This is a genomic window from Microcoleus sp. AT8-A3, from assembly GCF_036705675.1.
Lineage (GTDB): Bacteria > Cyanobacteriota > Cyanobacteriia > Cyanobacteriales > Microcoleaceae > Microcoleus.
The window spans coordinates 1,324-58,994 of the sequence record NZ_JAUBVD010000033.1 but is presented as its reverse complement, the minus strand read 5'-3'; the positions used below and the strand labels follow the sequence as shown (position 1 = coordinate 58,994).

The window sequence follows — 57,671 nt, the reverse complement described above, 5'->3', positions numbered from 1 at the left end:
CTCAGTTCGATGCCGTATCTCAAGGAACTTTGGATGCTCGCGCTACGGTTTACTCGGAAGATGAATTTGGCAAAATGGCTGCTAAATTCAACCACATGGCGAAGGTCATCCAAACCACGATTAGCGATACTAGGCGCAAGTCTGACGAGCAGGAACAGGCAAAAGAAGACTTGCAGCGCCAAGTGATTCGCTTGCTAGACGACGTGGAAGGAGCGGCCCGGGGTGACTTGACGGTGACGGCAGAAGTGACCGCAGACGTTTTGGGTGCTGTTGCTGACTCGTTTAACTTGACAATTCAAAATCTGCGCGAAATTGTCCATCAGGTGAAGCAGGCGGCTCGGGAGGTCAGCAAAGGCGCGACAGATAGTGCCAAGTTTGCGGGCGATTTGTCTTCAGACGCGCTGCGGCAAGCTGAGGAACTGGCGGCAACGCTGAATTCGGTGCAAGTCCTCACCGATGCGATTCAGCGGGTCGCAGAGAGCGCTAGAGAGGCGGAAGAAGTGGCCCGGGGCGCGGCGGCAACGGCTCTGAAAGGGGGCGAGGCTGTGGAGCGGACGGTGGCCGGGATTTTGGAAATTCGCGAAACAGTAGCAGAAACCACGAGAAAAGTCAAGAGGTTGGCGGAAGCTTCTCAAGAAATTTCTAAGATTGTGGCTTTAATTGCGACGATCGCCTCCCGGACGAATTTGTTGGCCCTCAACGCCAGTATTGAGGCGGCGAGAGCTGGGGAAGCGGGCAGGGGTTTTGCGATCGTGGCAGATGAGGTGCGACAATTGGCAGACCGATCGGCTAAGTCTTTGAAAGAAATCGAACAGATCGTGATGCAAATTCAAAGCGAAACCGGCGCGGTAATGACGGCGATGGAAGAAGGGACGCAGCAGGTTATTGAGGGGACAAGATTGGCAGAACAGGCGAAGCGATCGCTTGAAGATATCATTCAAGTTACTAATCGAATTGACGTGCTAGTGCGATCGATTACTGCCGACACTGTAGAGCAAAACGAAACAGCTCGCGCGGTCGCCAGTGTGATGCAAGCTGTCGAGCTGACCGCTCAGGAAACGTCCCAAGAAGCGCAGCGAGTTTCGGGTGCTTTGCAAAATTTGGTGGGCGTTGCTCGCGACCTTTTGACATCGGTGGAAAGATTCCGAGTAGAAACAGCAGAAAGACAATAATCAATTGTCTCATGCTTTTTTTGCGGGCTGATTTACAAGCACGTTAGTGTGGCAATAATGGCATACAAAAAGCAACCTCGCAGTCTTGAAACCCCTGCGGGGATGCCAATTCAACACCTAAAGGAAGTAGGAGTTGCACAGATGGACGATAACATAGTAGAGGTAATACCGGGCATCTTTGGTGAAGTTCAGCCGACGGGCTGTATTATCTCTACCCTAACCAAATCTAGGAGTGGCTATGCAAACAAAAGACTTCGCATTAACGGTGAATGGAAAACGTTTACTGTCCACCGTTTAGTATTAGAAAATATCTTAGGTCGTCCGATTAGACCGGAATACTTTGCTTGCCACACTTGTGATGTCCGCAACTGCATTAATCCAAACCATTTATGGGAAGGTTCTAGACTGGAAAATTCTCAAGATAGGTTTAAGAAAGGACGAATTAAAGATGTAGGAAGTACATCTGCGCTGAAACCTCAAAAACAAGTGCGAGGCATAGAAGTAATTCCAGGCATTCGCGCTGAAATACAGCCGAACGGCTGCATGATTTGTACCTTGGTTAAAAGAAGTGATGGTTACGCCATTAAGGGTACTAAAATTAATGGCAAAACAAAAAGTTTCTACGCTCACAGACTTGTACTGGAACACAAACTGGGAAGACCTGTTAAACCCGGTTATTTTGCGTGTCACAGTTGCGACGATCGCGGTTGTGTCAATCCTGACCATTTGTGGGAAGGAACCCCCGCCGATAACTCCCGCGATGCTATAGAAAAAAACCGCTTTCCTTTCGTTCCCGGCAAGATATCTATCCACCGCAAACTCCAACCCGAACAGGTGCGCGAGATTCGCTATCTTTTAAGTGAGGGCATATCGAAAACAAAAATAGCCAGGACATTTGCGATATCTCGCAGTCAGATTATTCTCTTGGCAAGGGGCGAGATATACAGAGACCTTCTCTAGAACTACTAACATAGACCCAATACAATAACGCTTAAAATCAGGAATAAAACTATGCTGCCGGAGCAACAACAGAGGATAATGGGCTACTTTATTGAGGAGGCAAAAGACCACCTCAATACGATCGAACAAGGGTTGCTGAATCTGCAAACCACGATCGAAGACCCCGAACTGGTCAACGAAGTATTTAGGGCCGCTCACTCTGTCAAAGGAGGAGCAGCAATGCTGGGGCTGACGAGCATTCAGCAAACAGCTCACCGACTAGAAGATAGTTTTAAAGTATTAAAAGAGTGCAGCGTTAAAGTAGACCAACAGCTAGAGTCCCTTTTTCTGCGAATTTTTGACACATTGCAAGGGCTGTTAGAGCAACTGTCGGGGCCTTTTGGACTGACAGAAGAATTGGGAGAACAGATGGTTCGAGAATTAGAACCAGTATTTGAAGAACTTAATGGGCACTTGGGGGGACTCGTTGGACACGGAGAACACCATGCAGACGAGAGCTACGCGATGTCAGTACCCGAACCAGTTATGGCGGGGGTGGGAGTCGGGGCCTTTGCCTCATCAAAGAGTTTTCCAGATTCGCGGTCAGTTTACGCACCTGATGCCAGAACAACAGAAGACAGCGCGCTGCAGCTAGTATTTGACTCGGACGTGCCGGCGAGGATGCGGGAACTCCTGCAAGAGTTTAAACAGCCGGAGGGGCCAGAAAGCAGGCGGCAACTTAAGAACATTTGTCGGAACTTGCTCAGGGCGGGGGAAGAATTTGAACTGCCCTGCTGGATAGAATTGATCCAAGCTGTATCCAAGGCGATCGCCAACCCAGACAATACCTACCGTACCTTAGCCCCAACGGTGATCAAAGACATCAAACAAGCGCAAGAACTGGTAATTTCTGGTCTAGAATCGTCGATCGCCCCAAGCGCAAAACTTCTGTCGCTGCAGCCGGCTGTTCTGGTTCCAGAAACAGATTTTGAAGATTTGCTGGCCTTCGCTCAACCGACGAGTAAATCCGGGAAAAATGTGGTTTCTGTTGAGGATGAGGCCTGGGATCTGGTGGGTTCGGGCGATGCCCAGGATGGATTGAACAAGTTGCTGCCGACTATTTCTGGGCTGAGTATAGACGAGCTGTTCGACCAACTCGATAGCGGCGACAGCAACGATGACAATGGCATTCGATCGTCCCAGTTCGACGAAGATTCCGCCTTCGCAGAATCGGATATAGAGACGGGTGCTTTTAGAGGCTCGACCCGCAGCGGCCCGGAAGTGGGCGCGGCAGAACTCAACACTTTAGCTGACTTGTTTGACGGCGAGTCCCCGGATCTCGACGGCGCTTGGGAAGAAGAAGAAGACCTCGACTATGCACACTCTTCTGGGATATCGGCGGCCCGAATGCTGGGGTTAGACGATGATGACAATTCCGGCGATTTTACTGATTTGTTGTTTGACGAATACGATGCGGAAAGTTCCGAAACGAATAGGACGCCTCCGATTGATGACCTGACGAGTTTGTTTGGGGAGGATTTGCTGTTTGGAGAAGAGGCAGAGGGCTCGACAGTAGCTGCCGATCGGAAAAATGCGGGTTCGAGCCAGCGGTTAACCCGCAACCAGGTTAAAACGGGTAACGGTAGGGGCGGTTTGGAGCGGCGATCCGACACGGTGGCCCCAGCGAGGGGACAAGCTGACGAAGATGCTCTCGGTACGCTGTTGGACGAAGTGGCGGCCCAAACTTCTGCTGGTGGTACGGAGGACAATGCTGATTTCGAGAACTTGTTCGGCGATTTAGGCTTATCTGACGCAACAGGTGGGCAGGCAGTCTCTTCGGAGTATTCCCTGAAGTCGGAGGCTTTAGACGGAGAATCGAAGCAGCCGGCAGCCGGGGGGGACAATAATGATTCAGCGAATGCCGAAGCGCTTGAAGAGCCTGAAATGGATGATTTCGAGTTGTTCTCTGAGCTGGGCGAGGATTCGGATTTGAGCGAGTTGTTGGGGATTACTTCTAATTTCCTTTCTTCAGAAGACGAAGGTGGGGAGAACGGGGGCGATCGAGCTCAAGCTGCAGGCACCGCACAAAATGAGGAAATGGGCAACGTTCTTAACATGACATCAAATTCTGATTTAGATATCTCAGCAGATGAAAACTGGCTAGAAGATGCTTTCGGCCTGGAAGACGAGTCTGTGCAATCGCTCAACCTGGAAGGGGACGATACGGATTTGGATGCGCTGTTTGGGGATATGACCTCGGACGCGATTTCTGAGGATGAACAGACTGTGCGGGATCGGCAAGGAGTGGCTACTTCCCGAGAAGCTGCCGATTTGGCTGAGCTTTTCGGTTCTGTACCTACGGGTACGGAGTATGAGGGAGAAGCTTCGGGGCAAGCCCGTGGGGGTTGGCCCAAGGATGGGGATTCAGAATTGCTGAGTGCGGATTTGGGAGTTGATGAGGGCGACTTGGGGAGTTTGTTCGACAATAATAACAATGGTGCGGCGGTTTCCGACCAAGGCTTGGCAAATTCGGCAGAGGTTGAACTTGGGGCTTTGTCCGACGATCGTCCTGAGTCGGAAATTTCAAATCTCGAATCTGATGAGGGCGCAGCTTTCGATTTCTTGGAGGATATGTTTGGGGAAGGGCTGGTGCAGCAGCCCGATGCTGTAGTGGCGCCAGATGAGGGCGCGGCTCATGATGAGGAAGAATTGTCGGCCGAACTGCCCGATGGTTTGGCAGGCGGGGTGAGTGCTGATTTGTTCGATCGAGCCGAAACAGATGTCGCCGGGGAGTATGAGGGCGAAGATGATTTGTTTGATGCCCTGGAAACTGATTTTTCGAGTGTGGATTTAGAGCCGCTGCCTGCTGAATCTCTCGATGGTATGTTTGATGGCGATGCTGACTTGCTCTCGGCGATGGAAACCGGCGCTACTCTCAACAACGCAGAGTTGGAGGGTTTTGATGATTTGTTGGATTCGATCGATGCTGAGGTTTTGGTGACTTCGGAACTGACGACGGGCTTTTGGGACGCTGAGGACGAGTCAGCCCAGGCCGATGCCTCGGAGTTAGATGAGGGGTCGCTGGCAGACTTTTTTGGCGATGGCGAATCAGGCGATGAGGATGATTCTGAAGGCAATTTTGACGATTTAGAAGCACTGTTAATTGCAGGCGGTGCGGGAGCTGTCATAGCAGCTTCTGCGAGTACAAATCAGAGTCCGGTAAATACAGAAGTTTTCTCGGATCTTGAAGAACTCCTCAGCGAGAGCGCAACTATGCCGGAAATTCACGGGCTACCGGCGACAACTGCTAGTAAAGCCGCGCGCACCGCTGCCGATGAGAGCGACGACGAATTTGGCGATTTGGAAAAACTGCTCGAAGATCCCAAGGACAGCGGCCGCTCACAGGGGGAAGGCAATATGGGGCCGTCGGCGATCAACAGACCCAGGCGGAATGCCCGCGCGGGCGGGTTCGGCGACCAGACGATGCGGGTGCCGGTCAAGCAACTGGATAACCTCAGCAATTTGATGGGGGAACTGGTGGTGAACCGCAACAGTTTGGAGCAAGACCAAGAACGGATGCGCCAGTTTTTGGACAATTTGCTGCACCAGGTAACGCTGCTGAGCGATGTGAGCCAGCGGACTCAGGATTTCTACGAGCGGAGTCTTTTGGAGATTGCTTTGCTGGCAAACCGGCAGGGACACCGATCGGCCTGGCGCTCTGAGGATTCGGCCCACACGAGGGAAAGTGCCTGGAGACCAGAGGAAATGGACAGGTTTACTCCTTTCCACAGTTTGGCTCAGGAGATTATTGAGCTGATCGTGCGGGTGCGGGAGTCGGCTGCGGACATTGAGTTTTTGGTGGATGAGGCGGATCAGGTGACTCGCCAACTGCGGCAAGTTACGACTCAACTGCAAGAAGGTTTGACTCGCGCCCGGATGAAGCCGTTTGCGGAGACGACGGACAGGCTGTTCCGGGCGGTGCGGGAAATCGCGATTAAGTGCGGGAAGCAGGCTCAGTTGCAGGTTGAGGGTAAGGAGATTTTGATCGACAAGATGATTGTGGATCAGCTATATGACCCGATGACTCATTTGGTGAACAATGCGATTACTCACGGGATCGAAGCGCCGGAGGTGCGTCTGGCGGCTGGGAAGCCTGCAGTCGGCAGGATTACGATTCGCGCTTTCCACCAAGGGAACCAAACGGTGGTTTCGGTTTCTGACGACGGGGCCGGAATTGATCCGCAAAGGGTGAAGGCGAAGGCGATTAAGCAAGGTATGCTGACGGCGGCTCAGGCTCAGAGGATGTCTCGCTCGGAAGTTTACGATTTGCTGTTTATGCCCGGTTTCAGCACTCAGGAACAGGCGACGGAGTATGCCGGCCGGGGGGTCGGTATGAATGTGGTGCAGACTTCGCTGCAGGAGATTCGGGGCACTGTGTCGATCGATTCAACGATCGGCAAGGGGACTGTGTTTACCATCCGTTTACCTCTCGTGTTGAGTATTTCTAAGGCTCTGACTTGCATTAGCGATCGAGCTCGCATTGCTTTCCCGATGGATGGGGTCGAAGATATGATCGATGTACCTCGCGATCAGGTGACGACGGGGGCGGACGGTTTGCCTTGCATTGAGTGGCGGGGTCAAAGCTTGCCGTTCCGGCCGCTGCGGGATCTGCTGGCTTACAGCCGCCATTTGGGCCGGGGCAGTGTTTACGGGTTTAATACTGACGATGACATGATTTCGGTGATTGTGCTGCGCTCTGCTGGCAATTTCTTGGCGGTGCAGGTGGATCAGGTTTCGACGGAACAGGAAATTGTGATCAAGCCGTTGGAAGGGCCGGTGCCGAAGCCGATCGGGATTGCTGGGGCCACGGTGCTCGGAGACGGTCGGATCGTGGCGATTGCGGATGTTCTGGAGCTGATCGATTTGGCTACTGGAAGGCTGCGGAAGGACACTGGCGGTACGCTTTGGGATGAGGGCGAGAAGGCTACTAAGGAGGCGGAAATTGAGAAGACTGAGCCGACTGTGCTGATTGTGGATGACTCGATTACGGTGCGATCGCTCTTGTCGATTACTTTTGAGAAGTCTGGCTATCGTGTGGAAGAAGCTCGCGACGGTAAGGAAGCTTGGGAAAAGATGAAATCTGGTCTGCCTTGCGATATCGTTTTCTGCGATATTGAAATGCCGAGAATGGATGGTTTGGAACTACTTTCTCGGATGCAGAAAGATGCGGTTTTGTGTGAATTGCCGATCGCGATGCTAACTTCTCGCGGTGCTGACAGACACCGCCAAATGGCTTACAGTTTGGGCGCGAAAGGCTATTTCACTAAGCCTTATTTGGAGGAGCAATTGCTTGATGCTGCTTCTCGGATGTTGAAGGGTGAGGTTGTTGGTGCTCCGGTTGGTGTGTAATGTGTAAATCTGCTTTTATCTGCGGTTGAAAAATGGGAATTTGTTAACCGCAGATGAAATTGGATTGATTAAACCGCAGAGGACACAGAGAACGCAGAGAAAGAGAATAGAGAGAGGGATGATTCCGAGGAAGGACGAATTTGATATAATTTATCTGGGTTTATCTGTGTTTATCTGCGGTTGAAAAAGGGAGTTGATTGACCGCAGATTAAAATGGATTGATGCGGATTTAGATCGCGCTTTCGGTTTTGGTGGTAGGCTGGGAATGTGGGGTTTAGCGGAAGGGCGATCGAGGTTATTTATGGATGCTAAAGAACTTTTAGAAAGATATGCCAAAGGTGAACGAAAATTTCATAATGAACGGTTAAGTGGGGTAGACCTTAAAGGTGCTGACCTGAGTGGGATCGACCTACAGAGTGCTAATTTGACTGGAACTGATTTGAGTGGCATAAACCTAACAAATGCGAGTATTAACCATGCTAATCTGAGTCGGGCATCCCTGACAAGTGCAAACTTGAGTGGAATAAGTTGTGCTTCAAGCAATCTAAGTTTAGCAGAACTCAACGGTGCAAATTTGAGTAAAGCAAATCTGAGTGGCTCCAACTTGACTAATGCTAATCTTGAGATGGCAAATCTGAGTGGTGCAAACCTAACGGCTACTAACCTAAGTAGAGCCTCCTTGTTTCAGGCAGACTTAAATAGAGCTAACTTGACTAACGCTCATCTGACTGGAGCAAACCTGGCTGAAGCAAATTTAACTGCAACAATTCTAAATGGTGTAAAATTCTTAGAGGCAAATCTCAACGCTTGTAAACTCAGGGCAGTCAATTTGACAAAAAGCAATTTGTCAGGAATTAAGTTGATAGATGTAGATTTAAGTGTGGCAAACTTGGAAGAAGCTAACCTAAAAAAAGCCTGTTTGCAAAGCTCGAATCTCGAAAGAGCTAATCTACAAGGAGCCAATTTAAGTAGAGCCGATCTAAGTGGAGCAAACTTGAAAAAGGCAGACTTAACTAACGCAAGAACTTATGGTTGGAATATCGAAAATGCAGACTTCACTGGTGCTACAATGCCCGATGGAGAAATCTACCAGCCTGAAACCTCTGACGCAGAACTCTACCAGCCGGAAACTTCGGAAAAATTATCCCAAAAAGTAACATCTATGACGCGCAAAATTATTCGTACTGACAAAGCACCGGCACCCGTGGGCCCTTACAATCAAGCGATCGCCGCTACGGGCACTATGCTGTTTGTAGCTGGCCAAATTGCGATCGACATTAGACTAAACGATATTGTCTACACCGACGATGTGGCAAAACAAACCGAACAAGTTATGGCAAATCTCGAAGCCATTCTCACAGAAGCGGGCGCTACTTGGTTGGATGTGGTAAAAACTACGGTTTTCCTCAAAGATATGAATGATTTTGCCGCCGTGAATGCGGTTTATGCGAAATATTTTGATGCGGAAACTGCACCGGCGCGCGCTTGTGTGGAAGTTTCGCGGTTGCCGAAAGATGTGTTAGTTGAGATTGACTGTATTGCGGTTATTTAACGTAAGGAACCCCACGCTTAAAAGCGGGGGCTTTTAGAAACTCCGACTCGATCGCCAGCGGTGCAAGAAGAAAGCCCGAACCTTACCAGAGACAGGATTAGACCTACGTTTTTCGAGTCATGATACCGGCGAATGCGTCGCTAGTTTTCCGCTCTATCACTGAATGTTAAACAGGTTTAACGGGGTTAAGCCAGTGCCTTCAGTCTAAAAAGCTCTTAAAACATTCAAGGGAGCGAACTTTACCCAGCAATGGAGGACTTCATGTCTAATTTCGTTTTTGTAATTGATAGCCACAAGCAACCGCTCAATCCAGTGCGCCCAGGAATGGCTCGTAAATTGCTAACCGCTGGCAAAGCTGCTGTTTTCAAAAGGTATCCATTTACGATAATTCTCAAGGTAAGGAACCCCACGCTTAAAAGCGGGGGCTTTTAGAAACTCCGACTCGATCGCCAGCGGTGCAAGAAGAAAGCCCGAACCTTACCAGAGACAGGATTAGACCTACGTTTTTCGAGTCATGATACCGGCGAATGCGTCGCTAGTTTTCCGCTCTATCACTGAATGTTAAACAGGTTTAACGGGGTTAAGCCAGTGCCTTCAGTCTAAAAAGCTCTTAAAACATTCAAGGGAGCGAACTTTACCCAGCAATGGAGGACTTCATGTCTAATTTCGTTTTTGTAATTGATAGCCACAAGCAACCGCTCAATCCAGTGCGCCCAGGAATGGCTCGTAAATTGCTAACCGCTGGCAAAGCTGCTGTTTTCAAAAGGTATCCATTTACGATAATTCTCAAGGTAGAGGCAACAACAATCCAAAAACCAATCACCCTTAAATTAGATCCTGGGTCTAAAACTACAGGAATTGGATTACTCCAAGGAGAAAGCGTAATTTTTGGTGCAGAATTAACTCACAGAGGTCAATCCATCAAAGCTAGCATTGAGTCTCGCCGTTCACTGCGTAGAGGAAGGAGAAACCGCCATACTCGCTATCGGAAAGCTAGATTTTTAAACAGGACTCGTCCTAAAGGATGGTTAGCCCCAAGCTTACAGCATCGTGTCGAAACAACCCTAACCTGGGTAACTAGATTGACGAAAGTTGCTCCCATTTCTTCTATTGTTCAAGAACTTGTGCGGTTCGACTTACAACAACTAGAGAACCCAGAAATTAGTGGACTAGAATACCAACAAGGCGTTTTATGTGGCTACGAAATTCGCGAATATTTGTTGAACAAATGGGACAGAAAGTGCGCGTATTGTGGAGTTACTGATACACCTCTACAAGTCGAACACATTCATCCCAAAGCTAAAGGTGGATCTAATCGTATTTCTAATCTTTGCCTTGCTTGCGATGCTTGCAACAAAAAGAAAGGTACTCAAGACGTTGAGCAATTCCTATCTAAAAAGCCAGAGATTTTGAAGCGGATTTTATCTCAAGCAAAACGTCCATTAAAAGATGCAGCAGCAGTCAATTCGACTCGCTGGGCATTATTTAACCGACTTAATATGACTGGTTTACCAGTTTCTACTGGCAGTGGTGGCTTGACAAAATTCAATCGCACTCGACTAAACCTACCCAAATCTCATTGGTTAGATGCTGCAAGTGTCGGCAAAGTCGAAGAATTAAAGGTACTGATTTGTCAACCGCTGCTAATCAAGGCAGCAGGACACGGTACTCGACAAATGTGTGGCACAAATAAGTTTGGCTTCCCAATTCGTCACAAGTCGAGAAAACAAATTCATTTCGGTTTTCAGACTGGCGATATTATCAGCGCAACAGTCACCGCAGGCAAAAAAGTTGGCTATTATGTGGGACGAGTTCTTTGCCGTGCATCTGGCTCATTCGATCTTGCTACAACTAAGGGAAGAGTAGCAGGAATTAGTCATAAATATTGCAAGCCTATTCACAAGAAAGATGGCTATTCCTATGGATTTTGATTCAAGGCGACTGAAGTCGCAACCGCTTTCCTCCCCATGTCTAAAGCCAGGGGCTTCTCGCTCGTTCTTCGGTGAGTTAGAGTGCTGAGCTGGCACGTCGATCTTTCTACGTGCCAAGTATCTAGAGTCTGACTCCTCAAGCTGCAATAGTCTCACTACTTCTTCAAATTAGCAGGAGGAGTTTCAGGTACAACCCAGTAATAGACTGTTCTGCCGTCCACTTTTACTACCTGCTCAGGTTTCCACTCGCCCATATCGAATTCATGGGAAACAATGCGCGTACCTGGTTTTAATTCACTGAGTAATTTGGGGCGCAGTTTTACGTTGAGTTCTGGCAGTAGGTAAAGCGTGACAACTGTTGCCTCACTGAAGTCTGTTTGGAATAAATCTTCCTGACGAAACTGGACACGATCGGTCACGCCAGCCTTTTTGGCGTTCTCGTTAGCTTCTCGAATGCGTTCTGGGCTGATGTCAATACCAATGCCCCGCGCGCCAACCTTTTGAGCGGCTGCAATCACAATCCTACCGTCTCCACTACCCAAGTCGTAAACTACGTCATTGGCTTGCACGTTTGCCAGCCGCAGCATTTCATTCACAACCGGTACAGGGGTTGGAACGTAAACGACATCGGGTTGACGGGTGGGAGCTTCTGTTGTGGGGCTAGGAGTCGCTTGAGCCACATCGGAAACAGAATTAGTTGGGGATGCGGCAGCCGGAGTTGGAGCCACTGTCTCAAAGTTACGTTGTTGGGTACAGCCGATCGCAGCAAAACTGAAAATGCTAACGCCAACAAAGAATGATTGCCTAATGGTTTTGAGTTGCACGATTGTAAATCTCCAAAAAAAGTTGCTATGTAGTGTGACGGGCAAAGGGAATACCCAGTAGAACAACGATGACCCCTACGATCGCGCCGATGCCTGTATAAACCAGGCTGGAATAGAGCAAATAGCCACAAATGGCGCAGAACATTATGGGAACGATCGGGTAAAACGGTACGCTAAACGGGCGTAGTCGATCGGGTTCTCGAATGCGTAAAACAATTAACGACAGGGTGCTGATCAAAAAGAAAAACCAGAAGATGGGCGCAGTGTAGTCCACCATTGTTTCAAATCCTTTGCGGGTGAAGGTTCCCAGCCCAATCAGGGTCAGCGCGATCGCACCTTGCAATAAATAAGCGGTTGTCGGTGAACTCGGATGCGGGTGCCAGCGTGCCAACCAGCGAAATGCAGACCTATCCTGCCCCAGAGCAAAGCTGCTGCGTGCCCCCGTAAAGATGCTGGCGTTGATCGACCCCAGGGTGGCGGTCACAACCAGTAAACTCACAAACGCGGCTCCCGGTTCACCCAGCACTCGCCGCAGTAAATCTGATGCAACGGCTTGAGAGTCGGTCATGCCTGCGATACCCAATCCCCGCAGATATGCCAGATTAATCAGCAGATAAAGTCCTGTAATGATGCCAATGCTCCAGAGGAATGATCGCAAAATATTGCGCTGTGGGTTGTGAATTTCGGCAGAAATGTAAGCGGCTTCATTCCAACCACCATAGGACAGCAGCACGAAGACCAGCGCTAAGCCCCAGGAAGAGGTACGGGAGGCATCGGAGGAAAGGGCCGGGACGGGAGGAGGGGAGGATGCCAGACCCACTACGATGACCAGCAGTAAGCCTAAAACGAGTATCACCGCTAGCCCGTTCTGGAGGCTTTTACTCTGGCGCAGTCCAATGATGTTGAGCATTGTGAGCAGGGCGATCGCGACTGCTGCGTAAATTGCAGGGGAGTAGCCACCTAGTCGAAATAGCTCAGAGGCATAGTCGCCAAACACAAATGCCAGCAGCGCGATCGATCCAGTCTGAATCACGGTCATGCGTGCCCAGGCAAATAAAACTGCGATCGGTTGCCCCAATGCCCGTTTCAGGTAGTAGTAGTTGCCGCCGACATGGGGATATGTAGTTGCCAATTCGGCGTAGCAAAGTGCCCCCAGCAATGACACAACACCGCCTATCAGCCAGACTCCTATGACACCACCAACGGTTCCGGTATTAGCCGCGACCAGAGCAGGGGTTTCAAAAATGCCTGCGCCGATTACTAGCCCGACAATCAGGGCGATCGCATCAATTAGACTAATAGAGGGTTTTGGAGTCCCTGTTTGGGGTTCGTTACGTTCCACCAGTGCAGTGTTCTCTAATCTATCCACAGTTTTAGCTTCTCAACGAGTAGAATTTTTTACGACACCCAGGCTTAAACCAATTTCCGTTTTGCCCAAAAGTCCGGCGCCGACTCAGAAGAATTAGAATTCCTGCGATACCAGAAATTAAATAAAAAGAGTTGCTGGAAACGTGAACTGTTCATCCTTAAAAATCTATTTAGGAGAGGGTTGACAATCAAGGTCTACTCTTAGCTTCCACAGCAAATGTGACTCAAAGGTGACAATCCCCACATTTTTCCAATTAATTACTGGGAGCCTATCGATATTACAGAAGACAAAATTTCTAGTCCTTCTCATCACCAGCACTAAATCCCTGCTTGGGATCGGCGGTACTTGATCTATTTCCCACTCGCCAATGGTGGAGCAATTTTTCGCTCAACCGCTTAGTTCTTCATCCGGTAGCTGATCAATTTGCGGACATTTTCAACCGGCATTGCTAATTCTTGGGCGATCGTTGCTTCGACCTGACTGGTTTGGGTAACAGGAAACTCGTATTCCAGCTTCTTTAAAGTTGAGTCACTGGTGTTGACAAAAATAGTGGTAACACCCAGGCTGCGATCGATTTCTGCATTTATGGTCAAGATTGTTACTGGTAATCTCCGATTTAACGGTCTATCTGCCAGTAGTTTGTTGACAGAGTTATACGGACGGCTTAGAGTTTGGGCCGCGATGAAGTTACCTGTAGTCCAGAATAAGGCTGCTACCAATGGCAGAGGTACCCAAAATTCCCAGGCAGCGCGGTGTAGAAGTGGTAGGATGCGAGGTAAAGTCATGGGAATGTTGGATTTTAGATTTAGATTGCTCGAAATAATCGGGAGAAACTACCAACATTTTAGTTAGCAACTGATTGGCATAAATCTTACCTGTGATGGATGCTTTTCCTAAATTTCTTCTCTAACATACATAAAATTTGCCGAACAATGGTTAGACGGATGCGAATTCTCCTGGTAGAAGACGATGTAGATCAACTGGAGCCACTTCAAGCTGCTCTCTCTGAGGCTGGACATATTGTCGATGGTGTAGAAGATGGGGCGACGGCCCAGTGGATTTTATCGAAGCGGGACTATGATCTGTTGATCCTTGATTGGTTATTACCTGAGATCAGTGGCTTAAGCTTATGCCAGCAATACCGCCGTCTGGGAAAAACGGCCCCGGTGTTGCTGTTGACTGCCAAAGATGCGATTGTTGACAAAATTAGCGCTTTAGACGCTGGAGCCGATGATTATCTCATCAAACCCGCCGATGTGTTTGAACTGCTGGCACGGGTGCGGGCCTTGGGACGACGATCGCCACTTTGGAAAGGGGATACTTTACAGGTTGAAGATATGACTCTACATCTATCAACGCTGACTATTGAACGGGGGGAGCAAAGTATGCAGTTATCGACTCGTGAATTTCTATTTCTAGAGTATCTGATGCGCCATCCTCGTCAGATACTCTCCCGCAGCCAAATAGAACAAGCCTTGTGGGAGTGGGGCAACGAACCTGAGAGTAATGCGATTACTGTCCTAGTGCGTCGTCTGCGGCAGCGATTGCAGATGATAGGTGCTGTCAGTTGGCTAGAAACCGTATATGGTATGGGATATCGCTTGAATCCAGATGTTTAATCGTAGCCGCCGCAATCTGGCCCACTGGTTTACGCTCTCGATGGGGGCTATTCTGATCGTGTTTGCCGGGATCATTTACTACCAGCGAGCGGTTAACAGCTTAGAAGAGTGCGATCGACTACTCTACAAAAAAGCAAGAGTCATGGCTGCCAATATTGACTATGGTTTGCGGCAGGGAAAAGAACACATCGATCTGAGTAACGTTCCGATTCTTGGTAATTATTCTCCTCCCTCTGGCAGTGAAATTGTTTACGCTAGGTGGTATTCAGCGACTGGACAACTGCAACAGTTTTATGGGGCGCAGCCCTCGGATCGGATTCAGGCTCGCGCGGCGTTTCAAACCATTGAGTCTTCCCCCGAGTGGCTGCGACAATTAACGCTTCCGGTTGACTACAACGGACGCACGATTGGCTACCTCCAGATTGCCATCCCTTTGACGGATGCTCAGAAAACACTGAGAGAGTTACTGATTGTGATGGTGATAACATTGCCCTTGACTCTGGGCGCGATTAGTCTAGTAGGTTGGTTTTTAGGCGGATTGGCTATGCAACCGATTCAAAACGCCTATGTCCAAATGCAAAGATTTACGTCTGATGCTTCCCACGAACTAAGGGCACCGCTTGCCACCATACTCAGCAATGCCCAGGTTGGCTTACTCAGCCCAGTCGATGCCGGCGGGCCTAAGCACTCTCGATTGGAAAAGATTGCTGAAACGGCTAAGTCGATGAATCGGTTGGTGACTGATCTCTTGTTTTTAGCACGACAGGCAGGACAGTTAGATGCAAAGTCGATTCAATCGATTCACTTGAATGACCTGTTAAAAGATACGATCGCCACTTCATCAATACAGGGTGTTGCCCAGCATTTAAGCCTTCATTTAGAACTGCCTGAAGAGAGAGTTATCATCAAAGCCAATTCTGATTTATTAAAACAAGCTATCACTAATCTACTCACCAATGCCTGCAAATATACCTTACCTGAAGGAACAGTGTGGCTGCGGTTATTGACTCAATCTCATCGCATTTTAATTCAAATAGAAGATACGGGAATCGGCATTCCCGATGTAGATTTGCCACACATTTTTGACCGATTTTACCGAGTTGATGAGGTACGAACACGGAAGAAAGGCGGCTCTGGATTGGGATTGGCGATCGCCCAGCAAATTGTGGAAGCTCACGGCGGACACCTAACGGTAAGTAGCGAGGTTGGGAAAGGTTCTCTGTTTCAAATAGAACTGCCCCTGTCAATCGATTTTAGATTTTAGATTTTAGATTTTAGATTTTAGAATTGAAGCATTGACCCAGCCCAAAAACCGATACCGTGCCACGTACTTAAGTCGTGGAAATATAAAAATTTTAGACTCTTGTTCAAGCTCCCAGATTGCATCTGTGGGGTAAATCTAAAATCTAAAATCTAAAATCTAAAATCGACTGACCCCACGGATAAATTCGGGGGCTCCTTTATCGGATACAGGTTTTTTATTTCTGGACTGATGAATCACGTGGCGGGTATCCTGGATGCGGGAATTGTCATAGAAGATATCCTGCGGCTATAACGGGGACATCGAAGATTGTCACTCTTGAATCACAGTTGCGATCGATTGTGTAGTTGCGGTTTCAGCCGCCGAGGGGAAAGTGCGCGACTTTATTAACTTCTACAGCCGATCGCACTTTTGTCGATCTGTCGCTGTCGCGCACCTACTCCCAAATCTGAAACAATCAGATTTAATCACGAGTTAGCAATTAGCAATTACTAATCACCAGTTAGCAATTAGCAATTAGCAATTACTCTATAAGTAATTACCAATTACCAACTGTAAACTATTTATTCAACGCTTCGCGGGCGGCTACCGCTTCGTCGGGATGAATATTCAAGCGGGTCAAATTAATTCGACCTTTGTTGTCAATTTCTCGCACTTTGACAATCACTTCATCGTTCACAGCTAACTCGTCTTCCACTTTCCCAACGCGGTAGTCAGCTAACTGGGAAATGTGAATCATTCCTTCTTTTCCGGGCAAAATTTCCACAAAAGCGCCGATCGGAATAATTCGAGTTACGCGGCCGACATACACATCTCCTGCATTCAACTTGCGCGTCATGCCTTGGACAATGTTGTATGCCCGCTGAGCTTTTTCGCTGTCGTTGCCAGCAATTGTCACGGTTCCGTCGTCTTCGATGTCTATTTTGACACCGGTTTCTTCGGTGATGGCTTTGATCGTTTTGCCACCTGGCCCAATTACCAAACCGATAAATTCTGGATCGATTTTCAGGGTTAGCAAACGCGGTGCAAACGGCGACATTTCCTTGCGGGGAGTGTCGATGCTTGCCAGCATTCTTTCTAAAATGTGCAGTCTGGCGGGTTTGGCTTGGCGGATGGCATTGGCAATTACATCTAAGGGCAAACCTTTGATTTTCATGTCCATCTGCAAAGCAGTAATCCCGGTGTCGGTACCGGCTACTTTGAAGTCCATGTCGCCTAAGAAGTCTTCAATTGCCTGAATGTCAGTCAAAATTCGGACTTCATCGCCTTCTTTAATTAAGCCCATTGCCGCGCCGCTGACGGGTTGGGAAAGGGGAACGCCTGCATCCATTAATGCTAGGGTTGAGGCGCAAACTGAACCCATTGAGGTGGAACCGTCGGAAGAAAGGACTTCTGAAACTACGCGAATCACGTAGGGGAAATCTTCTTTGGATGGCAAAACCGGCAGTAAAGCGCGTTCTGCGAGGGCTCCGTGACCGATTTCTCGGCGTCCGGGCGATCGCATCGGCTTGGTTTCTGCTACCGAAAACGGCGGGAAATTGTAGTGATGCAGGTAGCGTTTGTCTTGCTGTGGGTGCAAGTCGTCTCCTAAGTCTTGGGCGTCGCCTGGGGTTCCCAGGGTAGCTGCAGACAAGACTTGGGTTAACCCCCGATTAAACAACCCAGTGCCGTGTACTCGCGACGGCAGCACGCCTACGCGACAAGAAACGGGTCGCACCTCGTCTAGCTTGCGGCCGTCTACGCGGATGCCATCTTCGAGGATTTGTTTCCGCATCATTTTTTTGGTAACGTCTTTGAAAACGTTGCCGATCGCCTTGCTGTTGGCGGTGGCTGCTAGTTTTACCGGATCGTCTTCGGCAAGTTCGGCGATCGCAGCTTCGACTTCATTTGCCTTAACTTCGTCCAATGCTGCATTCCGTATTGTTTTGTCTTTTTCAAATCTTGACAAAATGATGCGGATGGGTTCTTGGGCGCGATCGCGAATAAAGTTTTCCAGGGCCGAATCTTGCGATGGCCGTTCCTCTACCACCAAATCGATGCCCAATTCCGCCATAATTTCGCGCTGGGCTTGAATCAAGTCACAGGCTGCTTCATAGCCGAAGTCGATCGCCTCGATGATATCCTGTTCCGGCAATTGGTTAGCGCCAGCTTCTACCATGATTACTCCGTCAGGAGAACCAGCTACCACGAGATCCAACTCGCCTTCTTTGATTTCGCTGTAGGTGGGGTTGATGATGAAATCGTCCCCTACCAAACCGACTCGCACTGCAGCCATCGGCCCGTAAAACGGCATTTTCGCCAGCAGTATCGCCACCGAAGCCCCCGTCACCGCCAAAACGTCTGGTGGCACTTGTTCGTCCATCGAAACCGTTGTGGCTACAACTTGGATGTCATCTCGCAGCCAGCTTGGAAATAGCGGACGCAGCGGTCGATCGATCAAACGGCCAGTCAAAGTCACTTTTTCTGGGGGGCGCCCTTCCCGGCGCAAAAATCCACCGGGAATTTTACCGCCAGCGTAGAGTCTCTCTTCGTAATCCACCAACAGGGGCAGGAAATCAATTCCTTCTCTCCCCTGGGATCGAGTCGCTGTCACTAAAACCGCCGTGTCACCCGACTGAATCAAAACTGCACCGCCTGCTTGAGGCGCTAGTAAACCAATCTTCAGTCTAATATCCCGTCCATCGAAGGATATTGACTTGTCTATCTCTACCATGTAGCACTGCTTCCTTATCTACCACATTCTTTCTCTGTCGGGATCGTAACATTACCACAGGATGTTTGAGAGTCCGACGCCAAAAGACAGGGATAATCGCCTCGCGATCGACTGTCTGCGTCTCGATTGTAGGCATTTATACTCTAAATTATTTTTTGCAGTCTGGGGTCGATGCTTCGGTCGATCGTCCGCTAAACGCCTTCCATAGATGGTACGATGAATTTTCGTTTGGGAATTGGGACGTTGAAGGAAGAAGGAAGAAGGATTTAGTTATCTAAGCCAGGGAATAAGCGGTAAGGTGTGCCATAAGTACCTAAATACACAGGTTCTACCTAATTCCTATCTGGGTCAATTTTTCCTCGGTTTGTTTTAAATAAAAATTTCATTTATCCATATAAATGCTGTAGTCAACCTCGCACTTAAATACAAATATCAGGGTAAAAAAATATGGCTATTTTACACGGCAGTTGGCTCGTAGAGAATGAAAAAAGTTGCTTATTTATTTGGGGAGAAACTTGGCGAAAAATTGGGGCAATTGAAACCATAGAATCGGGGATAAATTTACCGCATCCCTTAGCAATGACCGAATCGGAATTTAAGACTTTCCTCAATTCGTTACAGCAGTCGGGAAAACTAAACTGGCAATTACCGGAAACCGCAGAAACTCCACCGGAAAAAAGCAAAAAAACTAGGCGATCGCCCAAAACTCAAAACGCAGAAATTCCCACCCCAGACTCCTCAATTCAAAAGGAAATTCGGGCGATCGCACTTCCCACCCAAATCTCAGAATCCAATGCAACCCTGATGCCGCAGCACTCAGCAGCAGCACTTGAGGAACCCGCTAAAACCGAGGAAATTTACCTTTATCCCTGGCAAGTCGAGGGTTTTTGTCTCAACCCTCAAGCAGCTTTTATTTTCTTGCAATCACTACCGCTTAACAGCACGGAACCAGACTCTTTTGTCGGCTCAGATTTGCGTTTTTGGTCTCATATTGCTAGGTGGAGTTTGGATTTGTTGGCAAGATGCAAATTTTTGCCTGGATTGGAGAAACAGCCCGACGGTTCTGCTATTGCCAAATGGCAACCGTTGTTAGATAGTTCTACAGATACACTCCGCCTCGCCACTTTTGTCAAGCAAATGCCGACGGCTTGCCGAACATATCAATCGAAGGAAGGTTCGGCAGCGGATTTTGTAACGGATGTAACGGATGTAACGGATGTCAGTCCGGTGTCCGTCGGAAGAAGGAAGAAGGAAGAAGGAAGAGGGGAAAAGGAAGAAGGAAGAGGGAAGAAGGAAGAAGGAAGAGGGGAAAAGGCAGAAGAAGGGAGTCAATTGCCTTTAGCGGTGGATTTGCCGATGGGGGCGGAGGAATTGGTGTTAGGCTTTTTGAGTAGTATTGTAGATAGTCAAGTGCGATCTGCTGGTAGCTCTACTTTAGACATCAAAGCAGTTTCTCCTGTGCGCGACTGGCTGCAAGCTTTGCAGCAGGAATCTGGAATAGTTCAAGTAGAAACAGCAGCATTGGAAAACTTGGCAACCAAGCTGACTGCTTGGACTGCACCGCTGCAAAATCAATTATCTCAACAAAGTCAATTTCGCACTTGCTTTCAACTCATACCGCCGTCTCCTGGTAAAGCAAACTGGAATTTAAATTATTGCTTGCAAGCTGCAGATGAAGCGGAATTTTTGGTAGACGCGACAACTGTTTGGAATAACTCTGTCGAGCGTTTGGCTTATGCGGGGCGGACAATAGAATTGCCTCAAGAAACTTTGCTCAGTGGCTTGGGTTTAGCCTCGAAACTTTATCCGTTAATTGAACCGAGTTTGCAAGCACAGCGGCCTCAATCTTGCCAATTAAATCCGCTGCAAGCTTACGAGTTTATTAAGTCTGTAGCTTGGCGGTTTGCTGATAGCGGGTTGGGCGTAGTTTTGCCGCCGAGTTTGACAAAGACGGATGGTTGGGCGAGTCGTTTGGGTTTGAGTATTCAAGCGGAAACAACCCCCCCCAACCCCCCCTTAGTAAGGGGAGGCGCTGGAGAAACTAACCCCCCCTTAGTAAGGGGGGGCAAGGGGGGGTTGGGATTGCAAAGTCTGCTAAATTTTAAGTGGGAATTGACGATCGGCGGACAGCGCCTTTCTAAGGCAGAGTTTGACAGATTGATTGCGTTGAATTCGCCTTTGGTGGAAATTAACGGCGAGTGGGTGGAGTTGCGCGCGCCGGATGTGAGGGCTGCTCAAACTTTTTTTGCTAGTCGCAAAGAGCAAATGACTCTTTCTTTGGAGGATGCTTTGCGTTTGGCGTCGGGCGATTCTCAGATGATTGAGAAATTGCCTGTGGTGAATTTTGAGGCTACGGGTCAACTTCAGGAATTGTTGAATACTTTGAGCGATAATCAAGCGGTAAGTGCGATCGCAACTCCGGCTAGTTTCCGAGGACAATTGCGGCCTTATCAAGCGCTAGGAGCAGGCTGGTTAGCATTCTTAGAACGCTGGGGTTTGGGTGCTTGTCTCGCGGACGATATGGGTTTGGGAAAGTCGATCGAGCTAATTGCCTTCCTGCTGCATTTACAAGAAAAAGATTCTTTAGAAGCGCCGACATTACTGGTTTGTCCGACATCGGTATTGGGCAATTGGGAGCGGGAAGTCAAGAAATTTGGCCCGACGCTAAAAGTGTTAGTTCACCACGGAGACAAACGCGCTAAAGGCAAAGTATTTGCGACGGCAATTAAGGGAAAAAATTTGATCGTTACCAGTTATGCGCTAGTGTTCCGTGATGCTAAAGAAATTCAAGGCATTAAGTGGCAAGGATTGGTTTTAGATGAAGCGCAAAATATTAAAAATTCTGAGGCTAAGCAGTCGCAAGCAGTGCGACAAATCGAGGCATCTTTTAGAATTGCGCTGACGGGAACTCCGGTGGAAAATAGACTGCAAGAATTGTGGTCTATTTTGGAGTTTCTCAATCCTGGCTATTTGGGGCCGCGCAATTTCTTTCAGCGCCGATTTGCAATTCCGATCGAGAAATACGGCGATCGGGAATCTTTGCAGACTTTGCGATCGCTCGTTCGGCCTTTCATCCTCCGCCGCCTGAAAACTGACAAAGAAATCATCCAAGATTTGCCCGAAAAACAGGAGATGACTGTATTTTGTGGGCTGGCGACTCAACAGGCTGCATTATATCAGAAAATAGTCGAAGAGTCAATAGCTGAATTAGACTCAGCCGAAGGCATTCAGCGCCGGGGAATGATTCTGGCTTTGCTGGTAAAACTCAAGCAACTTTGCAACCATCCGGCTCTTGTCAAAGCAGAAGCTAAGCCGAAAGAATTGGAGATTAAGAGTCAGGAATCGGGGAAATTGCAGCGGTTGGTGGAAATGTTAGAAGAGGTGCTCGCTGAGGGCGATCGGGCTTTAATTTTTACTCAATTTGCTGAATGGGGAAAACTCCTGAAACCGCATCTAGAACAGCATTTAGGGCGAGAAGTTTTGTTCTTGTACGGAGGAATTCGGCAACAGCAGCGGGAAGAAATGATCGATCGCTTCCAGCACGACCCCCAAGGCCCGCCGATTATGATTTTATCTTTAAAAGCTGGTGGTACTGGTTTGAACTTAACCAGAGCAACCCACGTTTTCCACTATGACAGATGGTGGAATCCCGCAGTAGAAAATCAGGCAACTGACCGCGTATTTCGCATCGGTCAAACTCGCAATGTGCAAGTCCACAAATTTGTCTGCACTGGTACGTTAGAGGAGAAAATACACGATATGATCGAAAGTAAGAAAGCTCTAGCCGAACAAGTTGTCAGCGCCGGCGAAAACTGGCTCACCGAACTCGATACAGACCAACTTCGCAATTTACTAATCCTCGATCGCAATGCTATTATAGAAACCGAAGAAGAATAATGTGCTTAATTACCAATTCCCAACAGCACGACACGGATGTCACGGATACACGGATAGCTGTTTTTTCCTTTGTGACCGAAAGCATCCAGGATACCCGCCACGTGATTCATCCGTCCAGAAATAAAAAACCTGTATCCGATAAAGGAGCCCCCGAATTTATCTCGCGCAAGTCAATGCTTCAATTCTAAAATCTAAAATCTAAAATCTAAAATCGATTGACTCCAGTATCCCAATTACCTGTTTGGCCAAGGCCCGATGCCCAATTCCCAATTCCCGATTGAAGCCAGAAGGAAGAATGAAGAGGGGAAGAGAAGGAGATAGGGAAAATTCCCTGTTTGGCCAATGCCCGGTTCCCAATTCCCAATTCCCTGTTTGGCCGATTCCCGATTCCCAATTCCCAATTCCCGATTCCCAAATCTAAAATCTAAAATCTAAAATCTAAAATCGAATGATTGACAGAGAATGGTGGACACAACAGTGGTTAGATTTAATCAATACCTACCGCTTCAAAAAGCGCTTAGAACGTGGCTGGCAATACGCGCGCGAGGGAAAAGTTCTCAGCATTAAATTTCCCAATCAAGAAGTAATTGCCATAGTTCAAGGCACCGATCCAAAACCCTATCAAGTTTCTTTAGGACTCGATACATTGAGCGATGAAGATTGGGATTATGTGATTGAAAATATGTCGCAAAGAGCAGTTTTTTCAGCTAAACTCTTAGCAGGAGAAATGCCGCACAATATTGAGGATGTATTTGCGGCCGCCGGCAAAACGCTATTTCCGTTAAGTTTATCTGATATTCGATCGCGCTGTAGCTGTCCTGACCCGCAAAACCCTTGCAAACACATCAGTGCAGTATACTACTTATTGGGCGATCGCTTCGGCGAAGACCCTTTCGTACTGTTTCAACTGCGGGGGAGAACCAAAGAGCAAATCTTGACAGCACTTCGTCAAAGACGGGGTACGGAAGGAGAGGAAAATACCCAGCTAAACAAGGGTGAAAATTCCCCTACTGCGAATGCTAAATTGCCGAAGGTCGATCGCTTTTGGGAATACAATCAGCAGCTAGAATCATCTTTAGTAGTAATTGTACCGCCGCCCAGCAGCGAAACAGTATTAGATATCTTAGGCCCAATTCCCATCGCCACCGACGGAAAAGGAAGCGCTAGCAAATCCTCGCCCGCCTCTGACGCACTCAAGCAGCATTTTAGCAAAATCTACCAAGCAGTTAGCCAGCAAGCAGTTTTAGCAGCACTGAAACGGGGCGAAGGAGATTAACCTAATGTATTCCCAGAGATGATACAAGAGATTATGGCTGATAACAAATCAAGCTTTAATACCCATTTTATTCTTGAGTTTCTCTCTGCTGGAACGAGAGTTTGTCTAGAATAGATTTCAACCGAGGAGTCTTACTTTTGGCAATTTCAGTTTATACTTCCCGCAAATTACTCATAATTTCTATCAATTCCTGGGGGCTTTGAATCAAAAAATCAGGATTGTGTGCCACCAAAGCCTCCTCAGAATTAAAACCCCAACCTACAGCAATTACCTTAATTCCGGTTTTTCGAGCAGCTTCTATATCTCTAATCTCATCTCCCACATAAACGACTTCTTTAGCATTTATATGTTCGGTTTTTAGCCATCTATTAATAACTTTATGTTTGCCAAAAGTTGAGCCAGAGTAAATAAACGTGAAAGTGTCTTGCAAAGCATTTTTTTTCATCGATTCCAAGACATTTTCTCTGGAATTAGATGTGATAATACCCAGTTGAAATCCCTGTTTTTTTAACTCCAGTAAAACTTCTTTAATCCCCGGAAATAAACGAATGTTGGGGATTTCGCTGCGTAACTCCGCTTTCAACATTCTAATCAACAGCGGGAATTTGAAGATAGAAATACCAGAATACTGAAGGACTTGCCAAGAAGTTAAATTGCTCAGTTGAGCGATTTGCTCTTTGGTTGCAGATTTAAAGCCTAATTCGACTGACAAACGGTTGGTGATGCTTAGAAGAATATCGATTGTATCTGCTAAAGTGCCGTCAAAATCAAAAATAATTACTTTGGTCATTGGACAATAGCAAATAAGGAACGGGGAAGCATACAATTTTAGATTTTAGATTTTAGATTTTAGATTGGGAATTACTTACTGCATAATGTATTTGCTCTTGGCGCTCCGTACACACCCTAGGGTTATTATCTATAGGGTAAGGTGCACCCTAAGCACCCTGAGCGCGAACATCTCAACTTTTAAGGGTTAATTTGATTGGCTTTCGCATTTCGCCGCAGCATTTCGGGTTTTATGCGCCGCAGCGCCGAAGCTGTAAATCTGCGGTTCCATTCTTCGTCGGAGATGTCGGCTAATTCTGCAAGTGTCGGTGCTATGTTTTCAGGATAAGGCTCAAAGTCTGCAACATCAGTTGGTTTAGCAAATCGCTGATTCCAAGGACAAACATCCTGACAAATGTCGCAACCTGCTACCCAGCCTTGTAAATTAGATGCAATTTCGTCGGGCAATTTTTCGGCTCGATTCTCGATCGTGTGATAGGCTATACATCGATCGGCATTCACCACAAAAGGCTCAGTAATTGCTCCCGTCGGACACGCCTCTATGCAGCGAGTGCAAGTGCCACAATGTTCCGTATGAGACTCATCCGACGCTAACTCCAGATTAGTCAAGATTTCGCCCAAAAACACCCAAGAACCGTATTCGCGCGAAATTACATTACCATTTTTGGCAATCCAGCCAATCCCGGCACGCTGCGCCCACATTTTATCCTGAACTGGTCCGGTATCAGCATAATACCGCGCTTCAATTCCCTCGCCTTGCGATCGCACCCAATTTGCCAAAAGCTTCAGTTTTTTGTGCAAAATTCTATGGTAATCCCGCCCCCAACCGTAGCGAGAGATTTTAGCATATTCGATCGCTGCATCGTCCCCCCCCTCCCACAGGGGATTTGCGGGGCGTTGGTGGGGCGTGTAGTAGTTGATGGCGACACATATTAATGACTGCACCTCTGGCATCACCAATTGAATATCCTGCCGTTTCGGGTTTGCCATCCATGCCATATCCGCCTGATAACCCTTGTCCAGCCAAGCTTGCAATCTTTGTTTTTCTATATCAAAATCCGTGTCTGTTGAGGCTATCCCGACTTTGTGAAATCCCAACTCAAGGGCTTTTTGCTTAATGCGATCGCTATTAATTGATTTTTTCATCACGTAAGAAACCACTGCACAATTTGTGCCATAAGTCTAGTAACTTTCAGAGTAATTTTCGGACAGTATTGATAATACTTTGGCAATCTTTATATTTATAAGTTTGAACTCCAAAATGTCAAAAATGTTACATAATTTAATTTAGGGAGAATTCGATTCGCTAATTCAAGTACGCAAGTAAAACCGACAGCGAATCCCACAGCATACATATGGCAGTTAGTATTCAATCAGCTCAATCTATTTTCTCCAACACCGAGATTGCTAGCGTTGTTCCGGCTACCACGGAAGCGTTCTACAAACTCAGCGTTGAAGACCAACTCGCACTGCTCTGGTATGCCTACACCGAAATGGGCGTGTCCATTACCGCAGCAGCTCCCGGAGTAGCCAGCATGGCGCTTGTCGAAGGCATTCTGAGCGAAATCAAGCAAATGTCGCCGGCTGCTCAAAGCAAAACTATGTTTGACCTAGCCAGCAACGCCGACACAACAATTGGCCGGATTTACACTTCTTTGCGGGTCAACACCAAACTCGGTTTCTGGTACGAGTTGGGTCAGTTGATGAAACAGGGCGTTGTCGCTCCGATCCCCGCCGGCTATCAAATGTCTCCCGAAGCCACCGCAGTTCTCGAAACCATCAAGCAACTAGATCCGGGTCAGCAAATTACCGTACTTCGGAATACCGTAGTTAACATGGGCTATGACCCTGCTTTTAACCAAGAGTACGGCAAACGCTCAGCCCCCCGCAGCACTCCCACCGCTCCAGAAGAGCGGGTGAAAACCCAAATTGAGGGTATCAGCGAGCAGACAGTGCTCAGCTACATCGACTACATGAACGCCTTCGACTTCACCCCAGCCGTCGGTTTATTTGCTGAAGAAGGTGCCCTGCAACCACCTTTCCAAAAGCCGATCGTTGGTCGCGACGCTATCCTCAACTATATGCGCGAAGAGTGCGTCGGACTGAAAATGATGCCCGAGCGAGGCGTATCGGAACCCGCAGAAGATGGCTACCGCCAAGTGAAAGTCACTGGCAAAGTCGAAACTCCCTGGTTCGGATCGAATGTGGGTATGAACATCGCGTGGCGGTTTTTGCTCGATCCCCAAGGTCAAATTTTCTTTGTGGCGATCGACTTGTTGGCATCTCCGAAGGAATTGCTCAATTTGATCCGCAAATAGAATATTCTGGTTGGCTCTGTTAAACAGGCTTGCCCAAAAACCCAGATGCCTTTAGGTGTCTGGGTTTATAGCATTTTAGGTTTTAGATTTTAGATTTTAGATTCAATAATTGAAGGATTGGAAATGACTGATGGTATCAGAGTTTGCCGGTTGGCTAAACTTGCATTTTTTGAAAGTAGTATTGATTTTGGTCGATCGCTCCCAAAGCTGCGATCGACCCTCTCCGGTTCCTCCTTTTTTAGGAGAATTATTTTCCTAGCCCTACTTATATCTTTTGAGGGATTTGCTGCGACAAAGAGAATGATTAAAGTATACTCATTCATTTGAAATCACTTGTTTTATGACCGCAACAACTCGACCTATTTTAACTACCTCTATAAAGATTGCAGGTATCACAATGCCAGGGATACTGCAATATTTTGAAACTTTAAACGCGGGCGATTTTGACGCGACGGCTAATTTATTTGCAGATGACGGGGTGCTGCACGCGCCGTTTGAAGATCCCATTATCGGCAACATTTCGATCGCCACTTATCTCAAAAAAGAAGCGCGAGGAATGCAGCTAGAACCCCAGAAAGGTGTCAGCCAAATTTTAAAAGATGGCAATGTAGAAGTTCAGGTCAGCGGCCGGGTGCAAACTTCCGCCTTTGGTGTTAATGTCGGATGGCTGTTCTTGCTCAATTCTGACCAAAAAATCCTTTCAGTCACGGTCAAACTGTTAGCTTCTCCCCAAGAATTGCTAAATCTGCGGTCGCAGACGAAATTTGATGTTTGATAATCTGTTTCACATTTAAATTGTTTGTTTTGGTTTGACCTGTCGATCGAATGTAATGGCTCAAGCCATCATTATTTTTGCGCGCAATTGAGGCAGAAACCGGGTTTTTTATCCAAATCTCCAGTGAAGCGCCGTCAACCGTTGAAAAACCCGGTTTCTTGATTATTTGCGCGCAATTGAGGCAGAAACCGGGTTTTTTATCCAAATCTCCAGTGAAGCGCCGTCAACCGTTGAAAAACCCGGTTTCTTGATTATTTGCGCGCAATTGAGGCAGAAACCGGGTTTTTTACCCAAATCTCAGGTGAAGCGTCGCTAACTGTTCAAAAACCCGGTTTCTTGGGTATTTGTGCGATCGGGACTGTACCCCTACAATCTTACAGTCTCGCCTTGGGCTGACAATAAAGCATCCAGGATACCCGCCACGTGATTCATCCGTCCAGAAATAAAAAACCTGTATCCGATGAAACTTGCCGAACGTATTTATCTCGCGCAAGTCAATGCTTCAATTCTAAAATCTCAAATCTCAAATCTCAAATCGATTGACGCTACTGCACGGAAAATTGGCTGTCACCGCAGCGCGTGCGACAGACAGCCAAAGCGAGTCAAAAAGTGCCTTGCCAATCATTAATGACTAATGACTAATGACTAACGACTAATTAAGATTTTTCCGGCAAACTCGCTTCCAACTTGAGACAGTTGCGACCGTCTATTTGCAAAGTGTAGTCCACCCGATCCATAAGTCTGCTCATAATCAGCCAGCCGTAGCCGCTTTCCTGTTTAGCTTCCGGCCTCGGGGGATTGTAAGTATCCATTTCGTAACCTTTACCGTAATCCCAAATTTCTAAACCAATATCCCTATTTTTTAAATTCAAGCGAATTAACACGGGCAAATTGGGTTGATCTTTGTGAGCATGGCGGATCACGTTAGAATAGGCTTCTGCTAACACCAAGCGCAAACGATTCGACTGACGCGGCCAATCGACGTGCTCTCCTAGCTCTACTTCCAAACTGCTCAGCAACCAATTTTCAACAATTGTTAAAAACCGCAAGTCGCTTGGCACATGAAGCTCAGTATTCATAAAAAAATCCCGTAAGTTTGAAAACCCTGTGTCTTCCAGGTATGAAATACGACGAGCCGAATGGATTCGGCCTCAATACTTGTCGCTAATCGGGGGATACGAGCCTTTTCTGTTTAAAAATCAGGCATTCGTCATTCGGTAGAAGGCAGAAGTTAAGAGAATAGTTGAAAACTTTTGTTATGGGCTTAAAGCCCCTTAACAATTGATAATTATACCGAGACTGTAAGCAGTGAGGTATAAAAAATCTGTGTTTCAATCCTTGGCTTTTAAGCGTTGGTTTTTTCTGACGAATGCCTTCTACCTTAACCCTTTACAGGTATTTAATCCCCCAGGAAAGCGATTCAGGAAACTAGCTGCGCCATCGCCGGCTAGGTTTTTACTGTGGTTTTTGACTGGTGACGATAACACCGTCCTTTGTAGGACTACTCTATGGGCCGTCAACAAGCAGGGCTTAAGTTTTTTCGGCTCTCACCCACCCCCGACTATGCGTCGGGAGTCGCTGACAGATTCAAAGAACCTCCAGAGAGAGTATGGTTTGGTCGTCTTCTTGAACGGGATTATCAGCTCGGATGTGAGCCAACAAATTGTCCAAGTTGAAAGAACCAGGTTCCTGAATCAAAAGTTGCCAAAGCCCTTCTTGTTGTAGCATAGAACGGGTTGGTACACCCCCTGCTACCGCTTGACTTGTCACGCTAGCTTCAGTAATTCCGTCACTCGTCAGCAGAAATACATCTCCTGACTTTAATTCGATCGTACCTGCTTTGCCTCTCCAAACTGGTAGTATCCCCAAAGGAATGCCACGAGCTTTCAGGAAATTAGGCTCGGCTGGCGTTTTACCGCTAGCGGCTTGAGCTTTCACCTCCGAGTGAGACCAAACAATCGGGTAAATGTGACCGGCATTAGCAAAAGCGAGGTGTCCCGTTGACGGAGTGTAACGAGCTACAACCATTGTAATAAAATGGTTGTTGCCGATCAGGTCGTCAGACATACTGCTATTCATGTTCTGCATAACTTGATCGGGCTCTGGAGAAACTTCTTGGGAAAGTTCCCGCCGCATCACCGAAATCGCGCTGGCCATAAATAGAGCAGCCGGAACTCCCTTACCCGAAACATCTCCCACCGCTATCCAAATATCCCCTTGAGAGTGGACGTAGACTTCAAAAAAGTCGCCGCCAACTTCCCGCGCGGGATAGCAGCAAGCTTGCACCCTGACAGTTTCAAAATCCGGCCAACTTTGGCGTAACAAGTTTGTTTGGATTTGGCGAGCCACTTCCAACTCGTTTTGCATCTGCTTGGCTAAATCCAGAGTGCGCTGGTAGAGCTTAGCTTGAGACAGGGCGAGAGCAGCTTGAGCTGCTACACCTTCTATTAACTCTATCTCTTCTGCCGACCAAGGGTTAGTGCCACCAATCTGGCACAGTGCGAGTACCGCCAGCAATTCTTGCTGGTAAGTCAGGGGCACGGCAATCTCAACGGAGTTACCGTCCCCGCGACTGTTTGGGTTGACTTGAGTTTGGCGGCTGGCTACGGCTTGAACCAGCAAATTTTCATCAAAAGAAAAGCTGCTGGCTTCAGAGGTTTGGGCTTGGTAGGGGAAGGTACTCGGCAATAGTCGATCGGCCTCTACCGGCCGCAGCATACAATAGTTTGCCTCAAAAGTTTGACCTACGGTTTGAACAATAGTTTGTACCATACTAGAGTAATCTAGCGACCCGCGAATCACGCTCATTACCTCATTGAACAGAGATTCCTTGCGTAAAGCGCGACGCAGTGCAACGCTGCGCTGCTTGTAGTATTTGTAAGTTTCTGAGGCTTGATTGATCACCAATTTGAGTTCTTCTGGATTCCACGGTTTGGTGATGTATTTGAACACTTGACCTGAGTTGATGGCCTCGACCAAATCTTCAACATCTGTGTATCCCGTTAGCAGAATCCGAATCGTATCGGGAAATCGCTCGACTGTTTTCCCCAAAAACTCGGTGCCATTCATTTCTGGCATCCGCTGGTCAGATATAATCACCGCCATCTCGCCCTGTTGGTCTAGAACTTCCAGGGCGCTGAGGGCGCTATCTGCTTTGTAAACCTGAAAGTCGCGTCGAAACGTCCGGTACAATAAATCCAAGTTGTCAGGTTCGTCATCGACTACCATCAGTTTCAGCTTGCTTCCATCTCCCCGACTCATCTTTCTTCCCCCTTGAAAACCCCCACCATAGCTGTAATCAGCAAGGTGGCGGGAGGAAAAGGGGGGCTGGATATATGCAACATATCAGTTACGTCAAGTTGAGTTAAAGAAACCCGTTTTACCTCAAGGTGAGCATTCCTTTCGCACCATCTGTTCGCACAGATGAGAGGCTTTCGATACTGTAACCCGCCTCGGTAGGCCGCTTCAATAGGGAAAATTCCCCAGTCAGCTTTCACAAAAAATACTCGGTAAGTGGGAAGCTCCGAGACTTTAGTCCTGAGAGGAAAACGACCCGGCGATTTCAATCGCCTTGAATCCCCTCGCGGGGCAGAGGGGTATGGTTGCCCCAAGGCGTGAGGATATGGTTGTCCTCAATCTCCCATTTCTGGGGTAAAGTTAGCTTCGCCAATGTTATAGAGGCTTGCGCCGGCTGGCAGCACTGTCGAGCGTGACTTTAAGACTGTTTAACTACTAGCGACAGGGCAGGGGACTAGCTTCGCATCAAGCGGGTGTCATGACCTAAATAACGTAGCCTGTTAAGGCGATAGCTGGTCAGTACAGCTTGTTTGATTTCTCTTACAAGCGAGCGTGGCTTTAGCCCGCTCGTTACTGACGCTGTGATACGAGCAATGACCTTGTTAGCAGTCGGTACTTTTCTAAACACACCAGCATTCAAAACTGCTAATTAATGCTCTGATTGCAGAGTTCTTAACTAGCTGGGTACTGTCCTCGGTGTGAATTTTAACACTTACTACTAACGCAGGTATTGCTACCTAAGTCTGGTCAACACCGGCTGTATTTCAAGCCCCACTGTACCCGGAGGGTTAGTGGTGGGTTGTTGGCGCTATTCCCTACATCTTTGCCGAATCGTACTTGATTGCTGCATCCAAGTCTCCCTAATCTCTGAACTTTTTGCAGCAAGCATATTACTACTGCCGAATCAAGTTATTCTTTCTGCCAGTCTGAGCTTAGCAGAACGAGAGCGGGGATTTCTAGCGACTTCTTCGGATTGTGGCACGATCGGCTTTTTTGTCAGTACCTGCAAATTGGGTGTTCCTCTGAGTTGGTGCTTGACTGGTCGGTCTTCGAGACTGTGAAATGTAATGATTCCGATTCTCCCCCCTGGTTTTAACCACCTTGGCGCAAGGTTTAGGAAAGTTTCTAAAGAAGCGAGTTCGGAGTTGACAGCTATCCTTAAAGCTTGGAAAGTACGGGTGGCCGGATGGATTCTGCCGTTGCGCTGCTTGGGGGGGAAGCTGGAGGCGATCGCCCCTGCAAGTTCTGTTGTAGTTTGAAAAGGGCGCCCTTGCACAATCCGCCTCGCGATGCGCCGCGACAGTCGCTCCTCGCCGTACTTGTAAATAATATCTGCTAGTTTAACTTCTTCCCAGTGGTTGATAATCTCTTCTGCCGTCAAAGATTGCTGCTGGTTCATACGCATATCTAGTTGAGCCCGGTGGCGAAAACTAAATCCCCGTTCCGGTGTATCGAACTGAGCAGAGCTGACGCCCAAGTCTGCTATGATACCATCAAATTCAGCCTCTGGGGACTGATATTCAGCAAAGTTACCGTGCCAAAACTCAACGGGCGAGTTGGCAAATCGGGCTTGGCAAAAACCGATGGCTTGTTCATCGCGGTCGATCGCCACCACTGTAACATCTGGCGCCGCCGCTAAAATCAAACTCGTGTGTCCGCCGCCCCCAAGCGTCGCGTCCAAATAGTGTCCGCCTGGACGCACAGCCAAACCCGCAATTAATTCTTGACCCAAAACTGGAACGTGATAGGTGTCAATACTGACATCCGATCCAAGGGTCTCCTTCTCAGAGAGCTCGATATCCTTCATAATCATAAAAGCGAAACAAAAATCAACAATAGTCAGTAATCATTAATTCATTTAATTATGTCAAGAATTGAGACTAGAACCGAACCGATGGTGCTCAACATGGGGCCGCACCACCCTTCAATGCACGGGGTACTCCGGTTAATTGTCACCCTGGACGGGGAAGATGTGGTGGACTGCGAGCCAGTTTTGGGCTATCTGCACCGCGGGATGGAAAAAATTGCCGAAAATCGCACCAACGTGATGTACGTGCCCTACGTTAGCCGCTGGGACTACGCTGCGGGGATGTTTAACGAAGCGGTGACAGTGAATGCACCGGAAAAGTTGGCGAATATTGCTGTCCCCAAACGGGCTAGTTATATTCGGGTAATCATGCTGGAGTTGAACCGGATTGCTAACCACTTGATGTGGGTAGGGCCGTTTTTGGCGGACGTGGGGGCGCAAACTCCTTTTTTCTATACTATGCGCGATCGCGAACCAATTCTCGACTTGTGGGAAGCAGCGACCGGTTATCGCATGGTGAATAATAACTATTTCCGCATCGGCGGAGTCGCCGCCGATTTGCCCTACGGTTGGGTAGATAAGTGCCAAGATTTCTGCGATTATTTCGTTCCCAAAATTGACGAATACGAACGTTTAATTACCAACAATCCAATTTTCCGCCGCCGGATTGAAGGCTTGGGTACTATTTCTCGCAACGAAGCGATTAACTGGGGACTTTCCGGCCCCATGTTGCGCGGTTCCGGCGTAAATTGGGATTTGCGGAAAGTTGACCATTACGAATGTTATGACGACTTCGACTGGGAAGTCTGTACCGAAGCTGCTGGCGATTGTTTAGCCCGGTATTTAGTACGGATTCGGGAGATGCGCGAGTCGGTTAAGATTATCTATCAAGCCTTGAAAGGACTCCCCGGCGGCCCTTACGAGAATTTGGAAGCGAAGCGCTTAGAAAGCGGGCCAAAATCTGAATGGAATGGTTTTGACTATCAGTTTATTGGCAAAAAAGTGGCGCCGACTTTTAAGATTCCCAAGGGCGAACATTATGTCCGCGTCGAAAGTGGCAAAGGTGAGTTGGGGATTTATATTATCGGGGATGATAGTGTGTTTCCTTGGCGCTGGAAGATTCGGGCTGCGGATTTTAATAATTTGCAGATTTTGCCTCACATTGTGCGCGGCGTGAAGATTGCGGATTTGGTGGCAATTTTGGGGAGTATCGACATTATTATGGGCTCGGTTGACAGGTAGAAGGAAAAGGGCGATCGCATTTTTGGGCTGTTTGCTAAAAAGTGCGATCGCTACTTTTTTGAATCATATACAGTCCTGGGCGCATAATACCAAAGAAACCGGGTTTTTCACTTCAACTGTCGGCTACAACGAAAAATTTTCGTAAAAACCCGGTTTCTGACTACCCATGAGTCTGGGAGTGTATAGATTAACAGTAACGAAAATCTACCTCGGTTCCGCACTGCGTACAAATACCCTCAGAACAATCATCAGCTCCTCCTGACCAGTCAAAGTTTGTGCCTTTGCAGTACGGACAATACTCAGTTAAAGATAAAATTTCAGCGGGGACACACCGCCATCTGGGTAAAGTAACAGCTACCTCTGACTCTAGGGAAGTAAATGTATTGACAGGTAAACGATGTACTCGCTCGACTAATTCATTGACTTTGATAATTAATTCATTAGCATTTTCTACCCACAAATAGCCGCAGCGGACAGCGCGACTGATTAAAACATTTCTTTTTTCTTCAATAAATATTCGATTTCCGTTGGGGTCGATCGCCCTGCATTCCCACCCTGCAAATATAGGAACTTCTTGTGCGTAATTCCCTATCAAACCTGGAATGTTATTGAGTTGCCGTTCAGCAAGACAACCGATCCATAGATCCCAGTGAACTCTTTTGCATCTTTGTGAAGAAATACAACTTTTTAACAAATTATCAAAGGCGATTATATCCTTGTCTACGCCTCTGTGACCTAAGTAAATACCGCGTCTTTTTGTATCTGCTAAATTAAATATGACTACATAATCTGGTAATAAGTGGCTCGATTTTTTGAACTCTTCTAAACAAGATTCTGGTGGTATCATAAAGAAGCATTATATTTAAAATCTAAGGCTAGCTTATCACAGCGATCGAAAATTTGCCATGTCAAATCTCAAGTTTGCGATCGGCTTCAAAATGATATGATATCAATAATCAAAATCTCTCTCTTCTCTCTTCCTCTGTGTCCTCTGCGCCCTCTGCGGTGAAAAAAATCTTTATTTCAAAAATAAAATAAAATCAACTTTGATTCCATAAATTATGACATTCCAGCAATCAGATATCAATGACAGCAACCCAGAACTCTGCGCTTTAATCTGCGAAAGAATTGCCGCCAGTCCCCAGCAGCGTATTACTTTTGCTGAATATATGGATTTGGCATTATATCATCCGCAGCACGGATATTATAATAATAGCGATCGCCAGTCGATCGGCAAACAAGGCGATTTTATCACGTCGTCTCACTGGGGTGCTGATTTTGCGGAGGTTTTGGCACAGCAGTTTGTGGAAATGTGGGAAATTCTAGGCAAACCTCAAAACTTCGCGATCGTAGAAATGGGCGCTGGGCGGGGAAATTTTGCCGAAAATGTGCTGCAATATCTGCAAATACAATATCCCGATTTCTTTCATATTTTAGAATACATTATTGTTGAACTTTCCCCTGTACTCCAAGCGGAACAGCGGCAAAGGTTAGCCCATATCAAGTGTATTAACTGGTGTAATTGGGATGAGATAGTTAATAACTCAATTGTCGGTTGTTTCTTTTCTAACGAGTTAGTGGATGCTTTACCCGTGCATCAATTCATTCTAGAAGAAGGGCAAGTTAGGGAGATTTACGTTGCCGCAGAAACGCCCAAAAATGAACAAGAAGAGATAAAATTTGTTGAAGTAATTGGCGAAGTTTCCACGCCTAAAATTGGCGAATATTTGGATTTGGTGGGCATCGATTTGTCGGCTAGTGTTTACGGGGATGGTTATCGCAGTGAGGTGAATTTGGAGGCTTTGGACTGGATGAGTACAGTTGCTCAAAAGTTGCAGCGGGGATATTTGTTAACTATTGATTACGGTTATCCGGCGCACCGCTATTACAATCCGAGGCGCAGGGAGGGGACGCTACAGTGTTATTATCTGCACCGATATCACAATAATCCTTATATTAATGTGGGGCGGCAGGATTTAACGGCTCATGTTAATTTTACGGCGTTGGAAAGGCAGGGTGAATTGTGCGGTTTGGATGTGGTAGGGTTTACTCAGCAGGCTTTGTTTTTGATGGCGTTGGGTTTGGGCGATCGTATTGCTTCTCTGTCTACAAATGATGCGGAAGTATTGGATGTGGCAACGTTTTTGCGGCGCCGGGAGGCTTTGCATCAATTGATCGATCCGATGGGTTTGGGGGGTTTTGGGGTTTTGGTACAGTGTAAGGGGTTGAAGGAGGAGGAAAAGGGGAGAATGTTGAAGGGTTTGATGGTGCCTGATTGATTATTTGAGATTGATTATTAACTAATTTAATAGTGGAGATTTTTTGAACCGCAGATGAACGCTGATGTAATTTTGATGGATTCTGTATCTACCCAAATTATTGTCATGCAACCAATACCGGATGATTGAGTTTGCGCGAAGCATACAAAAGAGATGCTCTCAGATCGTCTGCTTCAAGATCGGGCATTTCTTCTAGTATTTGTTCCGCACTCAAACCAGCCACAAATAAGTCCAGTACGTCTGATACCCGAATTCTCATGCCACGAATGCAAGGGCGACCGCCACACTGTCTAGGATTAACCGTGATTCTTGCGAATAGCTCCGACATTAAAGTTAGCTCCTACAACGCTTAGTTATAGTATGAATGAGTGCGATCGTAATTGTCAATAACTGGATTCCCATGATTATTAACTAATTAAGCTGTACCAATTACTTTTATCATCACTTAAGCGCACTGACTCAGGGTTGGAAATTCCCATTCTCTTGAATATAAAGTAGATGGCAGCTTTAAACAATAGGCAGCAGGAACCACCTCAATTAACCACCAATTAAACATATCTCGTCTGGCTTCAGTACAACCCGTAATGGCATCACCAGTAATTGCATCATACAAAATATTCAAGATGGCATTATAAGCTGTTTTGGTGTTGAGTGTTTGCAGCAAGCCGTAGAAAATATTATAAGCTTCGTCAGTAGCTTGATATTTTCCAATTTTGTTAATATTAGGAAACAAGGTATCTGCCCAAGTTTCGGGAATTTCACCACCATCCTTCAGCCAACAAGATACAATTCCTTGAACGATATCTGTCTTGTTTTCTTCAGGAAAGTAATGTTTAATGGTCGGTTTAGCTGCTAATGCTATTCCATAAGCCATGTAGACATATCGCTGATGGGATATTGCATCATTAGGCATTCCAAAAGCTGTCATTACTTCTACAAAAGCTTCTTCTACATTGTATTTTCCACCCGTTTCGTATAAATCACGATACTTTCTTTCCCAAACCCTGTGAAGAGTTTCCTGTAATTGCTCAGGAATATCTGAGTTGCTGGGCAATTGAAAATTTCTGTAGTAGCCTATGTCAAACTCGATCATTGACTGTCCCTCCTTATGTTTTTCATTAATCATAAACTATGAGCCAGTTCATTGTCACCTTCATATCACCTCAATTTTACTTTGGGTACAGAAGCCAGTAAAGCCTTGATAGCCTTTACTGGCTGTCTATACTGATATGTCTACGGATATGGACGTTCGTAGAAGATAATCACTTGAATATTCGGGAACCTCATCTTAAAGTCCTCATCACAAGTAATGTTGCAGCCAGAACACATATCTCTCTCAGTGTAGAGGTAGAGTATTCCTTCTGCATCCAAGGAAAGATCATCTCTTTCTAACTCTTCTGAAATTTTATTGAAAAGCTTGTACTCCGCGTGTTCTTTGTTGTTGCAGGATGCTATTCTGTTAAGCCTTGGCTCAAAAAACAACTTTGGTCCATCCTCTTCACCTGGAATATTTAGAGGATCTCGCTTGCTGGTAGCTTCTAGGTTATAGACTTTGCTTGTCGGGATCTCCAACTTGACAACAGCAGCATTGCCAGAACGATTTTTTTTATTTGAATCTCCTTTTTGGATATGGATCAACCGAATATCTTGAACTTTCGTCTGTAGTTCCTCTACGATGTCCGCATGGCACTCAGGTATGCCTTCGGGATACTCGTAATGAGGTGTGTTTCTAGAGGGGTTTCCTGTAGTTAAGTTTTTGTTCACGCCAGCAATGATTAAGTTTACAGGCATCGATAAATAAAAATATATAACCTGACTTAGACATAAGATTTAAGCTTCGTCTGACTCAGGTATTTTGATTATACCACACTTTTAAATTAACTCCCAACTCTGCTCGGACACCTCTTATTCAGCCCATTTTAATCGTTCTTGAATAGACATCCCCTGCAACTTTTTACTCATTTCATATAAATCCACTTGCGGATAATCCCCCTTAAATAGCGGAATCAAAGACTCAACAACAGCAGCGATTCCCTGCGGGGGCACTGCATTTCCAATCTGCCTCCGTACTTCAGTCGTAGAACCTTCAAAAACAAAATCATCGGGAAATGTTTGCAATCTTGCCCTTTCACGATTTGTCAAAGAACGCGGTTCTAAATAATGATAACCCCAAGTTCCGCCGCCTCCACCAGCAATGATTGTCGATGATGGTTTATCAGGATGAATTCGGCGATAAACGTGACTGATCATGCCTTTGACATAGTATGGACTATCCTTGGGAATATCAGAGAAATTGCCTCCCGGTTTAATTCGATTTAAAATTTCAACGGTGCGGGCTTGAATTTTATGATGTTGGTTATTGTCAAGAACTGCTTCCACATTTTTGAGTGCTTCGCCCGCAGTTCGATAGGGATTTTTGCGATTTTGACCGTATTCTGGCTGAGGATGCACAAAGTTAAATCCTGTATCCATCCGAATCCCAACTAATAACACTCTTTGCCGAAATTGCGGAACTCCGTAATCCGCAAAGTTGTATAGTTTGGGTTTAACTAAGTAGCCGGGAGCTATACTTTCAAAATCAGAAATTATTTGTTTTATTGCTTGATAATTATTGGCACTTAATAAGCCTTTGACATTTTCTGCTACAAAAGCTTTGGGCTTTTTTTTGTTGACAAAATCGAGAAAGTATGTATATAAATTACCTCTGGTTCCTTCAAGTCCGGGGCGCTTCCAAATTAGGGAGAAATCTTGACAGGGAAACCCTCCTATACATATTTCAGCTTCGGGAACTTGTGCAATGTCTATATTTTCTATGCTGTCGTTGATGATGACATCAGCAATGTTTCTGCTGAATGTTTTGCAGGCGTATTTGTTGGAGTCGATCGCCCAAACTACCTCAAATCCGGCTTGGTGGAATGGCAAATCCATGCCGCCGCAACCAGAAAATAAGGATATGAGTCGCGGTTTTTTTGCCCAGGCGATCGGCTGGAGACGTTCTATTAACATAGGAGTGCAAAGTTAGCCAAGGGCGGGCTGGATGCCGGCACCACAAGAGTGTCATCATACCAAAACACGATCGAACTCGACTCATCAATTGATATTTCACTCTTCATCATCTAACTCGATCCCGGCTTGACGCAATTTTTCTGCCAATTTTTCAGCGCGGAGGCGTTCGCGATCGGCTCTTTCCTCAGACCAAAGCAACAACTTGCCTTCAGGATTCCACCACCTCAACCAACAGCCTGTCCTTCCTTCGTGCGTTCCTTCCCACATTCCTAAAAACAAGTCTAATCCCGGTATCCAATAACGTCCGTTTTCATCAGGTTTTTGCAAGTTGTAGTGCTCTGATTCTAAAGCGTAAACTTCTAAATGAGCTGTTTTGGCTCGGAATATGACGTATCGGGGGACTTTGATTACTTGCTCGTAAAAATACCACTTTCCCACCCGCGAGGTAAATTCAACGGAGTATTCTTCTCCATAGGTTTCTGAAAGAAATTCCATCACGAGTTGAGGGATGGTTCCTTCTGTGTGCGGCGTGTAACTGCGGCGGACTTGCGAGACATTTTTTGGATTGACGGGTTTCACGTACATCCAATCTGGTGCTTTGCAGATAATGCGCTGTTCGTCGCTGCTTGAACCTGGGAAACTTATTCCTGCACACAAGGCAAAGTTGGAAACAATTAAGGCATCCTGGATTAATTCAGGAAATGCTGTTAGCGGCTGGCGCAAAGCGGCGGCTAATAATGGTTGGCTTTCGTCTTCTACGGGGTCGTCTGGTAGTTGACAATTTTCTGGTAGCAGCGGCCAGGTGATTGTGAGTTTTGTTTCTGGGTTTTTAGTTGCTACAGACATAGTTTATCAGAGGTTAAATGTTTTAATGCTTAAATTATATCTCTTGGTTTTTGGGATTAATGTTAATGGCTTAATGACGAGGCCGAGCCTCTGGATCTGCGTTACCGGGCAGAGCCAATTAGTAACGACTTAAGCCGACAGTCCGCCAGGGGTTGAAACCCCTGGCTAATAGCTAAAGTCCTCTGAAGAGGACTGAGAAGAAGACTGTTAAAATAATTAGTCCTCTGAAGAGGACTTTAGCTTTGAGGCAGGGAATTCATTCCCTGCCGGACTTAATATGCAGCAATTATCTTCTGCTGTAGCTCGTTTGTCATTGCTAGTAGTTCTGATTGGGCGATCGCACTTTGTTCACCACTCGCCAACCACTTCAATTGTACCGTCTCGTTTTCAGCTTCCGTATCTCCCAAAACTAAACACGCAACTGCACCGCTTCTGTCGGCTCTTTTAAACTGTTTCTTGAAAGGACTAGCACTCAAATCTATCTCTACACTAAACCCGGCACTTCGCAATTTTTGAGCTAACAATACCGATTGCTGTTCAGCTTTATCGCCCCTGGATACCAAATAGAAATCTAACTTTGGCGCGGGCAAAGGTTGCAACTTTTGCAGCAGGATAATCAACCTTTCGATACCCATTGCCCAACCGACTGCCGCCGTATCTGGGCCGCCCAATTCCTTTACTAAACCGTCGTAGCGGCCGCCTCCGCAAACTGTTGCTTGCGCTCCCAAATCGTCGGAGATAATTTCAAATGCGGTGTTGGTATAGTAATCTAAACCGCGCACTAATCTGGGATTTAACTGATAGCTAATTCCTAAATTTGTGAGCATAAGCTGCACTTGCTCGAAGTGATCTCGCGATTCCTCTCCCAAATAGTCCAAAATACTCGGCGCACCAGCTACAATTTCTTGAGTGCGCTGATTTTTGCTGTCCAATATCCGCAGCGGATTGCGAGTCAAGCGATCTTGAGAATCCGCGTCTAATTCGTCTTTGTGCGGTGTAAAATAATCTATCAAAGCTTGTCGGTAATTTTGTCTGTCTTGCTTATTTCCGACAGAATTAATATCGAGGCGCAAATTTTTTAAACCGAGGATTTGCAGGATATCGCAGGCGATCGCAATTACTTCGACATCCGCACGAGGATTCGCACTCCCCAAGACTTCCACGCCAATTTGATTGAACTGCCGCTGTCTTCCTTCTTGCGTGCCTTCGTAGCGAAACATCGGTCCAGCATACCAGAGACGCTGCACGTCACCAGCCGCGTACAAACTGTGTTCAATAAAAGCTCGGACTACTCCGGCGGTGCCTTCTGGACGCAAAGTTGTCGATCGATCGCCCTTATCCTTAAAAGTGTACATTTCTTTGCCCACGACATCGGTAGCTTCTCCGATGCCGCGTTCAAATAAAGATGTCTGTTCAAAAATTGGCGTCCGAATTTCTCGATAAGCCGCTTTTTTTAAAATGGTTCTAGCGACTTCTTCTATATTTTGCCAATATTGAATTTCAGCGGGCAAAATATCCCGCGTTCCCGGTAAAGTTTTAATTGCACTCATTTTGTTAGTCAGTAGTCAGTAGTCAGTAGTCAGTAGTCAGTAGTCAGTAGTCAGTAGTCAGTAGTCAGTAGTCATTAATCATTAGTTATTAGTTAAAAGTTAAAAGTTAACAGTCAACAGTTAACAGTCAACAGTCAACAGCTAACAATTCCCAATAACTAATGACTTAATAATTCCCAGGCTCCGTAACGATCGCCATAATAAGCCAAAATGCGATCGACCCGCTCGCGACCTGCCAAATCGAACCCTTCAGGATACTGTATCCACAAACCCCCAACTTGGCTGTCGTAGTAATCAAACCGCTGCGACTGCTGCGGAATTAAACCGGTTTGCACCCCTTCAACTTGACGCAAATGGATCGCCACTTCGCGATACACCGCCAGCGGCAATCCAGGGCTTTGAATTTGATAGCGGAGTTGTTTTTCTTGTGCCGTTTGCATCATTTCTTTGCCTGTCCCCAACCAAAATCCCTACTTAAGATACTTCTTTATCGATCGGCCGCGGTAGAGGACAGCAGTTAATATTGTCCAAACATACCTTTCCCCACTGCAAAGCCCAGCGTACAAGCGTAACTCGATTGTCAGCCCGCGTCTTGTTCAAGATATTGCTAATGTGGTTGTCAACTGTACGCTTGCTAATCTCTAACTTTTCGGCGATTTTCTCATTAGTCAATCCCGCTGCTACTAACTCTACCACTTGCAATTCTCTGTCCGAAAGGGTGACAGGGGTCCCAGAGACAATCCCACTCATAAATTTTTCCTATGTCTGCATATTTACCTATCTACAATTCTAAAGGATGAGGGATCGAGTATGAAGAGAAAATTAAATTTGCTGTGCTACTCTTTCGGGCCCGAAGCACCAACTCGCCTGCAGAATCGCCAAGAGTGCAAACTCAGCGCTGACACAGCATGACGCGCACCGACTTGCACTGCTGGCACCCTTCCGGTGGCGGGTGAGCCCTTTACCTGCGCGCATCTGACATCCGGGCCAAACCCGCAGATGTTTTCAGGTAAAACAACTGATACGCCGCACTGCACTTGTGCGTTGAGCGAGTAACTGCCAGTATCAATAAGTCTGGTATTATAGGAGCAGCTATTAAAATATAGCTTGCAATTTTTCTGGGATCGGTTAAAAATAATTCTTGAGCTGTCTACTGCTGGTCTAAAATCTAAAATCTAAAATCTAAAATAGACATGACTTATCCTCGCGTTCTGTGTCTGGGTGAAGTTTTATTTGATTGTTTAGCAGACAAACCAGGAGTATCTCTCGAAGAGGTAGAATCTTGGACGGCATATCCCGGCGGTGCTCCTGCTAATGTTGCCTGTGCTTTGGTTAAATTAGGGACGGCGGCGGGATTTATCGGGGCTGTAGGTGGGGATGAATTGGGTAATTCTCTAGTGCAGGTATTGCAAGAAGTAGGGGTTGATATTGCTGGATTGCAGCGACATCCAAGTGCGCCGACGCGGCAAGTTTATGTCTTGCGGAATGAAGCGGGCGATCGAAATTTTGCCGGTTTTGGCAAATTTGATACTGCGGATTTTGCCGACACCCGCCTCCTCGCTGCACAACTACCCGAAGTGCTGTTTGAAAATGCCGAATATTTAGTGCTAGGTACTTTAGAATTAGCTTATCCTGAAAGTCGAGAGGCGATCGTCCGAGCGATCGAACTAGCAGAACACTACGACGTTAAAATTATACTTGACATCAATTGGCGTCCCGTGTTTTGGCCAAATCCAGACGAAGCAAAAGCGCGCATTAGAAAAATATTAAAAAAAGTTGATTTTGTCAAGTTATCTGAGGAAGAAGCCGAATGGTTGTTTGACACTACCGATGCTGGAGCAATTACCTACCGTCTCGATTCCGTAGAAGGCGTTTTGGTGACTGCGGGCGAGAAAGGTTGCGCCTATTGTATCTCGGAAAATGAAGGAAAAATCCCCGCATTTACAGTAGATGTTGAGGATACAACAGGTGCAGGCGACGCATTTCTGGCTGGTTTTGTGCGACAGTTGTGCAAGCATGGAATTAAGAATTTAGCCGACCCCAAAATAGCCCAAACAATTGTAACTTATGCCAGTGCGGTAGGTGCGATGACAGCGATGAAACCGGGGGCAATTATATCTCAACCTACTGCGGCTGAAGTAGAAGCTTTCTTATATTTGTACAAAAATTAGGGCCGCCAACCTATCAGTCTGGAAACGGAAAGGGGGCTAATTTTGGTTCATAAACTCGGTTGCTAGGAAAAAAATACTGTTATACTAAATCCGAGTTAAAAACCCTCGCTAAGACTCGCCGTTTGAAATAGCTACTATACAAATTCTTGCCCTAGTTAAGAGGGACTAAGAAATAAACTGGTATTTAAGCTCGATTTAGTATTATAGGTTTTATTGGGGGCAATTAACCGCACATCATATCATGTCCCATCGATTACCCTGATTCCTGTAGGGGCGGGTTCACTAATAATATTTGCCAAAAACGGACAATCTCAAAAACCCGCCCCGGCAATGGTATTATGGGCGATCGATCGGACATGATATAATTTGGCGCACGATTAACTCTAGTGGCTGCGAAGCATCTATGATAATTGCATCTTCAGGTTCTTCGAGACTGTCTAACTGGCTTAACAGCAAGTCTGCTTTCATGTAGTGGTTTTCGCGAGTTTTTAACCTGGTGGCTAATAGCTGAAAAGAACATTTTAGATAAACTATCTTCATCCGCTGTTGGTCTCGGTAGAGCATTTCGCGGTAAGATGTTTTTAAAGCAGAACAAGCCAAAACCACATTTTTATTTTCTAACAGCCACCTGTCTATTGTAGCTTGCAATTGTAATAGCCAAGGAAGGCGATCCGCATCTTCTAAAGGAATGCCCCGACTCATTTTATTGATATTAGCTGATGGGTGAAAATCGTCGGCATCCCTGAAATCCCAATTGAGAGATTGCGCCAGCAACTTGCCAACAGTAGTTTTGCCAGAACCTGAGACTCCCATCACGATCGTAATCATGGCACCTATTTACCGAATACTTGCAATATACTTGCAATTTTATCAAGTTGTGCGATCGACAAACCGGGTTTCTTAAGTTGCCGGATGAATTCTACCACCCTAAAAAATTCAATAAACCCGGTTTATTTATGATTTTCGCTCAAATTTCTTCCAGAGTGGGTTTAATGAAATTATAAGCCAAAACGCCGATAATTCCACCGATCACAGGGAATACAATAAACGCCCATAACTGTTGGATTGCCCATCCGCCTTGAAAAAGTGCGACACCGATACTTCTAGCTGGGTTAACTGAAGTATTGGTTATGGGAATTCCGACTAAATGAATCAACACCAGCATCAAGCCGATGGGAATTCCGCCCAAACCGACGGGATATTTGGGATGGGTAGTACCCATGATGGTAAATAACAGAAAAGCAGTTAGTACAATTTCCGTCAAAGCTGCTGCCAAAAGTCCGTAACCCGTGGGAGAATGTTCTGCAAAACCGTTAGAGGCAAATCCAGAAGCAGCCGCATCAAAGCCTGGTTTTCCTGATGCTATCATATACAAAACCAGACCGCCTAAAATTCCGCCTACAATCTGACCTCCTATATAATAAGGAAGCAAAACAGCATCGATCAGTTTCGCAACTACTAAACCGATACTTACCGCCGGATTAATGTGGCATCCAGAGATAGGGCCGATGGTATAAACCATGATTAAGAGGGATAGACCAAAGGCGATCGAAACTCCCAAAAAGCCGATTTTATCTCCAGCTAAAACCGCACTGCCACATCCACCTAATACCAACACAAAAGTACCAAAAGCTTCAGCAACCCCAATCTTTATTTTTTTGTTCATACTCACAATTGTCTCAATTTTCTAATCGGTTAATTTCACACCCATACGAGTTCTCAATATAAAAATTAGAACTCGAATTTGTTTCACTTAGCGCAACAAGACTAATCAAAATCATTAGCAATCTGTAGCTCTAATTTTCACAAATTGTATGGACTTAACTGAGAATGCGAAATTAGGAATCGATAAATTAGCTCAAACATACTCCATTATGTAAAAAATGTCAAGATCAAGCTAATTATTTGTATAAATTGTGCAATCTTCTGTATTCAATTCACAACAATTAACTTGACTTCTTCCCTAATTCTGCGATCGTAATTTTACTTATTGTTGCTGATTATCCGATCGCACTTGCAGCTAAAACATCATTGCTAATCGGCTGGTACATCCGACTTTGGAAGGGGCGAAAGTCTCGCCAATCGGCAGTCATCTTGCATAGCAAGCGGAACTGTAGCGGCGTTGGGGGTTGATTGACGCGATCGACTTGTACGCGAACCAATTCTGGATGCTGCGAAATAATTTCAAAAATATCATCCACAAGATAGCGCTGACAATAGCCAACAATCCAGTGATCTTTAGTACACAGAAGCAGACGGGAAGCGCGCGGATTTTTAAATTCGTGGGCTAAATACAAAAGTTCGCCCACTTTAAGCCGATTAATCCGTTCAATTGCCGACTTTGAAAGGTATCGCAGTCCATCTGCAAAAAAATGGATACAGTAACGTCCATTTTCATCGGGTTCGGGACAAGGGAATACCTCAAATTTATCAGTTGCCCGTTTGCCTCCGCTGCGCGCCAATAAAGCAATTGGGTCATGTTCGTGTTCAGGGATATTCAACCACTGTACAAATTCAGGGTACTCAGGGCGCGATCGGGCCATCACTCGATTAGAAAACAACGAAAACAGTTTCTGTGAAGTGTAAACATTATGGAAATCCGGGAAAGATGGCAAAGGCAGAAACCCGCACTTGAGTTTCGCTTCTAGAACACCATTTGTATAATTGAACTGGTATTCTTTACCGTTAAATGTCAATCGACCAATCGGAAACCAAGAACCGCTGTCCGGGCTTTGCCAAGCCAAAAATAGTGTTTTCAAAGTAAATCTCCTGTCAATTCAAGTAGGGTGTGCACCTTATGTTTACTTTGAACTAAGAATATTTTTTTGCAATTTTTGACGAGTTTTACCGTCGATTATCTCTTTGCCAACATTGGGTTTGCTGACATTAACTCGGACAAAATCGATATCATCTTTTTCGGTAAATTTGCGATCGCCATCGGAGTCTTTTCTAATTGTAACAAAAATCCCGCCGCTCTTTTTATCAAATACCCAACTCATTAACTGGGTATCGGGCGGAGTGATTGCCTGAAGCGATTTGCCTGCCAAGTTAGATAAATATCCAACGATCGCGTCTGCATCGTCAAGTTTGCCATCAGCATTTGTGTCGCTATCTATGATATGAAACAACAGCAATTGATTCTGAGGCTTGCTGGATACTTTTTTGGAGGGATTTTGCTTCGGTTGATTTGTTTGTTCATTTTGATCGCTGGGATTTTCTATATCTTTTTTACCTGGCAAATATTCAAATTTAGATATTAACGCTTTTCTATTTAATAGAATATTAGATTCTCCGTTAGTTTTGTTATAAAAAATCATATTATAACCAATCATACGACGGCCCCTTGACAAACTTAATTTTGATGAGATAGGATTGTGTCCATATTTTTTTTCATCGCTAGATAGGATAACGGGAATCATAATATATTCTGATTCAGGGTCAACGATTAAATCGTCGTAAGCAACCTGTGGCTGTAGCTTTTCTGCTTTTTTCTGTGCTTGAGTTACTATTTTGGTTGAACTGCATGATAGGGTAATAACAATTAGGGCAACTGTGGTGACCACCTTACGAAAAATATTATGATTTATCATGAGTTTTTAGATTTGAGATAAGTAGGTAGGTGCAATAAACTTTGGTATGCAACAGAATGTAAAGCTATCATAAGCGCAAGCGAATTGCGACGTTTAACGAACAATGACATACTTATGTATTTTACCGCTCATCTGCTTAGATAGTTATTGTTATTTTATTCTAACTAGCCGATCGCTGTCACGTTCAGCGATCGGTAAACCCATCTAAAAAAACAGAATACCCAGATCCTCGACTTCTTTAAGAAGTGGAGGATCTAAGATTCTAAACATCGCTAACAACTTCTAACACAGGAATTCGCGCGGATCGGTGACATACCCAGTCAGCGCCGAAGCCGCCGCCGTGTAAGGCGAAGCGAGATAAACTTGCGCTTCTTTATTCCCCATGCGGCCGGGGAAATTCCGGTTAGTTGTAGATACACAAATTTCTGGTTCATTCATCCGCCCAAAAGTATCTTTCGGCCCGCCCAAACAAGCGGCGCAAGAAGGCGCGGCAGGTTCAATGCAGCCGGCAGCTAAGAAGATTTCCGAAAGCGTTTGACCATCGTATTTTGTGACAAACAAATCTTCGTAAACTTTCTGAGTTGCTGGTACTAAATACGTCGGAACTTTGACTTGATTTCCTTTGAGAATGCGGGCGGCATTTAGAAAGTCGGAGGTTTTGCCGCCGGTGCAGGAACCGATGTAAACTCGATCGATCTTGACATCGCGACAGTTGCGCGCTAAGTCGCGGTTGTCGGGAGAGTGCGGTTTGGCGACGACTGGTTCTAATTGGGTGACATCGTAGGTGCGATCGCTATAAAATTTAGCATCCCCATCGCTGTAAAATGAATCGAAGGGTTTATCAGTCCGCGAAGTAACGTAATCAAACGTAGTTTTGTCCGGCGCAACCGTGCCGTTTTTACCGCCAGCTTCAATCACCATATTGCACAGCGTCATCCGTTCTTCCATCGTCAAACGTTCAACTGTATCGCCGGCAAATTCCATCGTCCGGTAGTTAGCACCCGCAACGCTAATATCACCAATAATCTGCAAAATTAGGTCTTTTGCTAACAAATAATCCGGCAGTTCACCGTTAAACACAAAGCGCATGGTTGCGGGAACTTTGATTAACAGTTTGCCGGTTCCCATGATAAAAGCCGCGTCTGTATTGCCGATACCGGTGGCGAATTGTCCGAAAGCGCCGGCATTACAGGTGTGGGAATCTGTGCCGAAGAGCACTTCCCCTGGTCTGGTGTGGCCTTCTTGTGCTAGGGCGATGTGGCAAACTCCTTTGTAGTCGGGATTTGCTTTGAAGTCCGATCGATCCGTGATGTCGTAAAAGTATTTTATCCCTTGTTCTTTCGCAAAATCGCGGAGAATATCGACGTTGCGGTTAGCGCGTTCGTCGTTGGTGAAAATGTAGTGGTCGGGAATGAGGACGATTTTGTCTGGGTTCCAGACTTTAGCATTCTCACCGAATTCGCGTTTGAAAACGCCGATAGTGCCGGGGCCGCAGACATCGTGGGTCATCAACACGTCTGTTTCTACCCAAATATTTTCTCCGGGCTCGACTTTAGTGCGGCCTGATGCTTTGGCTAAGATTTTTTCGGTCAGGGTCATTCCCATAGTGCGATCGCTCTTTTTTATTTGATGCTACATAGTGTATTGTAAGCGAAACATCGCCTGATGTTGACAGGTAATTTATCAACTAAACATTTTCTTCAATCTTAAATCTCAAATCTCAAGTCGATTGACTGTCACTTTCTTTTTCGCCGATCGCCCATCTCTACAATAGCCTCTACTTCGATTAACACAAAAATAAAATTTATGCAAGTCCCTCGATTATGCGACTGGTAACTAACAGCTAGCCACTGTTATTATACGACTTATGCAAAGACTGTACTTGTATGGTGCGCCGAAGAGCACCATACAAGTACACATAGTGTCAAAATAGAAGGAATGCAGCGTAAGTCCTACAAATGAGAATTTCGCAGCAATTAGATTAAGTCACTTTTGTCACTTGCCCTTGCAAGCTTAGATTTGGAAAATGAAACAGCCTTGGGATTAAAGAACTCTCTTTTGCAAATAAACGCATTATCCAAAGCTAATTGAATTAACAAAAAAAAACCGGGTTTCATCAGGAGCAAGACAGCTTAATTTCGACAACTCAACCTGAAGAGAAATCAATGTCATAAAAGCTGTCAGAGATTTCTCATCCCAGTCAAACCGTCAAATACTCAATAAGAGGTATTTTATGTCTCAACAACCTAGTTTTCCCATCCCAGAAACTGCCCAAGCCGATGCAACAACAGGGCGTTACATTATTACTTTCGGCGAAGATGCAGTGACAGAAGGATTAGACCTCTTGAGCGACCAAACTGGTATCAGAGGACTGGCAAATGCTTCCGATTTCGCGGACTCTGCTCTAGACTTGATCCAAATTGAAGCTGCAGGGGGAGCGGTGTTTCCTACTCTCGGCGTTGCCGTTGTTTCCTTAGACGAAGAGGCTTTCAGCAGCGTCATGACATCAGCGGGAGAGGATTCGGCTATTCTGGCGATCGAACCAGAGCGCACTTTCTACGCCATTGGCGATGGGTTGTCGGCAGATTACCTGCGGGGCTATCGCGATGCGGTGGATAACCTGTACGACAAAGCCACTAATACAGAGGTAGCAGAAATCAAGAAACCACGATGTTTTGCTGATGATATCGAGTCTACTTGGGGTTTGAAGGCAACGAAGGTGATGAATTCTCTGCTGACTGGTAGCGGAATGAAAGTTGCGGTGCTGGATACGGGGATGGATTTATTGCATCCTGACTTCGCGGGCCGATCGATCGTATCGCAGTCCTTCGTACCAGGGGAGGACGTACAAGATGTCAACAGTCATGGCACGCACTGCATTGGGACAGCGTGCGGGTTCAAGGATCTGAACGGCCGGCGGTACGGGATCGCTTACGAATCGACCATTTATGTCGGTAAAGTGTTGAGCAATGCCGGTAGTGGCGCTGGTGCCTGGATTCTGGCTGGCATGGAATGGGCGATCGCCAACGGCTGTCAAGTGATCTCGATGTCATTAGGAAACCCCACTCGAACACCGTCTACTGCTTACGAAACTGTCGGCCGCCGATCGCTGCAAAATGGGTGTCTGATCGTGGCAGCAGCCGGCAATAACGGACGAACCGGAGGAAGCGTCGGACAACCAGCCAATAGCCAGTCGATTATGGCTGTTGCAGCGATCGATAACTGCGAGGCAGTGGCTGACTTCTCGGCTAAATCTGGCATATTTCCAGGGGCTAAAGTCGATATCGCCGCTCCGGGAGTGGAAATATACTCATCAGTGCCTATGGAGCAAGGGCGTTATGCTGCTTACAATGGCACTAGCATGGCTACACCGCACGTGGCTGGGCTCGCGGCCCTGTATGCCGAATCGACTGGTAAACGAGGTGCTGAACTTTGGCAATTGCTGACTTCCTATGCTATGGCGCTACCCTTGCCAAATACTCGTGTCGGAAGCGGTTTAGTACAAGCTCCGTAATGCAGAATACCCAAATCCCCGCAGCACTTTAAGCCTGCGGGGATCTAACAGAAGACAATTTACAATAGCGCAATGGATTTGCTCCAAAGGATGCTAAATATGTCTGACGAACAAGTACAGCGCATCATAGTGAGTGTTGACGACCAAAACATATCGGTAATTCAATCGGTTGTCACTGCCTTAGAATCGGCGGGAATGAAAGTGGATGAGGTACTGCCTGTGATTGGTATCGTTATTGGAGAAGTTTCTCAATCGAAGCTAGAAGGACTAAAGACAGTACCGGGCGTGGCTAGTGTCGAGATCGATCGAGAAATGCAGGCAATTTAAACCTATAATTTAGGGGTTAGTAGATCCAGTTTTGCTAATCCCAAATACCGAACACCTTCCGGTGTCACATCAAACCGACAAGGCAAAACCTCTACACCTTCACTTATAGCCTGTCTGAACAATTCTCCGTAAAGGCGATCGGCACTATCTCCCGGAGCAAAATCAGTACAATCCCCGCGATTGATAAAATACAGCATTACAGCCCTCGAACCCTGCCGCACAACTTCTATCAATTCCCGCAAATGTTTCTGTCCCCTCTCCGTCACTGTATCGGGAAATAAAGCCAACTCCTCTTTTACCCAAGTTGTATTTTTCACTTCCAGAAAAATCGGTTTTTCCTCACCAGTTAGCCAAAAATCCACTCTACTTTTTTTATCACTGCCGTAAACAACCTCCGGTTGAATTAAACTATAATTGCCCAACTCAGGAAATAATTTCAATTCCAAAGCTAATTTAACTACTCGATTTGGCAGCCCAGTATTAACTCCCACCCAAGTTGGCACAGTGTCGCAAACTTTAATTAATTCCCAAGTATAAGCTAACTTGCGTTTAGGATTGTCGCTGGGAGATACTAGCACTGGATTGCCCGGAATGTAAACACCTGTCATCGGGCCAGTATTCGGACAGTGCGCGGTGATGATTTCTCCCGAATCTAGTTCGATTTCGGCAAAAAATCGCTTGTAACGTTTGATGAGAATTCCGGGTAAAAGAGGAGGATATTTGTAAATTAAGTCAGTCATTCGATTTTAGATTTTAGATTTTAGATTTTAGATTCTCGATTGTAGATTATACCTATAACCGAATACCTGGTTCCGAACTTTTTAAATAAGTCTGGGAGCTAACACAATCAGTCATAAGTTATCAACTATTATGTTATTTTTCTGCTTTTATTAACTCATTTGTTTCATCATTTTTAGATTGTAGATTGTAGATTTTAGATTTTAGATTGAAGCATCATAGCACGAAACGGCGGTTGGTAGTTAGGACGAATAGTCCCGATCGATTATTGAATTTCCGCAAGTCAGTAATATCGATAAAATTGGTATAAACGCAATTCCCCCTAGAAGTTTTATCAGTTCATGATATGATTCTCCCGATTCGCGATTAAAATAAGTGAATCCTTTTAGCACTAGCGTTTGTAACCATTTGTGTCCCAATTACAGAAGCCCTCTCGTTCCCTCGCAGGGATTGCCGGCATTGTCGCAGTCGCCACTCTAATTAGCAAAGTCTTTGGATTGGTGCGCCAAATTGCGATCGCCGCAGCCTTTGGAGTCGGTGTCGCCGTCGATGCCTACAACTACGCCTACGTCATCCCTGGTTTCTTATTTATTTTGCTGGGAGGGATTAACGGGCCATTTCACAGCGCCATAGTCAGTGTTTTAGCCCGCCGGGATAAAAAAGAAGCAGCACCCTTAGTCGAGACTATCACCACCTTAGTCGGGGGCTTGTTGCTGTTGGTGACGATCGCTTTAATTATTTTTGCAGATCCGCTGATCGATTTGGTGGCACCGGGATTAAATAGAACAGCCGAAGGTTTACAAATTAAAGCAATTGCCGTCCAGCAATTTCGGATTATGGCACCGATGGCATTACTTTCAGGCTTAATCGGCATTGGTTTCGGCACTCTCAACGCCGCCGATATGTACTGGTTGCCTTCGATTAGCCCTTTATTTTCCAGCGTTGCACTTGTCGGCGGTTTGGGGATTCTCGCACTGCAAATCGGAAACAAAATTATTCAGCCAGAATTCGCACTAATTGGCGGCTTAGTGTTAGCTTGGGGAACTTTAGCGGGCGCAGTTTTGCAGTGGTTGGTGCAACTAGCGGCACAGTGGCGCGCCGGCTTGGGAACATTGCGCTTGCGGTTTAATTTTAAACGGCCGGGAGTGCCAGAAGTAATTAAGGTGATGCTTCCTGCTACCTTATCATCAGGAATGCTGCAAATTAATGTTTATACTGACCTATTTTTCGCATCCTACATCCCTCAAGCTGCCTCTGCGATGGGTTACAGTGGCTTGTTAGTTATGACGCCTTTAGGCATCATTTCTAATGTAATTTTAGTGCCATTTCTCCCCATATTTTCTCGCCTCACCGATCCGAGAGATTGGCCGGAATTAAAAGCTCGAATTCGTCAATCTTTAATTTTGACGGCCCTGACGATGCTGCCGCTGAGCGCTTTAATGGTAACACTTGCCGGGCCGATCGTCCGCGTGGTTTACGAACGCTATGCTTTTGATCGATCGGCCTCGGAGTTTGTCACGCCGATATTGATGGCTTACAGTATTGGAATGTTTGTGTATTTGGGACGCGACGTTTTGGTACGGGTATTTTACGCTTTGGGAGACGGAGAAACGCCTTTTCGCATCAGTATTATCAATATCTTTTTAAACGGTCTTTTGGATTATTTGTTAGTTGGAGCTTTTGGCGCGCCCGGATTAGTTTTGGCGACGGTGGGAGTGAATCTTGTTTCGATGATTATGCTTTTGTACTTATTAGATAAAAAGCTGGGTGGCCTGCCTTGGGGGGAGTGGAGTTTGCCTTTTCTGGGCTTAACTTCTGCCAGTTCTGTAACTGCTTTCGTTACATTGGCTACTCTGCAAGGCTGTCAAAGAGTTTTGGGTACTGAAGGTTTAGTAATTCAATTAGTGCAGTTGAGTGTGGCAAGTTTTGTAGGGTTAGGGGTTTTTGCCCTGTTTGTTAGTCAGATGAAGTTGCCGGAAGTTGATATGTTTGTCGATCGCATTCGCGGCCGTTTTCGCAAATAAACATCCGAAATTGGCGGCAGATTCAAGGAATCAATAAAAGTGCGAGATCCCTTAAGTAGACAAAATACCATAAAGGGCGATCGTCCTTAAATCCAAATCAACACTCCGAAGCGTCCATCCGCGTATATCCGCCACCATCTGCGGTCAAAAATTCCAGAGTAATTAACAAAGGCGATGTCTAGATTCTCAAGATATCGTCAAACTTTATGCTGTCTGGCAAAATAGCCAATAAAAATCCGCTAAAAAAAATAAACCCTCATACCCACAGCCTCTTTTGGATGCCTAAATTATGTCCTCATGGAAAAGATCCGACTTTTCCGACTTTAAGATCCGACTTTTCCGACTTTACAGAGGCAGAAGCCGGAAGCAATGATAGAGATAGGGAAAGCCAACCCACGATGTCTAAATTGTAAAGATATCGTAAACCTGGATGTTGTGTTGCCAAGTGTTAAATAAAAACATGGTATAAAAAATATGTCTTTAGTATGATATATTAAATTTGCATCTATGCTATGTACATTCATTCCCACGCGAAGCCAGTGAGATCCCACTTCATATCAGGACTACCCCGCTCAGGCTCTACTTTACTGGCTGCACTACTACGACAAAATCCCCGGTTTCACAGCGCTATGACTTCCCCTGTTGGGGGCGCAAGTCGATCGAATGCTGTCAGCCGTGACCCAAAACAATCAGTGTTCCGTGTTTATTTCCCTGAACTAAAACCGACGCTGATTATGAGTATCTTTTCGGCTGACTACCAGCCACAAGCGGAAAAAGAAGCGATCGGCGACACCAATCGCCTGTGATGCAGCAAACTGTCATTAATCCTGGCACTATTTCCCGAAGCCAAAGTGATCTGCTGTATCAGAAACATCGCTTGAATTATGGACAGCATCGAGCTACTAATTCGCGGTAACGCCTTGGATGTTTCCAGGTTATTTAATCCTCCAGCGGAACGGGCTAACAATTTTACCGCCCGATTTATTTAAGCAATAGAACTAATAAATTCTTCAGTCATCATAGGGATCACTTAAGATTTGAGGCGGGGGTTGAAACCCCGGCCGGACTTGGATGTAAACAATATATAGATATCAAGGATGTCAGGAATTATGAACGTACCAACCATGAACAAGCAAATTATTTTCGTTGACTCCTCTGTACAAGATTATCAAAGCCTGATCCAAGGCATCGATCCCGCTCAAATTGTGATTTTAAATGAAAATTCCAGCGCGATCGACCAAATTACTAAAGCCTTGGCAGATCAAAAAGATATTGAAGCAGTTCATATAGTTTCTCACGGCAGCGAAGGCAGTTTAAAACTCGGTGCAGACGTACTCAATGACAATAACCTAGAAAATTTTAGCGCTCAGATAAAACAGTGGGGAAGTGCGCTGACAGCAAATGGGGATATTCTACTTTATGGATGCGATGTAGCAGCCGGAGAAGTTGGAGAAAACTTCGTAAAGCGCCTGAGTCAAATCACAGGGGCGGATGTGGCAGCATCTACCAACAAGACCGGTAATGCAGCATTAGGTGGCGACTGGGCTTTGGAGGTAAACACCGGCAACATTGAGACTCCCATAGCTTTTCAGACACAAGGATCACAGAAGTATGACGGGGTACTTGCCACCTTTACCGTGACGAACACCAACGACAGTGGGGCGGGGTCGTTGCGCGAGGCGATCGCCCAAGCCAACACCCAGACCGGTGCAGACACCATTGTTTTCGATCCCAGTGTATTTAACACCTCCCAAACCATCCGCCTCAATTCGCAACTAATCGTCGATGACAGTGTGAGCATTCAGGGGACTGGGCTGAACCTCGTAAAGATAAGTGGGGATGCCAATAATAATGGCATTAATGACAACGGTGATGTGCGCCTGTTCTTTGTTAACCAAGGCACAGTGAGTTTTAGCAACCTCACCCTGCATGGCGGACGCGGCAATGGTGGCAATGGTGCTGCTGGCGGTGGTGGTGGACTAGGGGCTGGTGGTGCATTATTTATCAATGGCAACGGAACTTCACTGCCCGCTCAAGTAACCATCAATAATGTTACCTTTACCCAGAACCAGGCAGTAGGCGGTCAAGGAGGCGCTTCTAATGGTTTGGGTGGTGGTGGCGGCTTCGGCGGAGCCGGTGGCTCAGGTGGCTACCAACCTGGTGGTGGGGGTGGTGGCGGCGGATTTAGTGACATTGGGACTAATGGCACCACTGGTGGGGGTACCGGTGGTGGCAGTAGCTTCTTTGGTAACAACGGCGGCACGGGCGGCACAACCAGCAATAGTGGAGTTGCTAGCAACGGAGGGTTCGGTGGGGGTGGCGGCGGTGGCCTCAGTGCTTTCAATGCTAATGGTACCAACGGCGGTCAAGGAGGTGACTTTGGTGGCGGCGGTGCCGGTGGTGCTAGCCAGTTTAGCGGTGTATCGGGTCAAGGCGGTTCTGGAGGATTCGGTGGGGGTGGTGGTAATGCGGGCGTTGCTGCTAACGGTTCTACCTACGGCCTTGGTGGTAATGGTGGCTTTGGTGGTGGTGGTGGTAGCGGGAATACCGGCGGTGGCTTAGGAGGCAGTTTCGGCGGCAATGGTTACGACGCTGGCGGTGGCGGCGGAGCTGGATTAGGCGGAGCCATTTTCCTTCGCAATGGTTCTCTGGTGCTAACGAATGCCACGTTTAATAACAACAGCGCCACTGGAGGTGCGGGCGGATTTAGCGCTCAGCCCGGTCAGGGTAAAAGCGGTGCTATTTTCGTGAACGCTGGTGCAACCGTAACAGCATCAGGAGTGACCTACAGTAGTAATTCTGCCACAAATGCCAGTACCACTGCTACTGATAATAGTAATACCTATGGAACGATTACCGTAGCTGACACCACAGCGCCGACAGCCGCCAGTTTCACCCCTGCAGACAACGCCACTAATATTGCAGTTGCTGCTGATTTAGTCGTCACCTTGAGTGAAGCCGTACAAAAAGGCATCGGCAATATTGTCATCAAGAAAGTCTCCGACAACTCAGTTGTAGAAACCATTGATGTCACCTCAGCTAACGTCACAGTTACTGGCAGTAGCGTCACCATTAATCCCACAGCAAATTTAGTTGAGGGTACAGATTACTACGTTGAAATTGCCGCTGGTGCAATTAAAGACTTAGCTGGTAACAATTATGCCGGTACTACAGGTGCAGCCACTTGGAATTTCAGCACCGTAGCTGACACCACACCACCGACAGCAGCCAGTTTCACCCCTGCAGACAACGCCACTAATATTGCAGTTGCTGCTGATTTAGTTGTCACCTTGAGTGAAGCCGTACAAAAAGGCACTGGCAATATTGTCATCAAGAAAGTCTCCGACAACTCAGTGGTGGAAACCATTGATGTCACCTCAGCTAACGTCACAGTTACTGGCAGTAGCGTCACCATTAATCCCACAGCAAATTTAGT

At 46.4% G+C, this 57,671-nt stretch carries 44 protein-coding genes and 1 pseudogene (1 of these 45 running past the window's edge); 21 read left to right on the top strand and 24 right to left on the bottom strand.

Annotation, left to right across the window (positions count from 1 at the left end; all coding sequences use genetic code 11):
• The 6 genes and pseudogenes from QUB51_RS19160 to iscB form a co-directional block, all read left to right on the top strand.
• Positions 1 to 1,172 carry the 3' end of a methyl-accepting chemotaxis protein gene (locus tag QUB51_RS19160; RefSeq protein ID WP_333056448.1) on the top strand. Its footprint begins 1,924 nt before the window's first position, so the window shows 1,172 of its 3,096 coding nt (coding positions 1,925–3,096); its start codon lies off the left edge, out of view; its stop codon occupies positions 1,170 to 1,172.
• A gap of 57 nt (positions 1,173 to 1,229) precedes the next feature.
• Positions 1,230 to 2,132 carry an HNH endonuclease gene (locus tag QUB51_RS19155; protein WP_333262664.1) on the top strand — a complete coding sequence of 301 codons (903 nt, stop codon included), beginning with the start codon at positions 1,230 to 1,232 and terminating at the stop codon, positions 2,130 to 2,132.
• A 51-nt stretch (positions 2,133 to 2,183) separates the two neighbouring features.
• Positions 2,184 to 7,520, top strand: coding sequence for a response regulator (locus QUB51_RS19150; protein ID WP_333232257.1), 5,337 nt, complete (start codon positions 2,184 to 2,186; stop codon positions 7,518 to 7,520).
• 193 nt (positions 7,521 to 7,713) lie between these two features.
• Positions 7,714 to 9,072 carry a Rid family detoxifying hydrolase gene (locus QUB51_RS19145; RefSeq protein WP_333262668.1) on the top strand — a complete coding sequence of 453 codons (1,359 nt, stop codon included), beginning with the start codon at positions 7,714 to 7,716 and terminating at the stop codon, positions 9,070 to 9,072.
• 261 nt (positions 9,073 to 9,333) lie between these two features.
• Positions 9,334 to 9,468: pseudogene (locus tag QUB51_RS19140) on the top strand (RRXRR domain-containing protein); the annotation flags it as partial.
• Between the two features lie 260 nt (positions 9,469 to 9,728).
• A complete protein-coding gene (gene iscB / locus QUB51_RS19135; protein WP_333262671.1) occupies positions 9,729 to 11,003 on the top strand; it encodes an RNA-guided endonuclease IscB in 1,275 nt (424 codons plus the stop codon).
• 155 nt (positions 11,004 to 11,158) lie between these two features.
• On the opposite strand, the gene QUB51_RS19130 is transcribed toward iscB, so the two are convergent.
• From QUB51_RS19130 to QUB51_RS19120, 3 genes are all read right to left on the bottom strand, one after another.
• A complete protein-coding gene (locus QUB51_RS19130; RefSeq protein WP_333210854.1) occupies positions 11,159 to 11,827 on the bottom strand; it encodes a class I SAM-dependent methyltransferase in 669 nt (222 codons plus the stop codon).
• 25 nt (positions 11,828 to 11,852) lie between these two features.
• Positions 11,853 to 13,196, bottom strand: a complete 1,344-nt coding sequence (locus QUB51_RS19125; RefSeq protein WP_333210852.1) for an amino acid permease — start codon at positions 13,194 to 13,196, stop codon at positions 11,853 to 11,855.
• Between the two features lie 395 nt (positions 13,197 to 13,591).
• Positions 13,592 to 13,981: a hypothetical protein gene (locus QUB51_RS19120; protein WP_333056441.1), complete on the bottom strand. Its 390-nt coding sequence runs from the start codon at positions 13,979 to 13,981 to the stop codon at positions 13,592 to 13,594.
• A 159-nt stretch (positions 13,982 to 14,140) separates the two neighbouring features.
• Here QUB51_RS19120 and rppA point away from each other — a divergent pair, with 159 nt between their 5' ends.
• Together rppA and QUB51_RS19110 are read left to right on the top strand one after the other, a co-directional pair.
• On the top strand, positions 14,141 to 14,815 hold the full coding sequence (gene rppA, locus QUB51_RS19115) for a two-component system response regulator RppA (RefSeq protein ID WP_333056440.1): 675 nt from the start codon (positions 14,141 to 14,143) through the stop codon (positions 14,813 to 14,815).
• Positions 14,808 to 16,079 carry a HAMP domain-containing sensor histidine kinase gene (locus QUB51_RS19110; protein WP_333056439.1) on the top strand — a complete coding sequence of 424 codons (1,272 nt, stop codon included), beginning with the start codon at positions 14,808 to 14,810 and terminating at the stop codon, positions 16,077 to 16,079. The genes rppA and QUB51_RS19110 overlap by 8 nt, the downstream gene beginning before the upstream one ends.
• A gap of 556 nt (positions 16,080 to 16,635) precedes the next feature.
• On the opposite strand, the gene QUB51_RS19105 is transcribed toward QUB51_RS19110, so the two are convergent.
• Complete coding sequence (locus QUB51_RS19105; RefSeq protein ID WP_333056438.1) at positions 16,636 to 18,789, bottom strand: polyribonucleotide nucleotidyltransferase; 2,154 nt, start codon at positions 18,787 to 18,789, stop codon at positions 16,636 to 16,638.
• Between the two features lie 447 nt (positions 18,790 to 19,236).
• Between QUB51_RS19105 and QUB51_RS19100 the strand changes: the two genes are divergently transcribed.
• Together QUB51_RS19100 and QUB51_RS19095 are read left to right on the top strand one after the other, a co-directional pair.
• Positions 19,237 to 22,686: a DEAD/DEAH box helicase gene (locus tag QUB51_RS19100; protein WP_333262674.1), complete on the top strand. Its 3,450-nt coding sequence runs from the start codon at positions 19,237 to 19,239 to the stop codon at positions 22,684 to 22,686.
• A gap of 448 nt (positions 22,687 to 23,134) precedes the next feature.
• Entirely contained in the window at positions 23,135 to 23,962 is an 828-nt protein-coding gene (locus QUB51_RS19095) for an SWIM zinc finger family protein (protein ID WP_333056436.1), read from the top strand.
• 151 nt (positions 23,963 to 24,113) lie between these two features.
• Here QUB51_RS19095 and QUB51_RS19090 read toward each other — a convergent pair whose 3' ends face one another.
• Positions 24,114 to 24,752 carry an HAD-IA family hydrolase gene (locus tag QUB51_RS19090; RefSeq protein WP_333056435.1) on the bottom strand — a complete coding sequence of 213 codons (639 nt, stop codon included), beginning with the start codon at positions 24,750 to 24,752 and terminating at the stop codon, positions 24,114 to 24,116.
• Positions 24,753 to 24,931: 179 nt separating this feature from the next.
• Positions 24,932 to 25,897, bottom strand: a complete 966-nt coding sequence (gene queG / locus QUB51_RS19085) for a tRNA epoxyqueuosine(34) reductase QueG (RefSeq protein WP_333056434.1) — start codon at positions 25,895 to 25,897, stop codon at positions 24,932 to 24,934.
• A 209-nt stretch (positions 25,898 to 26,106) separates the two neighbouring features.
• On the opposite strand from queG, the gene QUB51_RS19080 reads away from it, so the two are divergent.
• From QUB51_RS19080 to QUB51_RS19070, 3 genes are all read left to right on the top strand, one after another.
• Entirely contained in the window at positions 26,107 to 27,069 is a 963-nt protein-coding gene (locus QUB51_RS19080) for an orange carotenoid protein N-terminal domain-containing protein (RefSeq protein WP_333056433.1), read from the top strand.
• A gap of 130 nt (positions 27,070 to 27,199) precedes the next feature.
• Positions 27,200 to 27,328, top strand: a complete 129-nt coding sequence (locus QUB51_RS19075) for a hypothetical protein (RefSeq protein ID WP_333056432.1) — start codon at positions 27,200 to 27,202, stop codon at positions 27,326 to 27,328.
• A gap of 81 nt (positions 27,329 to 27,409) precedes the next feature.
• Positions 27,410 to 27,844, top strand: coding sequence for a nuclear transport factor 2 family protein (locus QUB51_RS19070; RefSeq protein WP_333210843.1), 435 nt, complete (start codon positions 27,410 to 27,412; stop codon positions 27,842 to 27,844).
• A 656-nt stretch (positions 27,845 to 28,500) separates the two neighbouring features.
• Here the strand turns inward: QUB51_RS19070 and QUB51_RS19065 are convergent.
• The 3 genes from QUB51_RS19065 to rsmH all read right to left on the bottom strand — a co-directional run bounded on the left by QUB51_RS19065 (position 28,501) and on the right by rsmH (position 32,948).
• The gene (locus QUB51_RS19065; RefSeq protein WP_006633914.1) at positions 28,501 to 28,923 is read right to left on the bottom strand and encodes an ATP-binding protein; all 423 of its coding nucleotides are present in this window, start codon (positions 28,921 to 28,923) and stop codon (positions 28,501 to 28,503) included.
• 508 nt (positions 28,924 to 29,431) lie between these two features.
• Positions 29,432 to 31,105 (bottom strand): SpoIIE family protein phosphatase, encoded by a 1,674-nt coding sequence (locus QUB51_RS19060; protein ID WP_333056430.1) that lies wholly within the window; start codon positions 31,103 to 31,105, stop codon positions 29,432 to 29,434.
• Positions 31,106 to 32,045: 940 nt separating this feature from the next.
• Positions 32,046 to 32,948, bottom strand: coding sequence for a 16S rRNA (cytosine(1402)-N(4))-methyltransferase RsmH (rsmH, locus tag QUB51_RS19055; RefSeq protein WP_333210837.1), 903 nt, complete (start codon positions 32,946 to 32,948; stop codon positions 32,046 to 32,048).
• Positions 32,949 to 33,005: 57 nt separating this feature from the next.
• Here rsmH and QUB51_RS19050 point away from each other — a divergent pair, with 57 nt between their 5' ends.
• Positions 33,006 to 34,190 (top strand): NAD(P)H-quinone oxidoreductase subunit H, encoded by a 1,185-nt coding sequence (locus QUB51_RS19050; RefSeq protein WP_333056426.1) that lies wholly within the window; start codon positions 33,006 to 33,008, stop codon positions 34,188 to 34,190.
• A 187-nt stretch (positions 34,191 to 34,377) separates the two neighbouring features.
• On the opposite strand, the gene QUB51_RS19045 is transcribed toward QUB51_RS19050, so the two are convergent.
• Positions 34,378 to 35,037: a hypothetical protein gene (locus QUB51_RS19045; RefSeq protein WP_333056425.1), complete on the bottom strand. Its 660-nt coding sequence runs from the start codon at positions 35,035 to 35,037 to the stop codon at positions 34,378 to 34,380.
• A gap of 214 nt (positions 35,038 to 35,251) precedes the next feature.
• Between QUB51_RS19045 and QUB51_RS19040 the strand changes: the two genes are divergently transcribed.
• Positions 35,252 to 36,469: a class I SAM-dependent methyltransferase gene (locus tag QUB51_RS19040; RefSeq protein ID WP_333262679.1), complete on the top strand. Its 1,218-nt coding sequence runs from the start codon at positions 35,252 to 35,254 to the stop codon at positions 36,467 to 36,469.
• A gap of 103 nt (positions 36,470 to 36,572) precedes the next feature.
• On the opposite strand, the gene QUB51_RS19035 is transcribed toward QUB51_RS19040, so the two are convergent.
• From QUB51_RS19035 to QUB51_RS19000, 8 genes are all read right to left on the bottom strand, one after another.
• Positions 36,573 to 36,797 carry a DUF433 domain-containing protein gene (locus tag QUB51_RS19035; RefSeq protein WP_333196244.1) on the bottom strand — a complete coding sequence of 75 codons (225 nt, stop codon included), beginning with the start codon at positions 36,795 to 36,797 and terminating at the stop codon, positions 36,573 to 36,575.
• Between the two features lie 117 nt (positions 36,798 to 36,914).
• Positions 36,915 to 37,595 carry a hypothetical protein gene (locus tag QUB51_RS19030; RefSeq protein WP_333240748.1) on the bottom strand — a complete coding sequence of 227 codons (681 nt, stop codon included), beginning with the start codon at positions 37,593 to 37,595 and terminating at the stop codon, positions 36,915 to 36,917.
• A gap of 107 nt (positions 37,596 to 37,702) precedes the next feature.
• A complete protein-coding gene (locus QUB51_RS19025) occupies positions 37,703 to 38,260 on the bottom strand; it encodes a deaminase domain-containing protein (RefSeq protein WP_333210830.1) in 558 nt (185 codons plus the stop codon).
• A gap of 114 nt (positions 38,261 to 38,374) precedes the next feature.
• A complete protein-coding gene (locus QUB51_RS19020) occupies positions 38,375 to 39,475 on the bottom strand; it encodes a DNA cytosine methyltransferase (protein WP_333262682.1) in 1,101 nt (366 codons plus the stop codon).
• Between the two features lie 96 nt (positions 39,476 to 39,571).
• Positions 39,572 to 40,321: a Uma2 family endonuclease gene (locus QUB51_RS19015; RefSeq protein WP_333262685.1), complete on the bottom strand. Its 750-nt coding sequence runs from the start codon at positions 40,319 to 40,321 to the stop codon at positions 39,572 to 39,574.
• 272 nt (positions 40,322 to 40,593) lie between these two features.
• Entirely contained in the window at positions 40,594 to 41,871 is a 1,278-nt protein-coding gene (gene hisS / locus QUB51_RS19010) for a histidine--tRNA ligase (RefSeq protein WP_333262688.1), read from the bottom strand.
• Between the two features lie 158 nt (positions 41,872 to 42,029).
• A complete protein-coding gene (locus QUB51_RS19005; RefSeq protein WP_333058204.1) occupies positions 42,030 to 42,311 on the bottom strand; it encodes a hypothetical protein in 282 nt (93 codons plus the stop codon).
• A gap of 34 nt (positions 42,312 to 42,345) precedes the next feature.
• Positions 42,346 to 42,621 carry a photosynthetic electron transport-dependent transcriptional regulator PedR gene (locus QUB51_RS19000; protein WP_006633901.1) on the bottom strand — a complete coding sequence of 92 codons (276 nt, stop codon included), beginning with the start codon at positions 42,619 to 42,621 and terminating at the stop codon, positions 42,346 to 42,348.
• A 443-nt stretch (positions 42,622 to 43,064) separates the two neighbouring features.
• Here QUB51_RS19000 and QUB51_RS18995 point away from each other — a divergent pair, with 443 nt between their 5' ends.
• Positions 43,065 to 44,042, top strand: coding sequence for a carbohydrate kinase (locus QUB51_RS18995; protein WP_333058191.1), 978 nt, complete (start codon positions 43,065 to 43,067; stop codon positions 44,040 to 44,042).
• A gap of 336 nt (positions 44,043 to 44,378) precedes the next feature.
• Here QUB51_RS18995 and QUB51_RS18990 read toward each other — a convergent pair whose 3' ends face one another.
• From QUB51_RS18990 to QUB51_RS18970, 5 genes are all read right to left on the bottom strand, one after another.
• Positions 44,379 to 44,870, bottom strand: coding sequence for a gluconokinase (locus QUB51_RS18990; RefSeq protein ID WP_333232235.1), 492 nt, complete (start codon positions 44,868 to 44,870; stop codon positions 44,379 to 44,381).
• Between the two features lie 139 nt (positions 44,871 to 45,009).
• Entirely contained in the window at positions 45,010 to 45,708 is a 699-nt protein-coding gene (aqpZ, locus tag QUB51_RS18985) for an aquaporin Z (protein WP_333058193.1), read from the bottom strand.
• Between the two features lie 334 nt (positions 45,709 to 46,042).
• Positions 46,043 to 46,801, bottom strand: coding sequence for a DNA-binding protein (locus QUB51_RS18980; protein ID WP_333262691.1), 759 nt, complete (start codon positions 46,799 to 46,801; stop codon positions 46,043 to 46,045).
• 42 nt (positions 46,802 to 46,843) lie between these two features.
• Positions 46,844 to 47,632, bottom strand: a complete 789-nt coding sequence (locus tag QUB51_RS18975) for a hypothetical protein (protein WP_333210820.1) — start codon at positions 47,630 to 47,632, stop codon at positions 46,844 to 46,846.
• Positions 47,633 to 47,914: 282 nt separating this feature from the next.
• Positions 47,915 to 49,237: a 3-isopropylmalate dehydratase large subunit gene (locus QUB51_RS18970; protein ID WP_333058197.1), complete on the bottom strand. Its 1,323-nt coding sequence runs from the start codon at positions 49,235 to 49,237 to the stop codon at positions 47,915 to 47,917.
• Between the two features lie 628 nt (positions 49,238 to 49,865).
• Here QUB51_RS18970 and QUB51_RS18965 point away from each other — a divergent pair.
• Positions 49,866 to 51,146, top strand: coding sequence for a S8 family serine peptidase (locus QUB51_RS18965; RefSeq protein ID WP_333262694.1), 1,281 nt, complete (start codon positions 49,866 to 49,868; stop codon positions 51,144 to 51,146).
• A gap of 99 nt (positions 51,147 to 51,245) precedes the next feature.
• Complete coding sequence (locus QUB51_RS18960; protein WP_333058199.1) at positions 51,246 to 51,473, top strand: hypothetical protein; 228 nt, start codon at positions 51,246 to 51,248, stop codon at positions 51,471 to 51,473.
• A 2-nt stretch (positions 51,474 to 51,475) separates the two neighbouring features.
• Here QUB51_RS18960 and sfsA read toward each other — a convergent pair whose 3' ends face one another.
• Positions 51,476 to 52,213, bottom strand: a complete 738-nt coding sequence (sfsA, locus tag QUB51_RS18955; protein ID WP_333058200.1) for a DNA/RNA nuclease SfsA — start codon at positions 52,211 to 52,213, stop codon at positions 51,476 to 51,478.
• Positions 52,214 to 52,621: 408 nt separating this feature from the next.
• Here sfsA and murJ point away from each other — a divergent pair, with 408 nt between their 5' ends.
• The 3 genes from murJ to QUB51_RS18940 all read left to right on the top strand — a co-directional run.
• Entirely contained in the window at positions 52,622 to 54,235 is a 1,614-nt protein-coding gene (murJ, locus tag QUB51_RS18950) for a murein biosynthesis integral membrane protein MurJ (RefSeq protein ID WP_333210817.1), read from the top strand.
• Positions 54,236 to 54,864: 629 nt separating this feature from the next.
• Positions 54,865 to 55,041, top strand: coding sequence for a hypothetical protein (locus QUB51_RS18945; RefSeq protein WP_333210815.1), 177 nt, complete (start codon positions 54,865 to 54,867; stop codon positions 55,039 to 55,041).
• Between the two features lie 303 nt (positions 55,042 to 55,344).
• On the top strand, positions 55,345 to 57,671 hold a 2,327-nt coding region (locus tag QUB51_RS18940; protein WP_333279146.1), incomplete at its 3' end, for a DUF4347 domain-containing protein.

Bases quoted from the DNA above. Each gene is read 5' to 3' on its own strand.
- QUB51_RS19155 (WP_333262664.1), top strand. From the start codon at position 1,230: ATGGCATACAAAAAGCAACCTCGCAGTCTTGAAACCCCTGCGGGGATG.
- QUB51_RS19150 (WP_333232257.1), top strand. From the start codon at position 2,184: ATGCTGCCGGAGCAACAACAGAGGATAATGGGCTACTTTATTGAGGAG.
- iscB (WP_333262671.1), top strand. From the start codon at position 9,729: ATGTCTAATTTCGTTTTTGTAATTGATAGCCACAAGCAACCGCTCAAT.
- QUB51_RS19120 (WP_333056441.1), bottom strand. From the start codon at position 13,981: ATGACTTTACCTCGCATCCTACCACTTCTACACCGCGCTGCCTGGGAA.
- rppA (WP_333056440.1), top strand. From the start codon at position 14,141: ATGCGAATTCTCCTGGTAGAAGACGATGTAGATCAACTGGAGCCACTT.
- QUB51_RS19110 (WP_333056439.1), top strand. From the start codon at position 14,808: ATGTTTAATCGTAGCCGCCGCAATCTGGCCCACTGGTTTACGCTCTCG.
- QUB51_RS19105 (WP_333056438.1), bottom strand. From the start codon at position 18,789: ATGGTAGAGATAGACAAGTCAATATCCTTCGATGGACGGGATATTAGA.
- QUB51_RS19100 (WP_333262674.1), top strand. From the start codon at position 19,237: ATGGCTATTTTACACGGCAGTTGGCTCGTAGAGAATGAAAAAAGTTGC.
- QUB51_RS19095 (WP_333056436.1), top strand. From the start codon at position 23,135: ATGATTGACAGAGAATGGTGGACACAACAGTGGTTAGATTTAATCAAT.
- QUB51_RS19090 (WP_333056435.1), bottom strand. From the start codon at position 24,752: ATGACCAAAGTAATTATTTTTGATTTTGACGGCACTTTAGCAGATACA.
- queG (WP_333056434.1), bottom strand. From the start codon at position 25,897: ATGAAAAAATCAATTAATAGCGATCGCATTAAGCAAAAAGCCCTTGAG.
- QUB51_RS19080 (WP_333056433.1), top strand. From the start codon at position 26,107: ATGGCAGTTAGTATTCAATCAGCTCAATCTATTTTCTCCAACACCGAG.
- QUB51_RS19075 (WP_333056432.1), top strand. From the start codon at position 27,200: ATGGTATCAGAGTTTGCCGGTTGGCTAAACTTGCATTTTTTGAAAGTA.
- QUB51_RS19070 (WP_333210843.1), top strand. From the start codon at position 27,410: ATGACCGCAACAACTCGACCTATTTTAACTACCTCTATAAAGATTGCA.
- QUB51_RS19065 (WP_006633914.1), bottom strand. From the start codon at position 28,923: ATGAATACTGAGCTTCATGTGCCAAGCGACTTGCGGTTTTTAACAATT.
- QUB51_RS19060 (WP_333056430.1), bottom strand. From the start codon at position 31,105: ATGAGTCGGGGAGATGGAAGCAAGCTGAAACTGATGGTAGTCGATGAC.
- rsmH (WP_333210837.1), bottom strand. From the start codon at position 32,948: ATGAAGGATATCGAGCTCTCTGAGAAGGAGACCCTTGGATCGGATGTC.
- QUB51_RS19050 (WP_333056426.1), top strand. From the start codon at position 33,006: ATGTCAAGAATTGAGACTAGAACCGAACCGATGGTGCTCAACATGGGG.
- QUB51_RS19045 (WP_333056425.1), bottom strand. From the start codon at position 35,037: ATGATACCACCAGAATCTTGTTTAGAAGAGTTCAAAAAATCGAGCCAC.
- QUB51_RS19040 (WP_333262679.1), top strand. From the start codon at position 35,252: ATGACATTCCAGCAATCAGATATCAATGACAGCAACCCAGAACTCTGC.
- QUB51_RS19035 (WP_333196244.1), bottom strand. From the start codon at position 36,797: ATGTCGGAGCTATTCGCAAGAATCACGGTTAATCCTAGACAGTGTGGC.
- QUB51_RS19030 (WP_333240748.1), bottom strand. From the start codon at position 37,595: ATGATTAATGAAAAACATAAGGAGGGACAGTCAATGATCGAGTTTGAC.
- QUB51_RS19025 (WP_333210830.1), bottom strand. From the start codon at position 38,260: ATGCCTGTAAACTTAATCATTGCTGGCGTGAACAAAAACTTAACTACA.
- QUB51_RS19020 (WP_333262682.1), bottom strand. From the start codon at position 39,475: ATGTTAATAGAACGTCTCCAGCCGATCGCCTGGGCAAAAAAACCGCGA.
- QUB51_RS19015 (WP_333262685.1), bottom strand. From the start codon at position 40,321: ATGTCTGTAGCAACTAAAAACCCAGAAACAAAACTCACAATCACCTGG.
- hisS (WP_333262688.1), bottom strand. From the start codon at position 41,871: ATGAGTGCAATTAAAACTTTACCGGGAACGCGGGATATTTTGCCCGCT.
- QUB51_RS19005 (WP_333058204.1), bottom strand. From the start codon at position 42,311: ATGCAAACGGCACAAGAAAAACAACTCCGCTATCAAATTCAAAGCCCT.
- QUB51_RS19000 (WP_006633901.1), bottom strand. From the start codon at position 42,621: ATGAGTGGGATTGTCTCTGGGACCCCTGTCACCCTTTCGGACAGAGAA.
- QUB51_RS18995 (WP_333058191.1), top strand. From the start codon at position 43,065: ATGACTTATCCTCGCGTTCTGTGTCTGGGTGAAGTTTTATTTGATTGT.
- QUB51_RS18990 (WP_333232235.1), bottom strand. From the start codon at position 44,870: ATGATTACGATCGTGATGGGAGTCTCAGGTTCTGGCAAAACTACTGTT.
- aqpZ (WP_333058193.1), bottom strand. From the start codon at position 45,708: ATGAACAAAAAAATAAAGATTGGGGTTGCTGAAGCTTTTGGTACTTTT.
- QUB51_RS18975 (WP_333210820.1), bottom strand. From the start codon at position 47,632: ATGATAAATCATAATATTTTTCGTAAGGTGGTCACCACAGTTGCCCTA.
- QUB51_RS18970 (WP_333058197.1), bottom strand. From the start codon at position 49,237: ATGGGAATGACCCTGACCGAAAAAATCTTAGCCAAAGCATCAGGCCGC.
- QUB51_RS18965 (WP_333262694.1), top strand. From the start codon at position 49,866: ATGTCTCAACAACCTAGTTTTCCCATCCCAGAAACTGCCCAAGCCGAT.
- QUB51_RS18960 (WP_333058199.1), top strand. From the start codon at position 51,246: ATGTCTGACGAACAAGTACAGCGCATCATAGTGAGTGTTGACGACCAA.
- sfsA (WP_333058200.1), bottom strand. From the start codon at position 52,213: ATGACTGACTTAATTTACAAATATCCTCCTCTTTTACCCGGAATTCTC.
- QUB51_RS18945 (WP_333210815.1), top strand. From the start codon at position 54,865: ATGACTTCCCCTGTTGGGGGCGCAAGTCGATCGAATGCTGTCAGCCGT.